The following is a 42,952-nucleotide window of genomic DNA, read 5'->3' as shown; positions in this document are numbered from 1 at the left end:
GTGGTCGGCAAGGCCGAGATCGGCGCCGCCTGGTCCAAGCGCTCCAACGAGGGCCGCGACTATCTCGGGCTCAAGCTCGACGACCCGAGCTTCACCGCTCCGATCTACGCCAACCTCTTCGCCGACGAGGAAGGCGAGGGCCACAGCCTCATCTGGTCCCGACCCAACCGCCGCAATAGCGAGTGACCTGGAAGACGCCCCGCCCGGCACCGGGCGGGGCATCTCCTGATGGCGCGGAAACGTTCCGCGGCGCCGGTGTATCTGACCGAGGTTCCGGTTACCGGGTGCGCGGCTTGATGCGCATACCTCCGATCGACGCATGCGCCGGGCCACCGCCTAAGGTCTCTCAGCGGTGCGAAATAGCGCCCCTCAATTGCGCACCTGATCATCGTGCCCTTGCTCCTCCATCCTGGCCATCGATCGCCGTTCAACCGCAACGGCCGGAAGGAGAAACCTCATGAACGCCGACGCCGCGCCACTGCCGCCGCGCTACCTGCGCACTTCTGAAGCCGCGCATTTCCTCAGTCTCTCGGCGCGCACGCTTGAGAAACATCGCACCTACGGCACCGGGCCTGCCTATCGCAAGCTCGGCGGCCGCGTCGTCTACGCAGTCGACGACCTCCAGCTCTGGGTTCAGCGCGGCGCGATGACATCGACGTCCGATCCGCATGGCTCGGTGCTGCCCGCCAAGCCACAGGCCGCCCGCCTGATCCCCTATGCCGGGCGCGAAAGGCGCTGAGCCGCTGATCCCCCCAATGTCGGCACGACCACTCCCACCATTGGAGCGCGAACAGCTCGATCTGTTCCAGGCGCTGCCGGGCGTGGTCGCGCCACGCGATGCGCAGGACCTCATGGCCTATCCCTTCTTCTCCCTCGCCAAATCCAGGCGCATCGCGCCGATCGACTTTCACGCCGGCGATGTGGCAATTCGTGTCGAAGCGATGCCCGATCACGGCATGGCGACGATCTGGGATGCCGATATCCTGATCTGGGCCGCTAGCCAGATCGTCAGCGCGCGGGACGCCGGATTGCGCACATCGCGCCTGATGGCCGCGACGCCATACGATATGCTTACCTTCATCGGCCGCGGCGTCTCCAAGCGAGACTACCTGCGCCTCAAGGCGGCGCTCGATCGCCTGCAGTCGACAAGCGTCGTCACCTCCATCCGCCAATCCGCCGAGGGCCGGCGCCATCGCTTCTCGTGGATCAATGAATGGCAGGAGCGCTCCGGCCGAGACGGCCGCCCGCTTGGCGTCGAAATGATCCTGCCCGATTGGTTCTATCGCGCCGTCATGGACGACGCGCTGATCCTGACGATAGACCGGGCCTATTTCGGGCTGACCGGCGGCCTGGAGCGTTGGCTCTATCGCCTGGTGCGAAAGCATGGCGGGCGCCAGCGCGCCGGCTGGCGTTTCGACATCAGCCACCTGCATCGGAAATCCGGCAGTCTCTCGCCGCTCAAGCGCTTCGCCTTCGAGCTGCGTGACATCGTGCGTCGCCAGCCTTTGCCGGGATATCTGCTGTTCACGGAGGTCGAAGCCAGCGGCCGTGTGTTGTTGGCTTTCGAACCGGCGCCGACGCCTGTTGACAGGATCGTGCCATCGGGAACCCGAACTATCGTGCCATCGGGAACCGCTTCCTCGTGCTTTCGGGAACCGCGATCAGCCTTAAGGAACGGACCCGAAACGAAAAATCGCGCTCTTAACTTGGAGTCTAACTCTCAATCTAACATTCTTGCGGAGCAGCCGCGGATCGATGGCGGGGAGCAGAAGCCGCGATTTGTCGGCCGACGCGGTGGAGGCGACGCATGACGCGGTCTCCTCAATCGACGCCGCGCGCCGGCCTCACGACTGTGGAGCTGATCTGGATCGAGAAACGGATCGAGCACCGGATCCGCTTCGGACGCCCTGCCGATCAGACGATCATCGACAAGCGGCGCCGCGTCGTGGGATTCGCGCCGGGCAGTGTCTTTGCGTTCGTCCGCTGGGCGGCGAACGACTTTGGCACCATCGTTTCGCGCATCGACATCGTGCGCGCCGTCTTGCCCGCTGAACCCTATCAGACGCTGCCTTACATCCGGCCAGGCGCCGAGATCCTGCTCAAGATCGCAGGCTGGGACAAGGTTGAGCGGGTTCTTCAACTGATCGATGCGATCGAGGCGATCGGCCTTGATCCGGTCGATGCCGCCCCTGACTATTGGCGTCAGACCCACAACCGGCTGGTTGCCGGCGGAACGCCGCGCGCCTATTCGCTCGAGCAGCACCGGGCCTTTCTGTTGCGCAAGCGAGCGACATCATGAGCCGCGGCGCTTGCATGGCCGTGACGCTTGCGGCCGTTGCCGCGATCGTCGCTCCAGCCGCTGTGGAAATGCCGCCGCTGCTGGTATGGAACGCATCGGCCAGCGCACCCCTCGGGCTCTATGCGATCCGGAGAATGGCCGTTCCAACGGCCGGCGCGCTCGCCGTCATCGAACCGCCGGAGATCGTCGCTCGGTTCGCCGCCGGGCGCGGTTACCTTCCGCTCGGCGTGCCAATGCTGAAGCACATCGAAGCGCTTCCTGGACAGGAAGTTTGTCGCGTTGCTGGCGTCATCATGGTCGACGGAATCGCGATGGGCACCGCACTGGAGCGCGATCGCAAGGGACGCGCGCTGCCTGACTGGCAGGGCTGCCGCATCATCGCCGCCGACCAAATCTTCGCCATGAACCGGAAGGTCCACGACAGTCTCGACGGCCGTTACTTCGGCCCGTTCCCGATGGACTCGATCGTTGGACGCGCGATGCCGCTTTGGACCGACGAGAGGGGCGACGGCCACTTCACCTGGCTTGCTCCCGCGAGCTGAAATTCAGCACCGCCAATAAAACGAAGGAGATAGTCCATGGCCGAGATCGGCGTCTTCCATGAAACGGAATCCGGTTACTCCGGACGCATTCGAACACTGCTCGTGGACGTCGCGCTGGTGCTTGTCCCGATCAGGACGTCCAACGGCAATGCGCCGGATTTTCGCATCCATATCGGCGATGGCAGCGGCCCCGAGGTCGGCGCGGCCTGGAAGGAAACCGGGCAGACGGCTGGCGACTATCTGTCCTGCCGATTGGAAGATCCGCTGTTTGGCCGACGCTTTCGCGCCGGTCTCTTCCGCTCCGATGACGGTTCCTGGTCGCTGCGCTGGATCCGGCCGAAATGGCGGCCGGAGCGTGCTCGATGAGGGCGCCATCGGCGCCGAAATATGCGCACGAAAGCCGCCCCGTCAGTTGGTTGCCCGGTCGGAGGCAAGCACGTTGGCTTATCGCTGGCATGCTGATTTTTTGTCACGCGATGACGGAGGCCGTCGCACAGAGCGCCCCGGGGCCACGTATGCCTGCGGACGATCCATATGCCACCCATATCGCCGAGGCGTCGCATCGTTTTCGCATTCCTCAGCTCTGGATACGGGCAGTCATGCACATCGAGAGCGCCCGCGACCCACGCGCCGTGTCGCGCAAGGGTGCAGTGGGTCTGATGCAGATCATGCCCGAAACCTGGGCCGAACTGCGTCTTCGTCATCAACTCGGCCGCGACCCCTACGATCCGCACGACAACATCCTTGCCGGCACCGCCTATCTTCGCGAGCTCTATGATCGATACGGTTCACCGGGCTTCCTGGCCGCCTACAATGCGGGGCCGGGGCGCTACGAAGCCTCTTTGAGGGGCCTCCCGCTGCCGGCAGAAACCCGGGCCTATGTTGCGAAGCTTCGCCCTTTGTGGCGCGGCGGTGATGCGCCCGGCGCGCTCACCGCCGGTCATGCCAAGGCCATCACTTGGAACCTCGCGCCGCTGTTCATAGTGCGGTCCGGGTCCTTGGCGGATTCCGGTCTCTCGTCCGGCGAGCACGCTTCTGTCGCGGTCTCATCGTCACCGTTGGCGCGCGAACTTTTCGTGGCCGGTTCGCAGCCGCTGCAACTGTTCACTGGGTCGGACCTACGGACACCGCAGCGATGATGAAGTCTCCGCCAAATCGCGCCCCGGCGCCTCTTTGGGCGTCGTGGCCTTTGAGGCGCATAGGGTACAAGGCAACAACCGAAGGATGGCAAGATAAAAGGGCGCACATTGTGCTGCGGTCGGTTGGTTGCATTTATTGGGTTCTTTGCCGTTTCTCGCACATTGCGGCGCCTCGGCGCAATGTGCTGAGAACATGCAAATTATTGTATTTGCTGTACTTATGGCAAGGTGAGGGCGGGCGCCGTGTCTGATGAGCACGAGTTCCGTATCCGTCCAGGCCGCATTCGCTCGACGCGAGCTCAATCGTCGCGGCCCTTCATCGCCCAAGCGCTTGCGGCAGCGCAAAAGGCTGGCGGCAGCGTGTCCCGGTCAGGCCGGATCGGGACAGGCAAGCGCTCGCAGTTCGGACGCGGCAGGGCAGCGAGCGTTCAAGCCAATCGCTTCCTCACCGGCCGCTCCCGCCTCGCCACGATCAAGACCCGCGTGGTTCGCCATTCGAAACGTGGCGCGCCGCTGGCGACCCACCTCAATTATTTGCGCCGCGAGGGCGTCACACGCGACGACACGAAAGCCCGAATGTTCGGACCGGAGGTCGACGATGCGTCGACTGCGGATTTCGTCAAGCGCTGCAACGAAGACCGGCATCATTTCCGCTTCATCGTGTCGCCAGAGGATGCCGTCGAAATGGCCGACCTGAAATCCTTCACCCGTGATCTCATGGGTCGCATGCAGAAGGATCTCGGCACGACGCTCGACTGGATCGCGGTCGATCATTGGAACACCGACAATCCCCATGTCCACGTCATCCTGCGCGGCCGGGCCGATGACGGCCAGGACCTGGTCATCTCGCGCGACTACATCAGCCGTGGCATGCGCGATCGCGCCAGTGACCTCGTCACGCAGGAGCTCGGCCCCCGGTCGGATCTTGAGATCCGCCGGCACGTCGAGCGGCAGGTCGAGGCCGAGCGGTGGACCGGGCTCGACCGCCAGTTGCTCCGCGACGCGCGCGACAACGGTGTCATAGATCTCGCGCCACATGCGGATCGCCAGCCTGATGAATTCATGGCGCCAAAGATCGGGCGGCTGCGCAGGCTGGAAACGCTCGGCCTCGCCGAGCAACTCGGTCCTGGCCAATGGATCCTCAGCGACAGAGCCGAGGCGACGCTGCGCGCGACGGGTGAGCGCGGCGATATCATCAATCGCATGCATCGCGCATTCTCGGTCCGCGATATCGAACGCGCGAGCGCCAGCTATGTGCTTGCCGCTGAGAACGTCGATGAGACGATTGTCGGCCGTCTGATCGAGCGCGGACTGGATGACGAACTCAAGGGCACGGCCTATGCGGTCATCGATGGCGTCGACGGACGTTGTCATCATGTCCGGCTCGCCGATCTCGAGGCGACGGGCGACGGCGCGCCGGGCTCAGTCGTCGAACTGCGCAAATTTGAGGACGCTCAGGGACGCCCGCGGCTGGCGCTCGCCGTGCGCTCCGACCTCGATATCGACAGACAGGTGGTTGCTGAGGGGGCCACCTGGCTCGACCGGCAGGCGCTTGCCCGTCCCGCGGCGGCTCTTTCCGACGGCGGCTTCGGCGCCGAGGTGCGCCAGGCGCTTGATCGGCGCGTCGAGCATCTGATCGGACTGGGGCTGGCGGAGCGGCAGCCGGGCGGGACCGTCTTTGCCGGCAACTTGATCGACACGCTGCGCCGAAGGGAACTCGATACACTGGGCGGCAGGATCGCGACCCAATCCGGGCGCACCTTCAACCGTGCGGCAAGTGGCGAATCCGTGTCCGGCACCTACAGCCAGCGCTTTGCGCTCGCGTCCGGCCGTTTCGCGATGATCGATGATGGCCTCGGGTTCCAGCTCGTGCCCTGGACGCCTTCGCTCGAAAAGCACCTTGGCCAGCATGTCAGCGGCAGCACTCGCGGCGACGCCGGTGTCGATTGGAGCTTTGCCCGCAAGCGCGGGCTAGGTCTCTAGCAGTTGAAAGAATGGATCCTGCCATGTCCGCCGCGAAAATCCTTTGGGGGGCAGATCTCACGGTTTTCCTGAGCCGTGGTGCTGACGATTTGAACGGCGACACAATCGCGGCATGGAGACTTGGCGTTCGGCCCCAGCTTGGGCCGCCCTGGCTCGATCGCGCCGGCTTGGCCGTCCACTTATGCGCATGTGCGCTCAGGCCGCGCTGGAGGCCGGCGAACGCTACGAGGCCTTCTTCACGGCGCGGGACAGCTTGGCGAAGGGGCGAAGCTGCGGCAAGAGATTTCGGAAGATACGATCCGGTGTACCGAGAAGGGCAGTCTTAGCTGCGCAGCAGGGGATCCCGATATCGAATGTCCAGGCTGGGTGAGCCTGAATGCTTGTGCGGCCGCCCACTAGCTTGATCAGTGTATCTCGGCGAGGATTATCGCGCGCCTGATTATCGCCGATCCGACCGACTCGACGAGCTGCGCGGGAAAGTGACGTGGCAACGACGAAATCACGGCCTCGGTCCACCGCTCGGCATTTCCGGAGATGTCTTCGAAAATCTTGCGCATCAGGGGCGCCCCCACGCCGGAAATGTCTGCAGTCTGCATGAAATGGCGGGGCACAATTTCATGTATGGAATAATGCCGGCTGTTGCCGGCAGACATCGCCAGCTTGAATTTCTTGCGGGGGATCTGTCCAGCATCAAGGCTGGGCTGCGCGGTCAGAACGTCGTAGAGCGGCGTCATCCGAAACCGCCCGCCGGGCCCGAGAAAAATGCTGAAGTTCTTGGCGTGGCCGTCGGTCGCGCCAATGAGCCAGAATATTATGCAAGCACGCAAAAACAGGGAGACGTCGTCTTCGGGCCTGTCACTGCCCTTAAGAAGCTCGATGATCGACGGCATGCCGGGACCGCCCTCTGACTGGTACTTGCGTGTCGGCGGGACCGACAGTGCTTGACACATATCCTCCTGTGGTAGGCGCATGAGACGGCCATCCGCGGCCCACAACCGGTCGAACCGCTCGACGATCAGCGTACGGCGCTCGCCGAAGTCGGCGATCTCAGTTCTGGCGGCGGGAACGCCGAACGCGTCGATCAGCTTAAGGCACAGATATTCGTTCTCAACGCTGTTGGAGAGGTCGATGCCGTTCGGCAACCTGCCGATCTGCGGTTTCAGGATGTGGGTGGTCGCCGCCGTGCCGACCGGCTTGTACCAGCGTCCGTCCTTGCGTAGCAGCGCCGTCTTTTCCTGGGCGCCGGCGATCGAGATGCGGAAATCCTCATCCTCGCCGAGGCCAAGCGGGGCGACAGCGAGGTTTGCGATTATCCCGGCAATCTCCTTTTTGCTGACCGGCTTGCCTTCGCTGCTACCAGGGCTGCCGGGATCGACGCCATCAGGCAGGAATTGCAATGCGCCGACGCAGTCATGGCCGAGGGCGGCAAGCATGCTGTAGGCGTCGGTGCCATCTGCGCCGACACGTTCGGCAATCCGCTTGCGGATGGCGTCATTGTCGGGAAGCAGGTTGTCGAAGACATTGATAACCGGCGCGCCGATATAGCGGTCCTCCCGCAAGGGAAGCGAAAGCGAGACAGGGAAGGTGCCGTGCCAGTCCAGCCATTCGCGGGCATATCGAAAGTCCACGGCGCCGGTGGATTGCCTGCGCAGCACGCCCACCAGCCGACCGTTCACGAAGACATTGAGCGGCGTGTGAGCCGATCGCTGCGCCATCAGAACAGGTCCGCGATCTCGGTGGCGCTGCTTTTGCTGCGCGGGCGAACGACGAGTTCAAGGTCGAGGGCGGAGAGGGCTGCCATCAACGTACTGAGCTGGACTGCCGGCTCGCCGGCTTCCAGGCGGGACACCGTGGCCTGACGCAGGTGGATCCGGCTGCCAAGCGTCTCTTGCGTGAGATCGGCTTGCCTGCGGGCGCGACGCAGAATGGCGCCGAGCTGCTTTTCGTTACGAGCGATCTGGTCGGACATGATAGCCTCCTGAGCTTATATACGCGATCGCGTATGGTTTATCAATATACGTGATCGCGTATAAATCTGTCGCATACGCAAATGCGTATAGCGACCGGATATACGCAATCGCGAATGATGTCTGCTACTCAAATGCGTAGCCCAAGAGGACAGCGCCCTCGCTCGCGCCTCAGATTCTTGGGCTTCCCGATTCCCTGTCTTCCTAGCCGACGGCACGATGCGATGCGATCGGCGTCAGACGGCTGTTGCATCTCGCGTCACCTTGCTGACCTCTCGCCACAAGGAGAAGCGAATGTCGGGAACGAAAGTCCTTTGGGGACAGATTGTCGTGGTCTTCCTGATCGTGCTCCTCACGATCTGGGCCGCCACGCAATGGTCCGCCTGGCAGCTGGGCTATCAGGAGCGGCTGGGAGCGCCTCGGTTCGTCATCGGCGGGATTCCAGTCTACTATCCGCCTGCTATTTTCTGGTGGTGGTATTTCTACGACGCCTATGCGCCGGCCATCTTCGCGCGCGGCGGCCTCATTGCCGCCTCGGGCGGCTTCATCGCGATCGCCGTAGCGATCAGCATGTCGCTGTGGCGCGCCCGCGAGGCGAGGGAGGTCGCGACTTACGGCTCCGCGCGCTGGGCCGAAAGAAGCGAGGTGCAGGCGGCAGGCCTGCTCGCCACCGACGGGGTGGTGCTGGGGCGCTATGGAACTCATTATCTGCGTCACGACGGGCCTGAGCATGTGCTTTGCTTTGCGCCGACGCGTTCGGGAAAGGGTGTCGGGCTTGTTGTGCCGTCGCTGCTGACCTGGCCTGGCTCGGCGATCGTCCATGACATCAAGGGCGAGAACTGGGATCTGACCGCCGGCTTCCGTGCCCGCCACGGCCGGGTGCTGCTGTTTGATCCGACCAATGCAAGATCGGACGCATACAATCCTTTGCTCGAGGTTCGCAGGGGTGAATGGGAAGTCCGCGATGTGCAAAACATCGCCGACATCCTGGTCGACCCCGAGGGCTCGCTGGAACGGCGCAACCACTGGGAAAAGACGAGCCACGCGCTCCTGGTTGGCGCGATCCTGCATGTGCTCTATGCCGGACCGGACAAGACGCTTGCCGGCGTCGCCGCCTTTTTGTCCGATCCGAAGCGGCCGATCGAATCGACCTTGGCCGCGATGATGACGACGCCGCATCTAGGCGAGGGCGGTCCGCACCCGGTCATCGCCAGCGCCGCCCGTGAGCTGTTGAACAAGTCCGACAACGAACGCTCCGGCGTGCTCTCGACCGCGATGTCCTTCCTTGGCCTCTATCGCGATCCGGTGGTGGCACAGGTGACGCGCGCATGCGGCTGGCGCATCGCCGACCTGGTCGCCGATCCGCGCCCGGCGACGCTCTATCTCGTCGTTCCACCCTCCGACATCAGCCGCACCAAGCCGCTGATCCGTCTCATCCTCAACCAGATCGGCCGCCGTCTGACCGAGGATCTGCAGGCCAGGACGGATCGCCATCGATTGCTCCTGATGCTGGACGAGTTCCCGGCGCTGGGACGACTCGACTTCTTTGAATCCGCGCTCGCGTTCATGGCCGGCTATGGATTGAAAAGCTTCCTGATCGCGCAGTCGCTCAACCAGATCGAGAAGGCCTACGGCCCAAACAATTCTATTTTGGACAACTGTCATGCGCGCGTCAGCTTTGCGACCAACGACGAGCGGACCGCCAAGCGTGTTTCCGATGCCTTGGGCACGGCAACCGAGCTGAAGGCGATGAAGAACTATGCCGGTCACCGCCTCTCGCCTTGGCTCGGTCATCTCATGGTTTCGCGTTCGGAGACGGCGCGACCGTTGCTGACACCCGGCGAGATCATGCAATTGCCGGCCGGGGACGAGATCGTCATGCTGGCCGGCACGCCGCCTATCCGGGCGAAGAAGGCGCGCTATTTCGAAGACCCGCGGTTGCGGGAGCGCATTCTGCCGCCACCGGCTGTCACAGCTCGAGCCGAGCCGGAGCCTGACAATTGGACGGCGCTTCCGTTGCCGCTCCCGCCATCTGGTACGGCAGCCGCAACTGCCGTGGCGAAAGTTCAGGAGGAATCGACCGAGTCCGAATTGCGACGTCAGCCCGAGCTCGATCGACTTCTCCCGGCTGCGGCGGAGCTGCCGCCCGTCAACGAATTCGAGATCGAAGCGCCTGACGAGACGGATGATCTCGCATCGAGCAGCAGCCGGATGGCTCGCCTTGCTCGGGGCGTGGCGCGTCAGATCGCGCTCGATCCGGACGACGGCATGGAGCTGTGAAGGTCGTGACAGCAAGAAAGAAGAAGGTCCAAATTTCCGTCTATCTCGACCCTGCCGTGATGGCCTTGCTGGTCGATTATGCCGCCCGGCGCGATCGCTCGCAGTCGCTCATCGCTGAAGCGGCGATCGCCTCGTTCCTCTCTCCGGATGCCGACGCGCAACGGGAGGCGGCGATCTCCAAACGTCTCGACCGGATCGATCGCCGGATCGCGCGGTTGGAGCGCGACGTCGGCATCTCGGTTGAAACCCATGCGGTATTCGTCCGCTTCTGGCTTGCCACCACTCCGGCCTTGCCTGAGCCGATGGCCCAGGCAGCGCGCGCCAAGGCAAGCGAGCGTTATGAAGCTTTCGTCTCCGCGCTTGGCAGGCGGCTGGCCAAGGGGCCGAGCTTGCGGCAGGAAATCCCCGAGGACATCGCGCCACCCGGCGATCCCGAGCGATAGTGATGCGAGGCCTGCGGGCGGAGGCGCCGCCCGGGCTCGCGCGGCGCCGCCAGGTCCTGTCGATTGCTGGGCGGCTTCCCGTTGCCGATCCGGTCAGTTGGCGGCTCCGCACAACTGTGAGGTCGTCAATCCTGGCGGCACGTTTTCCGTGGGGCCAAATCCGTACTTCGCCATGATGCTGGCAATCGTGCCATTCGACATGACCTTGGCCAGCCCCTGATTGTAAAGGTCGCGCAGGTCGCCATCATCCTTCCTGAACGCGATCGCGACGTAGCTGATCGACTTCTCGTCGGTCGTGAATGGGTTGGCGCGCTCCAGATCGGGGCTCTTTTTGCCGGCCAGCAGCCCGATCGCAGTCGGGGACGAAAATACCGCGGCGTCGATGCGGCCGGCGCGCAGTGCCGCGATGTTGGTCTCGATGTCGGGAAACTGCAGGATGCGATCTTGAGGGACGCCCTCGGCGATGGCGTTCTGGATGACGTTGCTGCCGCGGCCGCCGCCCATGATCGTGTCGGATTTCTTGGCAAGATCAGCATAGCTATGGATCGCCTTGGGGTTGCCGGCGAGTACGATCGCCGCGTCGTCCTGCCTCAGGTCGGGAGCGCCGAAGGCGACCTGCTGGCATCGCGGCGGCGTTATCGACAAGCCGGACGCCACGGCATCGAAACGCCCGGCCATCAAGCCAGGGATCAAAGCGCCGAACTCCGTGACCTGGAAGTCGACCTGCTTGACGCCGAGGTCGGCGAATGCCGCTCTGAGCAGGTCCGGATGCCAGCCGAGCAACTCGCCGGTTTCCTCCTTCTTGTAGCCCCATGGCGAGCGGTTGTGGATGCCGATCACGATCCTGCCCTCTCTCAAGACGCGTTCCTTCGTCGTTTCCGCCGTGGCCGGCAGCACGGATCCAACAATCGCGGCATAGGCGATGCAGGCCAGGCCAATGGCGGCCGATCGGGCTCGAAATTTCATCGTGCAGTCCTCCCGTGAGATTAAGTTGCGCGCAGGGGTTCGGCCCCAGCCCTTCAACGCTACGTTGAGGGCCGCCAATGCGTCAATATAGATATACAAGATATGTACAAAATATTGCCGACGCGAGGCAGCGAGAGGCGGCTCACCGCTGGATTGGCCGTTGAGCGGATAAGGCTCAGCGCACGATCATCGCCTACAAGGTTTCTAAGAACTTCCAGAGGTAGCAGCGAACCGCGCCGGCGGCGGGGATCATATTCAATTTTGCTAAAATCTTCGGAACCGATTGCTCCGGCCCGGTTTGAATCCCGGTCCAGGAGTTCGAGAGCATGCGCAAATCGACCGGTCACCTCGCCTTCATCGAATTCCAATCACCGACGCTGGTCGAGAACGCTCCTGCCGACACGGACTGGCTGCACGAAATCAAATACGATGGCTACCGGACCGAGCTTATCGTTGAAGGTGGCGCGGCACGTGCCTTCACCCGTCGGGGCTATGACTGGTCGCATCGGTACAAACGGATCGTCCAGGCGGCGGCGAACCTATCGGTCAAATCCGCAATCCTCGACGGCGAAGCGGTCGTCCTCGGCAAGACTGGCTTGCCGGATTTCCAGGCTCTCGAGCGGGAGCTGGCAAACCCGAGCTCGCCGAAGCTCATGTTCTTTGCGTTCGATCTTTTGTACCTCAACGGCCGAGACATTCGACAGCAGCCGCTGATTGAGCGCAAAGCTGCTCTGCACAGGCTCCTGCAGGAAACGGCTCCAACGCTGACCTTTGTCGAACACCTGGACATTAGCGGCAAGGACGTGTTCGACCATGCCTGCCGCATGGGCCTGGAGGGGGTGGTCTCAAAGCGGGCTGACTCTCCCTACCGTTCCGGTGTCCAAACGAGCTGGCTCAAGGTGAAGTGCGTCAAGAGCGACACGTTCCCGATTGTGGCTTTCGTCGAAAAGCTTGGCGCGCAGCCGCGCCGCGTTGCTTCCCTGTATATCGGCAGATGGGAGGGCGAGCGGCTGCTTTATGCTGGAAAAGCGCAAAGCGGCTATACGCTGGAGGCAGCCCGGCGAGTTCGCGAGCGGCTCGATCCGCTCATCATCAGCAAATCGCCTCTTTCGGAACCCATCAAAAAGCCTAAAGCAACTTGGGTGCGGCCGGAGGTGCCGGCTGAGGTGCAATTCAGTGGCGTGACCGACCGGGGTATCTTGCGCGAGGCGGTGTTCAAGGGATTGCGCGAGGATCTCGCTGTGATCCCAGCGAAGCCGCCGTCGCTCTCCAAGCGCAGGTTGGAGAGCCAACATGGCGTTCCTGGCGAGAACATTCTCCAGCTGCTACCCGATGCGGTTGCACCTTCCAGGGAAGAGCTTTTGGGCTACTGGCGGCGAGTGGCCGACCGAGCGCTGATTCATCTGGGCCGAAGACCATTGAAGCTGGTTCGCCATGCGTACGGGGCCACCTTCTATCACAAGGGGCCGCTGCCGCCGATCCCTGCGTCGGTGCACCAGCTGCGGGTGCAAAAACGCGAAGGTGGCGAAGGTGTCCGGGTTTGGGTGGATGACCTTGACGGACTGCTCGGCTTGATCGAAATGGATGTCATCGAGCTTCATCCTTGGAATGCCACGATTGACGACATTGAACATGCCGACCGGCTTGTCCTGGACCTCGACCCTGGCGAGGGCGTCTCCTGGGATGCGGTGATCGAAGCCGCGCTGTCGCTACGCGCGATCTTGGAAGCAACTGGCTTGGACAGCTGGCCGAAGCTTACCGGCGGCAAAGGTATTCACTTAATGGCACCGCTCGCCGCGAAGATGACTCATGACAGGGCGCGGCAACTGGCCAAATCGCTGGCCCAATGTCTCGTTGATGCCGATCCTGACCGGTACCTGTTGTCAGCCGACCCGGCAGCGCGGAGAGGCCACATTTTTCTAGATTACCTTCGCAACGGCCGAGGCAATACCGCAGTTGGTGCGTTCTCACCTCGATCGCGGCCCGGCTTTCCGATTGCGCATCCAGTTACATGGAAACAGGTTGAAGTCGGCATTAGGCCGGACGTTTTCACCATGAGCCATCCGTTTAGAGCCGCTGCTCAAACGGCGGCTTGACTGTAAGAAAGAGCACGGCAGGGTCCTGTCGATGACGTCCGCGTCGCATTCGAGGCTGCGGCGCGCTAGGAAGGGATGGTTTTCGATCGAAAGAAAAGCCCGTCGCAGCTATTGAGCGTAAGCGACGGGCTTTCCGGGACGAAAGAGCAGCTACACCTCGGCGGATCGACTGCTTCGCTTAAATCATCAAATCGTGAATGCGTTCTATGATGGGACACTTTTTTGTTCGATGCCTTGGGAACCAAATCCGAGTTTGAAAGTTGCGGCCGCTGGGGGAAAAGAGATTCCCAGCCAATGTCAGACAAAAACCAGACGATACCGATCGTCCAAAAGCTCGTTCAAGAAACCGGTATTGCTGAGGCGCAGGCTTACGAGCTTGCCCTCCTAATTGGTATGAATTGGAACTCGCTCGTGCGAGAGGCGAAGCTCATTCGCGCTGCGGCAAGGGCCGAGGTCGCCCAGGACGGGCCGCCTGTCGAGAATTGACGCGCAAGGAACCGAAATATTTTTCCTGACCACCAGTCCGCCGGTCACGTAGAGGCTTAGAAGCTGATCAGCCCATTGTGCTGGAGGACATACGGAAGGATCAGGACCATTCCGATCCCACATACCCATAGGATGGCTTTGTTCATTCCGATATCCGTTGAAGGCCACGCCGAACATTATCGATCCGTCAGCCATAGTGAAGCTTCGGCTTGCTTTCGGTGCCGGTAAATTGAACGCCGATCCTGTCGTTCTTCCGCCAGCGTATCACACACCGGTAAGCGATCCCATCGACCGGGACATAGAGTAGAAATTCTGCCGGGACCCTAGTGTCGGCCGGCACTTTCAATTCTGCTCCAGCCGCGTGTTGATTGCGGATCGTGCACGTGGTTTCCGAGTTAGTAATGCTGGTGATGATCGTCGCGCCCTTGAGAACACGCTTCCGATGTTCGCGACGGTGGTCCTTTTCCGACAACGTGGATTCCTCCGGGCATAATCAGCGCCGATCGACCCCGAAGCCGCCCCTTCTTATCACGAACGAACCGCGGACGGCGAAAAGCCCGCCGCGTTGTCGCAGCGGACTTCCAACCGGCTGGAGGCCGGAGAGTGTCACAACGGGCCTCCTGCCTGTTCACACTTCCGTCCTGCAGGCCAGACTATCGGCGCGAAATCATCAGGCACAGTTGGCGCAGGTCCCGATCGTAGCTGTCCTGACTGCCCAGCACATCGACACAACGATTTTTCATCCGAGCCAATTGAGTGCCAGACAAGCCAGAGACAGCGCTGGCCACCTTGGGACTCGTCGGGTTAACCGGGCTTGTCAGGCCGCTCGGATTGGTTCCTACCCCGACCCCGGCAGTAACGCCGTTGCCGACCCCAACACCAACTCCGATGCCCGTCCCACTGGTGCCGCCTACCGTAGCGCCTAAGCCAGCCGTGACGCCGCTCGCACCGCCCACTGTCACCCCAGCGCCTGCGTTCACCCCGTTAGAGCCGCCTAGGGAAGCACCAGCTCCGGCATTGGCACCACTTGATCCGCCAATGGAGGCACCGAGCCCGGCGTTCACCCCATTGGAGCCGCCCAAAGAAGCTCCAGCCCCGGCGTTGACGCCATTTGATCCGCCAATGGAGGCACCGAACCCGGCGTTCACCCCGTTGGAGCCGCCCAAGGAGGCCCCAGCCCCGGCATTAACACCTCCACTGCCGCCGACTGATGCGCTGACGCCAATTCCGGCTGCATTTGCGGACACGCACATAATCGCGATGACAGCACCACCCGCGAAAGTTTTAGCAAGTTTTCCGAAGACGCTGGCCATAACATTCTCCTGTCGTTGCTTTGAGCACCTGCAACAAGCCATTTGCCGTTACTCAAATTAGTACGCCCCGAGGTACGGAGGGTTTCCGCGCAGAAGCATGAGCCGCAAGATATGGTTTCTCAGCGGTTAACAATATACTCGGAGTTTTAATGTCCTCGTCGTACTACCGCTGCCAAGCCGTTGTCCTCCGATGTTGGCTTGGCGGCATGGCGGGGAGGGTTGGTGAGATTGCGAGCCTGACGAACCCAAACTGCGGCGGCCGACGGCGTGGAGATCAGGGGAATCGCTAACCTTCGAATGGCGAGTCATGTTCGCCAATGCTGCGAGCCGCGCGTTGCAGGTCGAGCGGCGCTTGGCTTAGCCATGATGAATACGCACATTCAACTCACGTAGATTGAAATGCCAACATATTCCGGAACGGCCCACCGCGGACCCGCTCGAGAGCATCACCGTGTCGAGCGAATATGTTTACGTCCCGCTGGGTCGGGTGTGTGGAGCAGCACTCGGTTTCGGCCGGTTTGCTTGGCCAAATAGAGTGCGGCGTCCGCTTTACCCTGTAGCTGCTCCGGTGAAATGGCTTCGTCAGCGGTCTGAACTGCAACTCCAATGCTGAGAGTGACGCTGCGCGAGACGCGCGATCCTGGGTTGGGCAAAGCGGCGGCCTCAACGCTCTTACGAACCCGTTCAGCCACTGAGACAGCCTCTTCCTCTGTCACCCCGGGCAGCAGCACGAGGAACTCTTCCCCACCGTAGCGGGCAACATGATCTCGATCGCGCCTGACGTTTTCCTGGATAATGTTGGCGACCTCCACCAGACAGCGATCGCCCTCGGCATGGCCGAGGTGATCGTTCAGCTTCTTGAAGTGATCAATGTCGCACATCAGCATCGCGGCCCCGTCGAGGCAGCGTTGGTCGGTTCCCCACAGATGGTCGAGCGTTTCCGTCATCCAGCGCCGGTTGGCGATGCCCGTGAGCGGATCAGTCTTCGCCAGCAGTTCCAGCCGATCGTTCGCCTTAGCCAATTCGGCGACCCTGCGCCGGTCGCGCAACTCAAACAGGAAAGTCTTTTGAGCGAGAATTGTCATGATGCGACGGGCTGCAACCGTCGCGAACAAACCGCTGGCGAAGAACAGCGTTCCATCGATCGCGCTGCCATGCTCAATGGCCGGATTCTCCACCTGAAACACGAGATACAGTCCGAGCGCCAGCGCCGCGATCGCGACCGTCCAGGCCAGTGGGATGCCGAAGATGATGATGGCTGTAATGGCTACGAACAGCATGACGTTCAATTGCCGTTCATAGAACTCGCCGCCAGCGGCTACGCCGACCAAGGCTACCGACAGCAAAATCAGGAACATACCTGTAATCAGCGAACCCCCTTCGAGCCAGGAAGGGCGCGGCTTCCGCCATACGAGCACCACTGCGATGACGGCAGGGGGGATAATGGCTCCGGGCAGGAGCATAGATTCCGCGGTTGCGGTTGGGAGCACCAGCATGTTGAGCGCTAGCGTTAGCACATCCAGCACGGCCACCCAGATCATCCAGGCACGGATGATCTTCGCCGTTTGCGGCCAGACCCGTGCCCGAAACAGATGCCTGACCTCACCTTTGAGGCGGATGTCGCGCGTTCGGCGCGCCAGAAGCCGGTCGACTTCAGCAATTAAGGCAGGATCATCCTGCACGTCGATGTGCGTAAGATCTGACACAGTCGAGAGGCCTTACGCTTTCTCCTGATCACCCATTCGGACCCCACCCGGAGTTCCGTACAGCCCAAGCGTGTCAAACTATCCTGAAGATTTCATTTCCAGGCGTGGTGTGTTCCAAGAACCTGGGCTGCAGCCAAGGACGTGGGCATCCGGCTGGAAGCCTGACCGGCGCACCGTGCTCTGCGCGAGATCAACTCTTGGATTTTGGTGTCTCGCGTTCGAGAGTCCCTCGGTCGTTCGTGTTCTGAGATGGCGCGTAGCCGCGCCTTAGGTTTCCGCCGGGGTTTTTTGCTTTGCGTCAAAACATCAAATGAGATTAGTTTCTCATGTATTCCGCTCAGGGAGCTCTGCATACCGATTCCTCAAGGAGCTAACCAAGCTGGCGTGTTCAGTTCGGCCGAGATCGCCTTGTTGGCACGCGTGCTCGAAGATTGAAACCGATGGTCAATCGCTTCAGCGACGTGAAGCGCTCGCGTCTCGCGTTATAGCAAGCTATCAGGCAGGCATTAGAGACGAGGAAGAACTGGCGTCGGAAGCTACCGCTCGGACGCTAATGGCCATACCTAGGAGGCCAAATATTGGCAGGTGCCTGGACTAGGCCTTCTTGGCAATTCGGAGCTTTGAAAGCAATTTCCACAATTCCGTCTCGTCAGTGATTCCCTTATCGAAGGCTGCGATAACTTCGCACGCAAGGCATTCCCTCTGCTCCTCGTCTTTGAGGGCCAGACGTCGCTCTCTGCACAGTTGGTCGAATACCCTCTGAACGATGTCGAGATCGCAAGGCGCGTATACGCCGCTGTATTTCTTGAAGGCCACTGCGCTTCTGTCCCCCCGGACCCGAGCAAACTGAACTGTAGATTATTGCGCTCCGTGCCAAACTTGGGCGCTAGTAATCGCATGCCGCGTAATCCGAACGAGTGGCGATATTTGGCCCTTCTGCCGCCTATCGGAACCGCTCCAAATCTGGACCCGAGAGCATGCTTTTATTGCGCTCAACCGCTCTAGCGATTGCGGCATCGATCTCGTGGCGTATTGGGCCTGATTGCAGCGTTGCGCCAAAATTTCATATCTTCAGCGAGTTGAATGATCCACGTCGAATTCACGCGGCCTCCCTCGTCCACACGTGACCGCCAGAAAGCCGCTGGAGCGACTGGCCATGCCGTCGAGCCAGGTTCCTCTCGGCGTCAAGCAACTCGTGCTCCCCAGTCAAGCCGTTCATAAAAAGCTTGAGCAAATGGGACGCTAAGCGTTCCCCTTGTTCCGAAGCGGATAAAATGCCGCGCTCAGCGCAGATCGCCCGAAGAACCCGAGCTAGCATCTCGATTTCGCTCGCCTCCAAAAACCGACCTGGATACAGCATGACGTCCGCTCCCGAAAAGCCCGTTGATCCGGCGTTTACGCGACGTCAGGTACGGCACGCGATTACCTATGATAGTCTCATTCATTTTTTTCCGATCTAATGCCGCCAAGACTCCTGTTCCGGGCGAGAGGCCGTTGGAGCAGGATCAATTCTGTCCATGCACGCAAACCGCGATGCAAAGGTTCCGGGTGCACAAACTATCGGTGACGAGACGATGATGCCTTCTAGAGCTCACGAAAACTCCCTTGAGCAGGGAGGCGGCGCAGCTCTCGCCAAGACTCGACTTCAGCAATTTCAGTGGTGCGCAAGCTTAGAACAGTTTCTTCATGCCCCGATAACATGTGTTATTCGGCGGGAACAGGTCACGGCCTAGCTTGGAGGTTCAGCAAAGGCATAGTGGCATGCGGGGAGGCACCATGAATTTCGTGAGAAATAGCGTCGGTCCGTTTGAGGCCGCCATGGTCGCGGTCATGACCTTAGCGGCGATCGGAATCATACGCGTCATTGTCCTAGGGATTTACTGAATTTCCCTCCGTCCGTTCATCGTCAGATCACGAATGCCCGGCAGTCACGCCAACGCAACAGCTCGATCCCACCCGCACAATCAAAGAAGATCAGGACGTGACGGATCGCGTCTGTGCGCTCCGGCACCCGCCTACATGGATTGGCAGCCGCCAGGGGGCGGTGCAAGCGCGAACGCCGCTTAGAAACCAACGGATGAGCGGAACGAATATCGAACGACGTCGTTACCTGTCGTTGCGATCATGGCTCTTTGGAACCAACTTATGCCGATTACCTCGGGCCGCGACCTCGTGCATGGGCTTCTGGAAGAAACCAGCATTACCGAGGCACAAGCGCGAGAGTTGGTCTCTCTACTCGGCACGAATTGGTCTTCGCTCGTCCGAGAGGCCAAAGCCATCACCAACAAGCCGAGGCCGCCGGGACTGCGCTCGTAAGACATTCCAAGCTCGCGCTTGGCAGCAAAGCCGCCCGCCAAATGGAACATTAGCGCCTGATCCAGGTTCGGTACGCAACTCAACCCGGTCATCCAACTTGGCACATGTCCTTTCCCCGAACGTTTTGATCCGTAAGCTTCAGAACATCTCCGATCTGACCCAGTCAGATATAGCTATTTTAGAAGGCATTCCGCTTTCAAAGAGGGACTATCATGCAAACGAGGATATTGTACGCGAGGGCGATCGACCTACTCATTCATTTGTGGTCTTGGAGGGCTTGGTGGGATCCACCAAGCTTACCGGCGACGGCAAACGGCAGATCACGTCCTTCTTTGTTCCGGGAGACATTCCCGATCTGCACGGTATGCATCTCTCGGTTCTGGACTGCACCTTTTCATCGCTCGCGCGCGCCAGTCTGGGCTTCATGCGGCATGATGCTATGCGAGCCATCTGCGAGCGACATGCCTCCATAGCCGCTATATTTTGGCGCTCGACGCTGATCGACGCAGCGATATACCGAGAATGGGTTACCAACGTTGGAAGGCGCGACGCCTATACCCGTATGGCTCACATATTGTGCGAACTGATCGTCCGCCTTCACTCGATGGGGGTTATCAAAGATCATGTAGCCAATCTCCCGGTCACGCAGGCAGCCCTTGCCGACGCGTTGGGCCTGTCAACTGTCCACGTGAACCGAGTGCTTCAGGAGCTGCGACGCAACGGGCTTATATTTACCGAGGGCACCCGATTTCATGCTGTTGATTGGGACGGGCTCGTCCGAGCCGGAGATTTTGACGCCACCTACTTGCATCAAAGGACCGCAACAACATTCTGATGGCGAGCTGGTGCGATGGCGAGATACTTCTTTGATAGCGGTGATCGCGACGTTGTCCTCAAGGATGAGGTAGGCATCGAATGCGATGGGATCGGGAGCGCGCGTCATCAGGCCATAGAAGGTCTGGTAGACCTGACGAGAGAATTCCTTAAGGACCTCAATGGCCAGGAGTTGTTCATCGAAATCCGCAACGAGCATGGAGAAAAGCTGGCAAGGTTGAGCCTATCTCTGCATGCGCAACCGAGCGCTCAATGAAGGTTAGGGATTTCCGTGACTGGCGGCGGTCTTTGCCGCTTCGACGCAGACCACCCTTGATGATCGCTGACCGCTATGTCGCCCGTAATGAGCATATCGCGACGCCAGAAATTGACAGTCGCATCACCGCAAGCAAAGCAATTCAACCGCTTGTCAATTTGGAAAGCGCTTGGATTGCTTTACGTTCCTGTACAACCCGCGGTGGCGGAGAACAAAGCGGCGTGGAGATGATCCCAGTCTCAGTGGGACAACACTTGCACCGGCTTCTCCGATGAATCAGATCGGAAGAGTTTCGGAAACGTGAGTCGATTGGAAGCCTACGTCCAAGTGAAGAAGCGCTTTCCCATTCTTATCGAGCAGCGAAATAAAGCTTGCTTGGCCGACGTCCCTTACAGCCACGGCAGCCGGAATCTTGATGGTGCCCAGCGTGGCTTGAACGTCGGATAACGGAGTACCTGTCGGCACTTGACAAATTTGTTTGACATGTGTCGGCAAGGCCGAAATAGGGGTTGCCGCAGCTCTCGCGGGCTGCACGAGCGGGCATACATCTGTCGGTGAAACGCCATCGGGGTAGGTGAGGGGTGCCGAACCTCGCGTCAGTTGCCGCCGCGGTTGCCCGGCGCGGAATACCCGGCCGATCAGATGGGCAGCACTTCCGAGCGCTTGACCTGGCCCAGGGCAAAGCTGCTTTCGATCGAAGCGATGTTGTCCAGCCGCGTCAGCTTGTCCTTGATGAACCGCTCATAGGCCTCGAGGTCGCGCACCACGATGCGCATCAGGTAGTCGCGCTGGCCCGTCATCAGATAACAGTCGACCACTTCCGGCCAGCGCAGCACGGCTTGCGAGAAGCGGTCGAGATCGTCCTCGCGTTGCCGTTCAAGCTTGATCGACGCGAAAGCGCTGATCGGCAGGCCGAGCTTCTTCTGGTCGACGACCACGGTGTAGCCCTTGATGACGCCGGCGCTCTCCAGGAGTCTGACGCGCCGCGCGCAAGGCGAGGGCGACAGACCGACGGCTTCGGCGAGGTCGTTCGAAGTCGCCTTGGCGTTCTTCTGCAGCGCGGCGATGATCTTCAGGTCGATTGCGTCAAGCGCTGGATTTGGCATCGTTCCCTCGTTTGGGCGTCGTTATTGGCTGGAGCAGCCAATATGATCGATCGGTTTGGGCAAGAATAGTCACATTCGGAAGATCGACGCAGGTATCGTTGAGCCGCGATTTCACAGGAGCCGACGATGACGATCCTTTCCGAGCTTGAGCGCAAGGTTCTCTGGCTGGCCGTCTGGATGATCCATCACGCCAATCATCTTCGGGCGTCGACGGACGGCCTCAAGGTCGGCGGCCACCAGGCGTCGTCGGCGTCCGCGTCGACCTTGATGACGGCGCTCTATTTCCAGATCCTGAGGCCGCAGGACCGCGTCGCCGTCAAGCCGCATGCCAGTCCGGTATTCCATGCCATCCAATATCTGTTCGGCAAGCAGACGGTCGAGCAGCTGCAGAATTTTCGTGGCTATCGCGGCGCGCAGTCTTATCCGTCCCGAACCAAGGATATCGACGACGTCGATTTCTCGACCGGGTCGGTTGGACTGGGCGTGGCGCAGACCCTGTTCTCGTCCCTGGTCCAGGATTATGTCACGGCAAAAGGCTGGAAGACCGATCGGCCGGAAGGCCGGATGGTGGCCCTGCTCGGCGACGCCGAAATGGATGAAGGCAATATCTTCGAGGCGCTTCTCGAGGGCTGGAAGCATGGCCTGCGCAACACGTGGTGGGTCGTCGATTACAACAGGCAGAGCCTCGACGCGGTAGTGCGCGAAGGCCTGTGGCAGCGTTTCGAATCCATCTTTCGCAACTTCGGCTGGGATGTGGTGATCCTGAAACATGGGACGTTGCAACAGGCCGCCTTCGAGGAAGAGGGCGGCGAAAAGCTGCGGACCTGGATCGATGCATGCCCCAATCAGCTCTATTCCGCGCTGACCTTCCAGGGCGGCGCTGCCTGGCGCAGGCGCCTGCTGGACGATCTGGGCGATCAAGGACCGGTCAGCCGTCTGATCGAGAAGCGCAGCGACGATGAGCTTGCGGCCCTGATGGCAAATCTCGGCGGCCACGATCTGGCGAGCATCATCGATGCCTTCGAGCAAGCGCGCGGACATGATCGTCCGACCTGCTTCATCGCCTATACGATCAAGGGCTTTGGCCTGCCGCTCGCCGGCCACAAAGACAACCACGCCGGACTGATGACACCGGCGCAGGTCGACGTGCTGCGGCAAGGCATGGGAGTCCGCGAGGGCCGCGAATGGGACATTTTCGAGGGCCTTGCCTATGACGAGGCTGCGATACGATCCTTCCTCGCGTCGTCGCCTTTTGCGCAGCCAGCCCCGCGTCGTCACAAAGCCCCAGCTGTTCCGGTGCCAGCGCGCATCGGCTTCGGCGCTCAGCCGGCCATGTCGACACAACAAGGTTTCGGGCTTTTGATGCACGAGATCGCAAAATCGGACAGCGAGTTTGCGAGCCGTGTCGTCACGACATCCCCCGACGTCACCGTCTCGACCAATCTCGGCGCCTGGGTAAACAAACGGGGTCTGTTCGCGCGCGGCGACCAGGCGGACATTTTCCGCCAGGAGCGCATTCCCTCCACCTTCAACTGGACGTTTGCGCCGTCGGGACAGCATATCGAACTGGGCATCTCGGAGATGAACCTTTTCACGATGCTTTCGGCGCTCGGGTTATCGCACTCGCTCCACGGCGAGCGACTGCTTCCCGTCGGCACGCTCTACGATCCCTTCATCGAGCGCGGCCTCGACGCGCTCAACTATGCCTGTTACCAGGACGCCCGCTTTATCCTGGCGGCGACGCCCTCCGGCGTGACGCTGGCTCCAGAAGGCGGAGCGCATCAGTCGATCGCCACGCCGCTGATCGGCATGGCGCAGGACGGTCTGGCGACGTTCGAGCCTGCCTATGTCGATGAACTGGCAATCATCCTGCGTTGGGCATTCGACTACATGCAGCGTACCGGCGAAGCCGAGCCTGACGACCACACATGGCTGCGAGATCAGACCGGAGGTTCGGTCTACTTGAGGCTCTCGACGCGCTTGATCGAGCAGCCGACACGCCCGATGGAAAGTAAGCTGGCGCGCGACATCGTCGATGGCGCCTACTGGCTGCGCCCGCCCGGGCCAAACGCCGACCTGGTGATAGCTTATTCCGGCGCAGTCGGGCCGGAAGCGATACAGGCGCTGGGATTGATGGCCGGCGATCGGCGCGATGTCGGGCTTCTGGCCGTGACCTCGGCCGATCGGCTGAACGCCGGCTGGTCAGCCGCGGCCCGGGCGCGCCAGTACGGCCATCCGCGCGCTTCAAGTCATGTCGAGCGCCTTTTTGCCGGTCTTCCGGCGTCCTGCGCCATCGTGACGGTGTTGGACGGGCACCCCGCGACGCTCGCCTGGCTGGGGTCGGTCCATGGCCACCGTACACGCGCTTTGGGCGTCGAGCATTTCGGCCAGACTGGTACGATCGCCGATCTCTACCGGCATTACGGGATCGATGCGCAAGGTATCATGGCTGCAGCGCAGGCGGTTTCGATTGGCCGGCCGCTGAGGCACCTCGGCTCCGCCGCCTGACCATCGATCACGCGCCTCCCGGCCGGCTCGTTCGATAGCAAGCCGTCAATACCGGAATTCATTGAGAGCGGGCCTGACCCGTCAGCGCCATCTTCCTCCGCTGCGAGAAAGCGCGGGGGAGATGAAAATGGCTGGCGCCGGCAATCTTGTGAGCCGTGAAACGCTGCGGTCTTCGATCGGGACGGGGGCGGCGATTGCGCATCACGGCGAGCTCATCCAGGGCGTCTTCAAGGATGATGGCGGGCGCCTTCATCGCGGGCTGGTCACGCTGCCGATCGCCGCTTTGAGGTCCGAGGCGACCTTTGCCAGAACCGACGGCGATGCGGTCATTGTCCACCCCGATCATAAGATCAAGGCTTCGGCAGCCGCGCGGCTCACACTCGATTTCTTGAATGTAACCGGCGGTGGCGTGCTGACACTTCAAAGCTCGATTCCCGTGGGGCACGGCTACGGCTCATCGACCGCGGACGTTGTCGCTTCCATTCGCGCTGTGGCCGCAGCCCTCAAGATCCAGTTGCGGCCCTCGAGCATCGGGCGTCTCGCCGTCGCTGCCGAGCGCGCCAGCGACGCGATCGCGTTCGATGAGCATGCGGTCCTGTTCGCGCAACGCGAGGGCACGGTGATCGAGAATTTCGGCGGCTCGCTGCCGCCGCTGCTTCTGGTCGGGTTCAAGGCGAATGGCGGCGTCCCGGTCGACACATTGCAGCTGCCGCCGGCGCGCTACGACAGTGCCGAAATCCAGGAATTCGGCGTGCTTCGGGCGCTGGTGGCGCGCGCGGTTTACCGTCAGGATCCAAATCTTCTCGGACGCGCCGCCTCGGCCAGCGCGGTGATCAGTCAACGGCACTTGCCGAAACAAGGGTTCGACGAGATCGCCGAAATCGCCAGGCGAGCCGGGGCCTGCGGGGTGCAAGTCGCCCATAGCGGCTCGTTGTTTGGTCTGATTTTCGATCTTTTCGCATCGAACCTGAAGCGACGGGCAGCTTTGACCGCACAACAGATAAGACGCGCCGGCTTCGAGGACGTCGAGGTCCATCTGGTCCATGCGGAGGGCTGGACATGGTGACCCTCGCAGTCGACTATTTCAGGGACCTTGAGACCCCACGCCTTGCTCGCTTGGCGCCAAATCTGGTGGCGGCGGCTTTTCCGTTGATGAAGCTGATGCCGGCCCGCTACATTCTGGATCGGGCAGCGTCGAATCGCGAATTGAAGGCAGGCTCCCACATCGTCGAGACGACGTCTGGCACGTTCGGCATGGCGGTGGCGCTGCTCGCGGCGGCGCGTGGCTATCGCCTTACCCTCGTCACCGCTTCGACCCTTATCGACGCCAAATACAAAGCCCGGCTGGAGCGCATCGGCGCCACGGTCATCGCACTTGACGATCCCCGCGGTGACGGCAATCAGCCTGGCCGGCTTGAGCGCCTGCGGGAAATCCTGGCCAAGGAGCCGGACGGCTTCTGGACCCGCCAATACGACAGTCCGGGAAACTGGCTCGCCTATGCGCGGCTGGCTGAACTTTTCATCCGGGCAATGGGAAAGGTCGATTGTCTGGTCGGCTGCGTCGGGACGGGCGGTTCGCTATGCGGCACCGCATCCTTTCTGCGAACGGTCTTTCCCCATCTGACGGTGTTTGCCGTCGATACCCATTGCAGCATTCTGTTCGGTCAGCCCGTCGGCAAACGTATGCTGCGGGGCCTGGGCAACAGCGTTCTGCCGAAAAACGTCAGGCATGAGCTTGTCGACGAGATCCATTGGGTCGGCGCCTATCCGGCGTATCTGAGCGCACACCGTTTGTTGCGCGAGCACGGCATCTTCATGGGGCCGACCAGCGGCGCCGCTGCGTTGGTGGCGCGGTGGGTTGCAACGACCCTTTCGGACGCACAGGTCGCGGTCATCATGCCTGACGAAGGCCATCGCCATGCCGAGACCGTCTACAATGACGACTGGCTTGCAACCCTGCCTGGCTGGCCCTGCAAGGAACCGTCTGAGCCGAGGACGCTGACGACAATCGCACCGGCGGCAGAGACCCAATGGACGCGCTTTCTTTGGCTGCGGCGCAGTCTCGACGATGTGCTCAAAACCCAGGCAGCAAGTGCGGTGCCGTCGGCTATTGGTGCGGTGGAGAATCTATGAGGCGAGATCCAGCCCGCTTTTGTCGAGCCAACGCCAGGCGTCTTGCGTCGTCTGGAAGATCTGGCCGTGTTCATTCGATCCGGCGGACCGATCGAGGTCCTTGAGTCCGCTGGCGGTCACGACGGCCACGACGCGGTCTGTGGCCGCGACGACCCCTCGATTCCTCAACGTCGATATCGCGATCAGCGGCGTAACCGATGCCAGTTCGGCAAAGATCCCTTCGTCGCGCGCAAGGCGTTCCTGCATCGCGATCAGGCCATGATTGTCGACGGGGACCGCGTGCCCGCCCGATTCGCGCAGAGCCTTCAGAGCCTGAAAGGTGCTGCGCGGCGTGCCGATCGATACGGCAAGGCTGTCGAAGAGCATCTTGCGTTCACTCAAGGCATCGGCGCCGCTGGCAAGGGCGTCCGCCAACGACCCGTGCACCTCCGCCGCGACGAGACGGGGCAGCTGCGTGATGGTCCCCTGCGTGTACAACTCGCAAAAGCCAGCCCACAGGCCGGACAACGCATCGCCATAGCAGACCGGCAGGACGCACCAGTCCGGCGCCGCGCCATCCGATTGCTCGACGATCTCGTAGGCGATCGTCTTGTAGCCCTCTATGCCGAGTGGATGGCTGCCGACCACCGGACCGTGATAGGGCGAGGCGATGAACCAGTCATAGTGGGCAGACGCCTGTTCCAGCAGCGACCATCGGTCCATTTTGTTGACCAAGGGCAGCACCGTTGCCCCATATTTTCGGATCTGCGCCAGCATCGCGCCGGCAGACCCGGCGAAAGTAGTGACAACGCACTTCAGCCCGGCTCTGGAAGCGTAGGCCGCCAGCGAAGCGCCGGCGTTGCCAGAAGACGCGGTCGCGACGACCTTCGCGCCACGGGCGCGCGCCACGCTCACAGCGACGGTCGAGAAGCGATCCTTATGCGACCAGGTCGGGTTCCGGCCTTCGTCCTTGATTGCGAGGTTGGGCACGCCGAGAAGCGCGCCGATGCGCGGAGCCGCGAGCAGGGGCGTCAAACCCTCGCCAAGGCTCACTGCATCCGCGGCATTGCAGGGGAGCATATGCGCAAAACGCCATAGCGAGCGCGAGGCGGTGGCGCCCTCCACGGGATGAGCGGGAGGATCCGCATACACGGGCCGAAGATTTGCGGGTGCGGTCGCCTGGCACCGCGCGCACCCCTTGGAGTCGATGCTGATATCGGCGGGGTAGGAGGCACCGCAACGGATGCAGACGAATTCCAGGACCCGGCTCTCGTTCGTTCGGGGTCGGCTGATCTTGCCTGAGGCACGCACGGATATCTGGTGCGCGAGGTCGCGAAACGGCCGGCTCGGCATGGCTATTCCTGTGTCAGGAAACGATGAATTCGCTGGTAGTTTCAAACAGCCAACAGCACCGCTGTCAATGCGGAATGTGCACTATAGTGTGTCGCACCATAGTGCGCGTCGTAGCATCCGTTGTTTGATGAAACTTCGCGGCGTTTTTGGTTTGAACGTGCAGCGGCTACGGAGAGAAAGAAAACTGTCTCAGGAGCAGTTGTCTTTCGTTTCGGGCCGCACGCGAGCCTATATCAGCAGCGTCGAGGCCGGTCGGCGAAACGCCACGCTGGATACAGTCGAGATCCTGGCGAAGGCTTTGGATGTGGAGCCGCAAGAGTTGATCGCGGCCGTTCCATCGAATCTGCGAGCAGTCCGCGGGACAAAGCAGACGACCTCAAAGTCAGCGGAATGAAGCGCGGTCTGTTCAGCCAGCATTGATACGGCTTTCAGGCTCTTTATCTTTGTGCCAGCTAATTGACTCCTGAAGTGTACATTCGGCGCAAGTCCCATTGAATATATCGCATCTGTGACCGTAAGTTTCTGGCCGGGACGGGGCCTGACTCTTGTCGAGGTCTGCCGATGGAGATCGATAGTCTTGTCGGGTTGTTTGCAGCGATCTCAAGGATCGATGCCGCGTGCTCGGTGGATGGTATCCTCCAAGAGTTCCGCTCTGCCATCGAGCGTTATGGCCTGCGTTATTTTCTGATCACCGGTCTGCCGGTGCCGCACGACACCGACTGGAAGCGAGAGATCCTGGTCGATGGTTGGCCGCCCGAATGGTATCTTCGCTACATGTCAGAGGATTACTTTTCGCATGATCCCTGCGTCGCGCAGTGCCGGCATTCGTCGAAGCCGTTCCTGTGGCAGGAACTGCCGCCGGCAAAGCTTGTTGCGCGCGCAAAGCTGGTGATGGACGAAGCGGCGGATTTCGGAATGGGCCAAGGCCTCTGTGTTCCCGTCCACGTGCCTCTGGCGGGCCCAGGCGTCGTCACGGCAGCGGGCGATCGGATTGAAATAGCGCCGAGCGTCGTGCCGTTCATCGAGACGCTTTGCGTGCATACGTTCCGACGCCTGTCAGGGCTGGAAGAATCCGGCCAGTCCGTAGAGGCCGCGCCCTTGACGCCGCGCGAGCGCGAACTCCTGGAGTGGAGCGCCGAAGGCAAGTCGAACGAAGACATCGCCTGCATCCTGGGCGTCACAAGGAACACGGTTGAGAGCCATCAGCGCAACATTCGAGGCAAGCTCGATGCAGCCAACGTCTCGCATGCCATCGTCAAAGCTCTGCGGCGACAGGAAATCCAGATTTAGCAATACCTGAATACCATCATACGGGCATGAAGCGTGTTTTCCTACGACCTCCACTTTTGGAGGCGTCATGGTCCGTATTCATCTGGTCACCTGGGAAAACAGGAAGCAGTATAGAAAAGTGCTGGAGCGCTATTTTCGTATCCGGTACGACATTTACGTCAAGCATAGACGCTGGCGCGCCGTCGCCCGGCCCATCAACATCGAGATCGACGCCTTCGACAACGAGCACGCGCTTTATGTTCTGGCGCTCGATACCAACGGCAGGATCGTCGGCGGCTCGCGTCTTGTACCGACCCTGCAGCCGCATCTCATGAGCGAGGTCTTCCCGGTTCTCGCCGGCGGCACGCCTCCGCGAGCGGCTGATATCTTCGAATGGACGCGGTTTTTTGTCGTCCCATCGCTTCGCACGCACGGGACCTCGTCGCCGATCGCCGGCTTTGTTCTGTGCGGCCTTCTCGAGACGGCGCAAAGTCTGGGGATTCGACAGATCAGCGTGGTGTGCGAAACATTCTGGCCGAAACGCCTGCGTGCGCTTGGCTGGACGCTTTACGAACTCGGCAATGCTCTCGAGCATCCGGATGGCGATATCATCGCGCTGCTGATCGATGTCACGCCTGAGGCCATTGAGCAGACGCGCCGCGCTTACGGCATCAGCGGCGTCATACTTGCGGATAAAATCTAGGCTGATTGCCACCGGCAGCTGAAGGTTCGCTCGCCAGAGGATATTGTCATCGCGCCCATTTGCGCGGTAGTCAGCGCTATGATGCACCGCATTGGGTTGATGGACTCATGACGCCGCTGGTCCTGATCTCTTCGAAGGACCCGGATTTCTTTCTGGTTTTCGGGCACATCCTTTCCGTAGCCGGCTTCGAAACCCGCCTGATCACGGCGGACAAGGAGATTGCGTCGACCATTAAGGCCGAAACGCCGCTTGCCGTTATCCTGGACTGTCATCCGGGCGACCGCGCAATCGCCAAACAATGCCTGTCGCTGAAGTCGTCCGAGGCGACAAGAGCAACGCTTCTTGCAGGCTTGGTCGCGCCTCGTTCCGGCAAACTGCACCTGGACCTTATCAAGGCGGGCGTCGACGAGATATTTTCGCGTCCGTTTGCCCCCGAGCAGCTTCTGACCTGGCTGCATGGCAAGGCAGGTGTTGCGAAGCTCGCGCGCGAAACCAAGACAGGCGATCTGGTGCAGGGCGATTTCCGCTTGGACCGACAGACCCACCGGACCTTCTTCAAGCAAAAAGAAATCGTTATGCCGCCGATCGAATTCAAGCTTTTGCGCAGCCTTCTGGCGCAACCCGGCAAGGTCCTCAGCCGAGAGGAACTGGTCGCGACCGCATGGCCTGAACACGCCGCCGCAACCGATATAAGGGGTGTTGACGTTCATATTGCCAGGTTGCGCAAAAGGCTTCGGGCATCTGTGGGAAGCGATGTGATCCGGACCGTCCGCTCTGCTGGTTATGCATTCGCGCCGGACTGGTAGTTCGCGCGGCGATGCCGGCGCCGATCCAGTTGTCATGTTGCCGATCGCGCCGCGGTTGCATGCGTGACGTTCACCAGGTGTCGGCTCTCAATGGCTCAGGATGGTGTCCAGGAACAGCCTGGCGCGCGGGTGAGCGGCTCCAGAGAAGAAATCACTGGAAGACGCGTGCTCGACGATGCTGCCTTGGTCCATGAAAACGATCTCATCCGCGACTTCGCGTGCAAAACCCATTTCATGCGTCACGCAGACCATGGTCACGCCGGTTTTCGCGAGCGCGATCATGACGTCGAGCACTTCCTTGATCATTTCCGGATCGAGCGCCGAGGTGGGTTCATCGAAAAGCATGATGCGGGGATCGAGACAGAGCGCACGCGCGATCGCCGCCCGCTGTTGTTGCCCGCCCGACAGCTGGGCCGGATAGGCCCGCGCCTTTTCGGCGATATGCACCGCTGTCAGGTGCCGCATCGCGATCTCTTCGGCCTCCCGCGCCGATTTCAAAAGGACCCGGCGCAACGCCAGCGTGCAGTTGGCAAGCACGGTGAGGTGAGGGAAGAGGTTGAAGCTCTGGAACACCATGCCTGTCAGCCGGCGTGCCGCGGCATCGCGATCGCTTTTCCCCAGACTTCTGCCTTCAAACTCTATCATCCCCTTTTGGAAACGCTCGAGACCGTTGATGCAGCGTATCAATGTCGACTTGCCGGACCCGGAGGGTCCGCACACGACGACGCGTGCACCCGCCCGTAAGGTCAGATCTATGTCTTTCAAAACGTGCAGGGCACCGAACCACTTGTTGAGACCGTCGATCCGCACGAGCGGGGAGGGCTGAAGCGTCGAGGTCGCAGGCGCGTGCCGGGCGAGCATCAGCGGCGCCCGCTCGCAAGCAGGAGCTTCTCGATGCGCTTCACTCCATAAGAAACGATCAGCGCCAGGGCGAGAAACAGAACGCCGGCGACGGTCAGCGGCTCCGCGTAGCGATAGGTCTCGGAAGCGATATCGAAGGCACGCCCGAGCATTTCCGGCACGGCCAGGATCGCGAGATAAGGCGTCGCCTTAAGGATCGAAACCAGGTAGTTGCCCAGGGGCGCGGCGATGTTGCGCAGCATTTGCGGTGCGATGACGAAGATGACGGTGTCGCGGCGGGTGAGCGACAAGGCTCTGGCTGCTTCCTGCTGGCCCCTCGGAATAGCGTCGATGCCCGCCTTGAACACCTCCGCCAGATAACCGCTGTAATAGAGGCTTAGCCCCAATATGCCCACCGTCATGGCGCCAAGCCGGATCCCGTAGAAGGGCATGACGAAATACAGGAAATAAAGCCAGGCCAAGACCGGCGTCGAGCGGATGAAATCGATCAGGAAACGCACGGCGAGGCCAGGCGCACCGCCCCCGCGGCGGATCATTTCGAAAGTGAAGCCAAGCGCCGACGCACCGAGGCAACTCAAGACCGTGGCGAGCAGGGTAGTCCCGATCGCACCGATTATGATCGGGATGGTCGAGAGCGCGAAATCGAGGTTAAATCCCACGAGGCGTTCCTCTTTCGGGATTGACCCGCGCCTCGAGCCAGCGGCCGGCGAGCGCGATCGGATAACAGACGACAAAGAAGGCCAGCAGCAACGCCGAATATATCGCGACCGGGTCGTATTCGGTCTGCGAGATTTCTTTGGCGCGGAAGGTCATGTCCGTCAGCGTGACCAAGGAGACGAGGGAAGTCGCCTTCACCAGCTGAATAAGGTTGTTGACGAATGTGGGACTCATGGCGACCAATGCCTGGGGAAGCTCGATCAGAAGCAGGATCGCCGGGCGAGAGAGGCCGAGCGCCATGCCAGCCTCGCGTTGGCCGGCAGGAAGAGATTGGAGCCCGGCCCGCACAGCTTGGCTGGCATAACCGCCGCTATTGAGGCCAAGCACCAACGCACTGACGGTCATCGCCGACAGAGTGACCCCCATGACCGGCAGAACGTAGTAGAAGACGAAGAGCAGGACGACGACCGCCGAACTGCGCCAGAATTCGATTACTGCCGTGACCAGAAAACGCGTCAAGCCGGTGGTCACAAACTGCGCGACGCCGAAAACAAGCGCGAAGGGCACCGCGAAGACCAAGCCATAGGCGGTGACCGCTGCCGTTATGCGCAGCCCTTGCAGGATCCCAAGCCAGATGTCGAGCATGCTCATGAAGCTTCGCCGCCCCCTGCCGTCAAGGGGCGCGGGGAAGCGAGCGTCGGAGCGTTTCGAGCATATTTGGAAGCGCCTTTCTGGCGCCGCGAAACCGAGCCCTCGGGACCGAACCGCATGACAATCCTCCGCGCCGTGGAAAGGGCGATCGCCGCCACTGCCAGGCCATTTCATAAACCCGGCGGGAGTCATATGTCAATAAACATGTACGTACCATTGCGCGCGTTCACATTCTGCCGATGTTGGAACGCCGCGATACGCTGGCCTTAAAGCTTCCTGAGCTCGGCGCCGCCGTTCGTCGGTTTTTGCTCGCCGCGCTACGACGGCGGTCGAAAGCTGTTGAATCGGACTGCTCCAGGCCTCTTTTGCTCATCCGACCGGAAACTGCTCGATGAGTTCCCGGGCCAAACGGGGACAGCATGGCTATCTTGCACAACGATACCGAAGCACGCGCGCGCAGCTCGCGTATGCTGCGCACCGCGCTCGGGCCCGCCATCGCCCGTTTCCTGGACGACCCCGCGATCATTGAGGTCATGCTGAACCCGGATGGCCGGATCTGGGTCGATCGGCTTTCGGAAGGTTTGGCCGATACGGGCGAAATGCTGGCGCCTGCCGCTGGCGAGCGGATCGTGCGGCTTGTCGCCCATCATGTCGGTGCCGAGGTCCATTCCCGTTCCCCGCGCGTCTCGGCCGAGTTGCCGCAAACCGGTGAGCGTTTCGAAGGCCTGCTGCCGCCTGTGGTCGCCGCGCCGGCCTTCGCCATCCGCAAGCCCGCGGTCGCCGTCTTCACGCTCGATGACTATGTCGCGGCGGGCATCATGACGTCTTGTCACGCCGCTGTTTTGCGCGGCGCGGTTGCTGGCCGCGCAAACATCCTCGTTGCCGGCGGCACGTCGACCGGCAAGACGACCCTGACCAACGCGCTGCTTGCCGAAGTGGCGAAAGGGACGGACCGGGTCGTCATCATCGAAGACACCCGCGAACTGCAATGCGCGGCCCCCAACCTCGTCGCGATGCGCACCAAGGATGGCGTTGCCACGCTTTCCGACCTGGTTCGTTCCTCGCTGCGCCTGCGGCCCGATCGCATTCCGATCGGCGAGGTGCGCGGCGCCGAGGCGCTGGACCTCTTGAAGGCGTGGGGCACCGGGCATCCCGGTGGCATCGGCACCCTTCATGCGGGCTCCGGTATTGGCGCTCTGCGCCGACTTGAGCAGCTGATCCAGGAGGCCGTCGTCACTGTCCCGCGTGCGCTGATCGCCGACACGATCGGCCTTGTCGCCGTGCTCTCCGGACGCGGCGCCGCGCGACGGCTTGTCGAACTGGTCAGGGTCGAGGGTCTGGGCCCCGATGGCGACTATCGCATCGCTGAAGCCACACCGATCAACACAGGAGACATTTCATGATCCGCCTGCTTTCGCGCTGCCAAGCCAGCCTGGCCGCGGCCAGCGCCGCCATTGCCTTCAATCTCATGCTCGCGCCGGTCGCCCTTGCGTCGGGCTCCTCGATGCCGTGGGAACAGCCGCTCGAGAAGATCCTGCAGTCGGTCGAAGGACCGGTATCCAAGATCATCGCCGTCATCATCATCATCGTCACCGGTCTGACGCTGGCCTTCGGCGACAGTTCGGGTGGCTTCAGGCGGCTGATCCAGATCGTTTTCGGCCTTTCGATCGCCTTCGCGGCGTCGAGCTTTTTCCTTTCGTTCTTCTCTTTCGGCGGCGGAGCGTTGATCTGATGACGACCGCTTTCGAACAGCTCGGCGCTGTGCCGGGGTGGACGGTGCCGGTGCACCGGGCGCTCACCGAGCAGATCCTGCTCGGGGGCGCGCCGCGTGCAATCGCGATCCTGAATGGCACGCTGGCGGGCGCTGTCGGTCTTGGGCTGCGGCTCTGGCTGGTCGGTCTTCTCATTTGGGCAATCGGACATTTTACGGCGGTATGGGCTGCCAGGCGCGATCCGCTTTTTTTCGAAGTCGGCCGCCGGCACCTGCGGCTGCCCGGACATCTGTCGGTTTGAGGGCACTGCCATGATGAGGCTTGCCGAATACCGCCGGACTGCTGCTCGCCTTGCCGACTTTCTGCCTTGGGCGGCACTCGTTGCCCCCGGGGTCGTGCTTAACAAGGACGGCAGCTTTCAGCGCACCGCGAGATTTCGCGGACCCGATCTCGACTCCGCCGTAGCGGCGGAACTTGTCGCGGTGGCAGCGCGCATCAACAATGCCCTTCGTCGTCTCGGCTCGGGCTGGAGCATCTTCGTCGAAGCGCAGCGCCACGAAGCGGCGTCGTACCCGGAAACCCAGTTTCCCAATGCGGCCTCCGGCCTGCTCGATGCCGAGCGCAAAGCCGACTTCGACGAGGAGGGGGTTCATTTCGTATCGAGCTACTTTCTCACATTCCTGCTCCTGCCGCCGCCCGAAGACGCCACGCGCGCCGAGGGCTGGCTTTATGAGGGTCGCGACCAGTCGCGCGCGGATCCTGGCGAGATCGTCCGCGCCTTTGTCGACCGGACTGAGCGTGTGCTCTCTCTGCTCGACGGCTTCATGCCTGAATGCCACTGGCTCGACGACGGCCAAACGCTCACCTACCTGCATTCGACCATCTCGACCAAGCGTCATTCGGTGCGCGTCCCCGAGATCCCGATCTATCTCGATGCGCTGCTGGCCGACGAGCCGCTCGCCGGCGGGCTCGAACCGCGGCTTGGCGACAAGCATCTCCGCGTGCTTACCATCCTCGGCTTCCCGACCGCCACCACACCTGGCCTGCTTGACGACCTCAACAGCCTGGCCTTCCCGTACCGCTGGTCGACCCGCGCGATCCTGCTCGATAAGGTCGAGGCTGTCCGCCTTCTGACCCGGATACGGCGGCAATGGTTCGCCAAGCGCAAGAGCATCGCCTCGATCCTGAAGGAGGTGATGACCAACGAGGCACCGGCACTCCTCGACACCGACGCCGCCAACAAGGCGGCTGATGCCGACACCGCATTGCAGGAGCTCGGCGCCGACATGGCGGGCATAGCCTATGTCACCGCGACCGTCGCCATATGGGATAGCGACCCGCGCGTGGCCGACGAGAAACTGCGGCTCGTCGAGAAGGTCATCCAGGGCCGCGACTTCACGGCCATTGTCGAGACCGTCAACGCCGTTGATGCCTGGCTCGGCTCGTTGCCCGGGCATGCCTATGCCAATGTCCGCCAGCCGCCCATCTCGACGCTCAATCTCGCCCACATGATCCCCCTCTCTGCCGTGTGGGCGGGGCCGGAACGGGACGAGCATCTGGTCGGTCCTCCCTTGCTTTACGGCAAGACCGAAGGCTCGACCCCGTTCCGGTTGGTTCTTCATGTCGGCGATGTCGGTCACACGCTGGTCGTAGGCCCGACCGGCGCCGGCAAATCGGTGCTGCTGGCGGCGATGGCGCTGCAATTCTGCCGCTACAGCAATGCTCAGATCTTCGCTTTCGATTTCGGCGGCTCGATCCGCGCGGCGACGCTCGCCATGGGTGGCGACTGGCACGATCTCGGCGGTCATCTCACCGAAGGCCTGGACGCGTCCGTTTCGCTGCAGCCGCTCGCCCGCATTCACGAAACCTACGAGCGCGCCTGGGCGGCTGACTGGATCGTCGCGATCCTGACGCGCGAGGGCATCCAGATCACGCCGGAGGCGAAGGAGCATATCTGGGCGGCGCTGACCTCGCTCGCCTCGGCGCCGGTCGAGGAGCGTACCATCACCGGGCTCAGCGTGCTTCTGCAGGCCAACGACCTGAAACAGGCGCTTCGTCCCTATTGTGTCGGTGGCCCGAACGGCCGGCTGCTGGACGCAGAGGCCGAACACCTCGGCCAGGCATCCGTGCAGGCGTTCGAAATCGAAGGTCTGGTGGGCACGCAGGCCGCGCCGGCCGTCCTGTCCTATCTGTTTCATCGCATCGGCGACCGCCTCGACGGTCGTCCGACCCTGCTCATCATCGACGAAGGCTGGCTTGCCCTCGACGATGACGCGTTCGCCGGGCAGTTGCGCGAATGGCTGAAGACGCTCCGCAAGAAGAATGCCAGCGTCGTCTTCGCCACCCAGTCGCTATCCGACATCGACAATTCGGCTATCGCGCCGGCGATCGTCGAAAGCTGTCCAACCCGGCTGCTGTTGCCCAATGAACGCGCGATCGAGCCGCAAATTACCGCCATATATCGCCGCTTCGGCCTGAACGACCGCCAGATCGAGATCCTGGCCAGAGCCACACCCAAGCGTGATTATTACTGCCAATCCCGTCGCGGCAACCGTCTCTTCGAGCTCGGCCTGTCCGAGGTCGGGATTGCGCTTTGCGCCGCGTCCTCCAAGAGCGATCAGGCCCTGATCGGCAGCATCATTGCCGAGCATGGCCGCGACGGCTTCCTGTCGGCCTGGCTGCGTGCCCGCGACGTCGGCTGGGCCGCCGACCTCATTCCCGACCTCACCGTTCCCGAACCTGAAAAGGATCCCAGACCATGACTGTTCGTCAAAGCCGCCGCCGTGTCCTTCTTCTGGTCGCGGCGACGCTCGCCACGCCGGTCGCGATCTCGCCGATGGTGACTGCGCCAGCGCATGCCTTCATCGTGTTTGATCCATCGAACTATTCGCAGAATGTCCTGACGGCCGCGCGCTCGCTGCAGCAGATCATGAACCAGATCACCTCGCTTCAGAACCAGGCCCAGATGCTGATCAACCAGGCGCGCAACCTGGCGAGCCTGCCTTTGTCCTCGCTGCAGCAACTGCAACAGTCGGTGCAGCGCACGCAACAGCTTCTCGGTGAAGCACAGAACATCGCCTTCGACGTCCAGCAGATCGACAAGGCATTTCAGCAGCAATACAGCAGCGTCTCGCTCTCTTCCTCCGACCGGCAACTCGTCGCGGATGCGCGCTCGCGCTGGCAAAACACAGTGGGCGGCCTCCAGGACGCAATGCGCGTCCAGGCGGGTGTCGTCTCAAACATCGACACCGGCCGCGCGCAGATGTCGGCGTTGGTCGGCGCCAGCCAATCGGCGACCGGTGCGCTGCAGGCGACGCAAGCTGGCAACCAGTTGCTTGCGCTTCAGGGTCAGCAGCTTGCGGACCTGACAGCCTTGGTCGCCGCCAATGGTCGCGCCCAGGCGCTGACCGAAGCCGAACGTGCCGCGGCGGTCGATCAGGGTCGCGAGCAACGCCGACGCTTCCTGGCGGCTGGATCCGGCTACCAGGCAGGCTCCGTCCAGATGTTCAACCGCTGAGGTCGATCGCCATGGACGGCAAAACCTTCGCTCGCGTCGTGGCGGTCGTCTTCGTCGCCGTCGCCATGGCGGCGACGGCGCTCGAGATGAGCCGGAAGGAAGACAAGCCGGCGGGGGAGGGGCTGCACACACCGGTGGCTTCTGGGCCTAATCCGCTTCGCGATGGCCTGCGCCGCTGCCAGGTCCTCGGCGAGGCTGCTTTGCGTGACGATGGATGCGCGCGGCTGTGGGCCGAACAGCGTGACCGCTTTCTCGGTCTCGAAAAGCCGTCGGGGCGTTCGACAAGCGAGCCGGCCGCTTCGCCGTCGCCGGATCCTGCCCTGCACGAGGCCCGCTAAAATGGGCAATACCGGCGTTATCGACCAATTCCTGGCCACCTTCACCCGCTATATCGACAGCGGCTTCGGCCTGCTCGGCGGCGAGGTCGCCTTCGTTGCCACCACGCTGATTGTCATCGACGTGACGCTTGCCGCGCTTTTCTGGAGCTGGGGCGCCGATGACGACATCCTTGCGCGGCTCGTCAAGAAGACGCTCTTCGTCGGTGTCTTCGCCTATCTGATTTCCAACTGGAACGGTCTCGCCCGGATCGTTTTCGAGAGTTTCTCCGGTCTTGGACTCAAGGCGAGTGGAACCGGCTTTTCGGCACAGGACCTGCTGCACCCCGGCAAGGTGGCGCAAACCGGTCTCGACGCCGGACGACCATTGCTTGAGGCGATCTCCGGCTTGATGGGCTACATCTCCTTCTTTGAAAACTTCATCCAGATCGCTTGCCTGCTCTTTGCCTGGGCGCTCGTCCTACTCGCCTTCTTCATCCTGGCGGTGCAGCTCTTTGTGACGCTGATCGAGTTCAAGCTGGCGACGCTGGCAGGCTTCGTGCTGATCCCCTTCGGCCTCTTCGGCAAGACGGCCTTCATGGCCGAACGCGTTCTCGGCAACGTCATCTCGTCCGGCATCAAGGTTCTGGTGCTTGCCGTCATCATCGGCATCGGATCCACGCTCTTTGGCGAATTCACTCAAGGCTTCGGCGGCGAGAACCCCACCATCGATCAAGCGATGGCCATCGTGCTGGCGGCGCTGTCGCTGCTTGGCCTCGGAATCTTCGGTCCCGGCATCGCGAACGGCCTCGTCGCGGGTGGGCCGCAGCTCGGCGCCGGTGCGGCCGTCGGGACTGGCCTTGCCGCGGGCGGCACCGCAGTTGCAGGCTACGGAGCAGCCAGTCTCGCGGCGCGAGGCGCGACAGCCGCATTCGCGGGAGCGGCGTCAACCGCGCGTGGCGGGGCGTCACTCGCTGGGGGCGGTTCGGCCGCCTATACGCTCGGCGCCGCCGGCCAGTCGGGCGTGGCAGGCGTCGCCTCCGGCTTGGGCGGCATTGCGCGCGCTGGCGCTTCGGCGGCAGCCTCTCCGCTCAAGCGCGCCGCCGCAAGCACCGGTCAATTGCTCAAGTCAAACTTTGCCTCTGGCGCCGGTTCGGCCACTGAAATCACCGGCGGTTCGTCGACCATGGGAACGCTTGGCGGCGCCGCTGCGCCAACGGCGGCGGACGCATCCAGCGCGGGCAAGCCATCCAGCGCTCAAGGGCAGCCCGAATGGGCCAGACGTCTGCATCGCTCCCAACGCCTCGCCCACGGCGCCCAGACCGCCGCCCACGCGGTGCGCGCCGGTGACAGCCATGGCGGCGGAGCCTCGATTTCTCTTTCTGAAGGCAAATGACGAAATGAACATCTTTAGGCGCCCCGCCGTCCACTACGGCAAGAGTCCTCGACCGGAAACACCCTATCAGAAGGCGCAGCAGATCTGGGATGAACGCATCGGCTCCGCACGCGTGCAGGCACGCAACTGGCGCGCCATGGCGTTCGGGTCCCTGATCCTGTCGGCGGGACTCGCCACTTCACTGGTCTGGCAGTCGGGCCGCGGCACCGTCGTGCCCTGGGTCGTGCAGGTCGACAAGCTGGGCCGGGCTCAAGCGATCGAGCCCGCAACCGCCGACTACAAGCCGACCGATCCGCAGATCGCGTGGCATCTTGCCCGCTTTGTCGAGCAGGTACGGTCCATCCCCGCTGACCCGATCATCCTGCGCCAGGACTGGCTGCGCGCCTATGATTGGACCACCGACCAGGGTGCTGCGGCGCTCAACGACTATGCGCGCGCTGCGGATCCTTTCTCCAAGGTCGGCAAGCAGCAGGTCGCGGTGGACATTTCGTCAGTCATCAGAGCCTCGCCGGGCTCCTTCCGTGTCGCCTGGATCGAGCATCACTACGAAAACGGTCAGCTTTCTGGCACCGAGCGCTGGACCGCGATCCTGACGATCGTGACGCAGATGCCAAGCGACGCCGAACGGCTTCGCGCCAACCCGCTTGGCATCTACGTCAACGCCATCAACTGGTCCCGGGAGATGAGCCAATGAGCCCGACCTCGCGTCTTGTTGCCGGCACGACTTTCTCGAGATATCTGCTGTCGGCGCTGGTCTCGGCAACAGCGCTGCTTGCGGGTTGCGCCACGCCTGCGAAGAAGCCGCCGACGATCAGCTACGATACCTACGTTCCGCCCTTGCCGCCGGCTCGGGCCGCCGCGACCGACCAAAGGCCGAAACCTCTTCGCGTGCCACCAGGCTGGGCGCCCGCGCGGGGCGGCGCCATCGGGCAAACACCGGCCGCCCGTGTCGAGAACGCAAATGCCGCGGCGCGCGTCGAACCGCGCCGTGAGGGCTACTACAACGCGATTCAGATCTACCCATGGAGCGAGGGAGCGCTCTATCAGGTCTATGCCTCACCTGGCCAGATAACGGACATCGCGCTAGAGCCTGGCGAGAGCCTGACCGGAGACGGTCCGATCGCGGCCGGTGACACCGCGCGCTGGATCATAGGCGACACCGAAAGCGGGTCCGGCATTGCCCGACGCGTCCACGTCCTGGTGAAACCCTCGCGGGCGGACATCACGACGAACCTCATCATCGCGACGGACCGGCGCAGCTACATGCTTGAGCTACGCTCAGGCGCGAAGCCCTACATGCCCGCCGTTGCCTGGTCATATCCGGCTCCGAAAGAGAGCCTCCTGCAGACGGTCGCCACAACGCCGATCATACCGCAGCTTACGGCGCGAAATTATCGCTACGGCATCACCGGCGACAGCCCTCCCTGGAAGCCGGTGAGCGCCTACGATGATGGCCGCAGGGTCTATGTCGAGTTTCCCCGCGGCATCGTGCAAGGCGAGATGCCGCCGATTTTCGTCATCGGTCCGGACGGCGAGGCTGAAATCACCAACAGCCGCGTCGATCAGAACATCCTCATCGTCGACCGCCTTTTTGGCGCGGCCGAACTGCGTCTTGGCGCCGGCAAGCGGCAGCAGACCGTCAGGATCGTGCGCGTCGACAGGAGAACCGATGGGTTGTGGCGGGGCCCAAGCGACAGCGCAGCATCGACGCTGCCGAACGCAGTGCACAGAGGAGCGCTGCAGCCGTGAACGAGAAGAATATGGCCGTCGAACCCATGCGGCTTCGCGCCGACCCGCCGCGTGTGACGCGTCTGTCGCGCAAAATGCTCGCAGGCATCGGCTTCGTCGCCTCGCTCGGTCTAGGCGGCGCGCTTGTTTATGCTCTGCAGGACGCCAACAGGTTCAAGCAGGGCGAGGAGCTCTACCCTACCTCCAATCGGCCGCCCGCCGACGGACTGGCAACACTGCCGCGCGACTATGCCGGCCCGATCCTTGGGCCGCCGCTGCCTGGCGATCTCGGCAGGCCGATCCTCGATGCTAAGAACAAGGGGCAGGCGGTCGTGCCGCCCTCAATCGCAAGCCCCGCGATTGACGAAGCCGAGCAGCGCCGACGAGCCGATGAGGAAGCGGCCAGAACCTCGCGCGTCTTCTTCCAGACAGCGCAAGGAGATCCCAGGCCCGCCGAAGCGTCCGCTCCTGCTGTTAACGACTTTGCCGGTCAGTACGGTCAGCCAAGTGCGCAGGATCGCCAGCTTTCCTTCCTGTCCGCCGCCGCTGACCGGCGGACCGTGGCCCCGGATCACATCACGCCGCCCGCGTCACCCTATGTGCTTCAAGCCGGTGCCGTGATCCCGGCCGCGCTCATTACCGGCATCCGCTCGGACCTTCCCGGGCAGATCAGCGCTCAGGTGACCGAAAATGTCTATGACAGTCCCACCGGGCGCTCATTACTCATCCCGCAAGGCACTCGTATTATTGGACAGTACGATAGCGGGATTGGTTCCGGGCAGCGCCGCGTGCTGCTTGTCTGGAACAGGCTGATCTTTCCCAACGGACGCTCCATCGTGCTGGAGCGGCAGCCTGGCGCGGACGCTCAGGGCTATGCCGGCCTGGAGGATGCCGTCGACTATCACTGGGGCGAGTTGTTCAAGGCCGCGGCGTTGTCGACCATTCTGAGCGTTGGCGCGCAGACCGGTTCTTCCGATCAAGATAGCGATATCGTGCGCGCCCTCCGAAGCGGCGCTTCCGATAGCGTTAGCCAGGTGGGCCAACAGGTCGTTCAGCGCCAACTCGCTATCGCGCCGACGCTCACGATCCGGCCGGGGTTTCCCGTTCGCGTCCTCGTTACCCGCGACCTTGCCCTTGAACCATACGGAGGCTGACATGGCCAAGTTGAAACTCGCAACGATCGCCAACGACAAGCCAGTCAAGATTACGGTGGAACTCCCGGCGCCGCTGCATCGCGATCTGGTGAAATACGCAGAGATCCTCGGGCGCGAGACCGGGCGGCCATCTGCCGATCCATCGCGCTTGATCGCTCCAATGCTTGAACGGTTCATCGCAACCGACCGCGGCTTTGCGAAAGCGAAGAAGGAGCAGGCCTGAACCGAGCTTTCCACGGCCGCCAACCGGCGAGCGCCTTGAGCCGAGACGACGATAGGAGCTCTCCTGTCGATGGTTACGGCCCAACACGAGGCTCGAACGGCTCGTTCGCTCGGTGCTCGAGGCCTGGATCGATTGGATCCTGCGCGTCGGGAATGCCGGCTGGTTCGACTGTGTGGGTGGAACCAGAGAAGTTGGAGGAGTGGCGCTATGTCTGGCGCCCGCAGCTGATCAAGCTCTGCGATAAAGCCACGACATA

At 62.2% G+C, this 42,952-nt stretch carries 43 protein-coding genes; 32 read left to right on the top strand and 11 right to left on the bottom strand.

Features of this window, described 5'->3' with window-relative positions; all coding sequences use genetic code 11:
- From LB525_RS24015 to LB525_RS23980, 8 genes are all read left to right on the top strand, one after another.
- Positions 1–186: DUF736 domain-containing protein (locus tag LB525_RS24015; protein ID WP_224547954.1), on the top strand; the 186-nt coding region annotated here is incomplete at its 5' end.
- 271 nt (positions 187–457) lie between these two features.
- Positions 458–739, top strand: a complete 282-nt coding sequence (locus LB525_RS24010) for a helix-turn-helix transcriptional regulator (RefSeq protein WP_041002472.1) — start codon at positions 458–460, stop codon at positions 737–739.
- A 16-nt stretch (positions 740–755) separates the two neighbouring features.
- The gene (locus LB525_RS24005; protein ID WP_224547952.1) at positions 756–1,811 is read left to right on the top strand and encodes a replication initiator protein A; all 1,056 of its coding nucleotides are present in this window, start codon (positions 756–758) and stop codon (positions 1,809–1,811) included.
- The gene (locus LB525_RS24000) at positions 1,808–2,299 is read left to right on the top strand and encodes a DUF2840 domain-containing protein (RefSeq protein WP_224547950.1); all 492 of its coding nucleotides are present in this window, start codon (positions 1,808–1,810) and stop codon (positions 2,297–2,299) included. The genes LB525_RS24005 and LB525_RS24000 overlap by 4 nt, the downstream gene beginning before the upstream one ends.
- Positions 2,296–2,841: a S26 family signal peptidase gene (locus LB525_RS23995; protein ID WP_224547948.1), complete on the top strand. Its 546-nt coding sequence runs from the start codon at positions 2,296–2,298 to the stop codon at positions 2,839–2,841. The genes LB525_RS24000 and LB525_RS23995 overlap by 4 nt, the downstream gene beginning before the upstream one ends.
- Positions 2,842–2,877: 36 nt before the next feature.
- Positions 2,878–3,207, top strand: a complete 330-nt coding sequence (locus LB525_RS23990) for a DUF736 domain-containing protein (protein WP_224532297.1) — start codon at positions 2,878–2,880, stop codon at positions 3,205–3,207.
- Positions 3,204–3,980 carry a lytic transglycosylase domain-containing protein gene (locus tag LB525_RS23985; RefSeq protein ID WP_411909060.1) on the top strand — a complete coding sequence of 259 codons (777 nt, stop codon included), beginning with the start codon at positions 3,204–3,206 and terminating at the stop codon, positions 3,978–3,980. The genes LB525_RS23990 and LB525_RS23985 overlap by 4 nt, the downstream gene beginning before the upstream one ends.
- A 243-nt stretch (positions 3,981–4,223) precedes the next feature.
- Complete coding sequence (locus LB525_RS23980) at positions 4,224–5,963, top strand: relaxase/mobilization nuclease domain-containing protein (RefSeq protein WP_224547946.1); 1,740 nt, start codon at positions 4,224–4,226, stop codon at positions 5,961–5,963.
- A gap of 404 nt (positions 5,964–6,367) precedes the next feature.
- On the opposite strand, the gene LB525_RS23975 is transcribed toward LB525_RS23980, so the two are convergent.
- Together LB525_RS23975 and LB525_RS23970 are read right to left on the bottom strand one after the other, a co-directional pair.
- Positions 6,368–7,678 carry a type II toxin-antitoxin system HipA family toxin gene (locus LB525_RS23975; protein WP_224547935.1) on the bottom strand — a complete coding sequence of 437 codons (1,311 nt, stop codon included), beginning with the start codon at positions 7,676–7,678 and terminating at the stop codon, positions 6,368–6,370.
- Positions 7,678–7,932 carry a helix-turn-helix domain-containing protein gene (locus LB525_RS23970; RefSeq protein WP_224547933.1) on the bottom strand — a complete coding sequence of 85 codons (255 nt, stop codon included), beginning with the start codon at positions 7,930–7,932 and terminating at the stop codon, positions 7,678–7,680. Before LB525_RS23970 ends, LB525_RS23975 begins: the two co-directional genes overlap by 1 nt.
- Before the next feature lie 292 nt (positions 7,933–8,224).
- Between LB525_RS23970 and LB525_RS23965 the strand changes: the two genes are divergently transcribed.
- Complete coding sequence (locus LB525_RS23965; protein ID WP_224547931.1) at positions 8,225–10,210, top strand: conjugal transfer protein TraG; 1,986 nt, start codon at positions 8,225–8,227, stop codon at positions 10,208–10,210.
- 5 nt (positions 10,211–10,215) lie between these two features.
- Positions 10,216–10,653, top strand: a complete 438-nt coding sequence (locus LB525_RS23960) for a CopG family transcriptional regulator (protein ID WP_140721097.1) — start codon at positions 10,216–10,218, stop codon at positions 10,651–10,653.
- Between the two features lie 93 nt (positions 10,654–10,746).
- Here the strand turns inward: LB525_RS23960 and ehuB are convergent, their stop codons facing one another.
- Complete coding sequence (gene ehuB / locus LB525_RS23955; RefSeq protein WP_224547929.1) at positions 10,747–11,619, bottom strand: ectoine/hydroxyectoine ABC transporter substrate-binding protein EhuB; 873 nt, start codon at positions 11,617–11,619, stop codon at positions 10,747–10,749.
- Positions 11,620–11,945: 326 nt separating this feature from the next.
- Here ehuB and ligD point away from each other — a divergent pair, with 326 nt between their 5' ends.
- On the top strand, positions 11,946–13,715 hold the full coding sequence (ligD, locus tag LB525_RS23950; protein WP_224547927.1) for a DNA ligase D: 1,770 nt from the start codon (positions 11,946–11,948) through the stop codon (positions 13,713–13,715).
- 222 nt (positions 13,716–13,937) lie between these two features.
- Positions 13,938–14,201: a hypothetical protein gene (locus LB525_RS23945; protein WP_224547917.1), complete on the top strand. Its 264-nt coding sequence runs from the start codon at positions 13,938–13,940 to the stop codon at positions 14,199–14,201.
- A 187-nt stretch (positions 14,202–14,388) separates the two neighbouring features.
- Here LB525_RS23945 and LB525_RS23940 read toward each other — a convergent pair whose 3' ends face one another.
- From LB525_RS23940 to LB525_RS23930, 3 genes are all read right to left on the bottom strand, one after another.
- Positions 14,389–14,673, bottom strand: coding sequence for a PilZ domain-containing protein (locus LB525_RS23940; protein ID WP_224547915.1), 285 nt, complete (start codon positions 14,671–14,673; stop codon positions 14,389–14,391).
- A gap of 181 nt (positions 14,674–14,854) precedes the next feature.
- Positions 14,855–15,514, bottom strand: coding sequence for a hypothetical protein (locus LB525_RS23935; RefSeq protein WP_224547894.1), 660 nt, complete (start codon positions 15,512–15,514; stop codon positions 14,855–14,857).
- Positions 15,515–15,960: 446 nt separating this feature from the next.
- Positions 15,961–17,220 carry a GGDEF domain-containing protein gene (locus LB525_RS23930; RefSeq protein WP_224547882.1) on the bottom strand — a complete coding sequence of 420 codons (1,260 nt, stop codon included), beginning with the start codon at positions 17,218–17,220 and terminating at the stop codon, positions 15,961–15,963.
- 2,413 nt (positions 17,221–19,633) lie between these two features.
- Between LB525_RS23930 and LB525_RS23925 the strand changes: the two genes are divergently transcribed.
- Both LB525_RS23925 and LB525_RS23920 read left to right on the top strand, forming a co-directional pair.
- Positions 19,634–20,371 carry a Crp/Fnr family transcriptional regulator gene (locus tag LB525_RS23925; RefSeq protein ID WP_224547880.1) on the top strand — a complete coding sequence of 246 codons (738 nt, stop codon included), beginning with the start codon at positions 19,634–19,636 and terminating at the stop codon, positions 20,369–20,371.
- Positions 20,372–20,386: 15 nt separating this feature from the next.
- Positions 20,387–20,626 (top strand): DUF6894 family protein, encoded by a 240-nt coding sequence (locus LB525_RS23920; RefSeq protein ID WP_140695510.1) that lies wholly within the window; start codon positions 20,387–20,389, stop codon positions 20,624–20,626.
- Positions 20,627–21,264: 638 nt separating this feature from the next.
- Here LB525_RS23920 and LB525_RS23915 read toward each other — a convergent pair.
- Positions 21,265–21,732 (bottom strand): Lrp/AsnC family transcriptional regulator, encoded by a 468-nt coding sequence (locus LB525_RS23915; protein WP_140721070.1) that lies wholly within the window; start codon positions 21,730–21,732, stop codon positions 21,265–21,267.
- A gap of 126 nt (positions 21,733–21,858) precedes the next feature.
- Here LB525_RS23915 and LB525_RS23910 point away from each other — a divergent pair, with 126 nt between their 5' ends.
- The 3 genes from LB525_RS23910 (at position 21,859) to LB525_RS23900 (ending at position 26,373) form a co-directional block, all read left to right on the top strand.
- Positions 21,859–24,240, top strand: coding sequence for a transketolase (locus tag LB525_RS23910; RefSeq protein WP_224547877.1), 2,382 nt, complete (start codon positions 21,859–21,861; stop codon positions 24,238–24,240).
- Between the two features lie 127 nt (positions 24,241–24,367).
- Positions 24,368–25,306 (top strand): kinase, encoded by a 939-nt coding sequence (locus LB525_RS23905; RefSeq protein ID WP_318012419.1) that lies wholly within the window; start codon positions 24,368–24,370, stop codon positions 25,304–25,306.
- Complete coding sequence (locus LB525_RS23900) at positions 25,300–26,373, top strand: PLP-dependent cysteine synthase family protein (protein ID WP_224547865.1); 1,074 nt, start codon at positions 25,300–25,302, stop codon at positions 26,371–26,373. The genes LB525_RS23905 and LB525_RS23900 overlap by 7 nt, the downstream gene beginning before the upstream one ends.
- Here LB525_RS23900 and LB525_RS23895 read toward each other — a convergent pair.
- On the bottom strand, positions 26,368–27,705 hold the full coding sequence (locus tag LB525_RS23895; RefSeq protein ID WP_224547863.1) for a threonine synthase: 1,338 nt from the start codon (positions 27,703–27,705) through the stop codon (positions 26,368–26,370). The two genes, LB525_RS23900 and LB525_RS23895, sit on opposite strands and share 6 nt — an antisense overlap.
- Before the next feature lie 127 nt (positions 27,706–27,832).
- On the opposite strand from LB525_RS23895, the gene LB525_RS23890 reads away from it, so the two are divergent.
- The 4 genes from LB525_RS23890 (at position 27,833) to LB525_RS23875 (ending at position 30,483) form a co-directional block, all read left to right on the top strand.
- A complete protein-coding gene (locus LB525_RS23890; RefSeq protein WP_224547861.1) occupies positions 27,833–28,099 on the top strand; it encodes a helix-turn-helix domain-containing protein in 267 nt (88 codons plus the stop codon).
- A 167-nt stretch (positions 28,100–28,266) separates the two neighbouring features.
- Complete coding sequence (locus LB525_RS23885) at positions 28,267–28,995, top strand: LuxR family transcriptional regulator (protein ID WP_224547850.1); 729 nt, start codon at positions 28,267–28,269, stop codon at positions 28,993–28,995.
- 67 nt (positions 28,996–29,062) lie between these two features.
- The gene (locus LB525_RS23880) at positions 29,063–29,677 is read left to right on the top strand and encodes an acyl-homoserine-lactone synthase (RefSeq protein ID WP_224547848.1); all 615 of its coding nucleotides are present in this window, start codon (positions 29,063–29,065) and stop codon (positions 29,675–29,677) included.
- Between the two features lie 107 nt (positions 29,678–29,784).
- Positions 29,785–30,483: a DNA-binding response regulator gene (locus tag LB525_RS23875; RefSeq protein ID WP_224547847.1), complete on the top strand. Its 699-nt coding sequence runs from the start codon at positions 29,785–29,787 to the stop codon at positions 30,481–30,483.
- An 87-nt stretch (positions 30,484–30,570) separates the two neighbouring features.
- Here LB525_RS23875 and LB525_RS23870 read toward each other — a convergent pair whose 3' ends face one another.
- Genes LB525_RS23870 through LB525_RS23860 form a run of 3 tightly spaced genes read right to left on the bottom strand, consistent with a single transcriptional unit; the run spans position 30,571 to position 32,652 of the window.
- On the bottom strand, positions 30,571–31,344 hold the full coding sequence (locus tag LB525_RS23870) for an amino acid ABC transporter ATP-binding protein (protein WP_224547845.1): 774 nt from the start codon (positions 31,342–31,344) through the stop codon (positions 30,571–30,573).
- The gene (gene ehuD, locus LB525_RS23865) at positions 31,344–32,003 is read right to left on the bottom strand and encodes an ectoine/hydroxyectoine ABC transporter permease subunit EhuD (RefSeq protein WP_224547834.1); all 660 of its coding nucleotides are present in this window, start codon (positions 32,001–32,003) and stop codon (positions 31,344–31,346) included. Before ehuD ends, LB525_RS23870 begins: the two co-directional genes overlap by 1 nt.
- The gene (locus tag LB525_RS23860) at positions 31,993–32,652 is read right to left on the bottom strand and encodes an amino acid ABC transporter permease (RefSeq protein ID WP_224547832.1); all 660 of its coding nucleotides are present in this window, start codon (positions 32,650–32,652) and stop codon (positions 31,993–31,995) included. Before LB525_RS23860 ends, ehuD begins: the two co-directional genes overlap by 11 nt.
- A 419-nt stretch (positions 32,653–33,071) precedes the next feature.
- On the opposite strand from LB525_RS23860, the gene trbB reads away from it, so the two are divergent.
- Genes trbB through LB525_RS23805 form a run of 11 tightly spaced genes read left to right on the top strand, consistent with a single transcriptional unit; the run spans position 33,072 to position 42,696 of the window.
- On the top strand, positions 33,072–34,055 hold the full coding sequence (gene trbB, locus LB525_RS23855) for a P-type conjugative transfer ATPase TrbB (RefSeq protein WP_224547830.1): 984 nt from the start codon (positions 33,072–33,074) through the stop codon (positions 34,053–34,055).
- Positions 34,052–34,384, top strand: a complete 333-nt coding sequence (locus LB525_RS23850) for a TrbC/VirB2 family protein (RefSeq protein ID WP_224547828.1) — start codon at positions 34,052–34,054, stop codon at positions 34,382–34,384. The genes trbB and LB525_RS23850 overlap by 4 nt, the downstream gene beginning before the upstream one ends.
- Positions 34,384–34,665 carry a VirB3 family type IV secretion system protein gene (locus tag LB525_RS23845; RefSeq protein ID WP_224547826.1) on the top strand — a complete coding sequence of 94 codons (282 nt, stop codon included), beginning with the start codon at positions 34,384–34,386 and terminating at the stop codon, positions 34,663–34,665. The genes LB525_RS23850 and LB525_RS23845 overlap by 1 nt, the downstream gene beginning before the upstream one ends.
- A gap of 10 nt (positions 34,666–34,675) precedes the next feature.
- Positions 34,676–37,126, top strand: a complete 2,451-nt coding sequence (gene trbE, locus LB525_RS23840) for a conjugal transfer protein TrbE (protein WP_224547824.1) — start codon at positions 34,676–34,678, stop codon at positions 37,124–37,126.
- On the top strand, positions 37,123–37,881 hold the full coding sequence (gene trbJ / locus LB525_RS23835) for a P-type conjugative transfer protein TrbJ (protein WP_224547822.1): 759 nt from the start codon (positions 37,123–37,125) through the stop codon (positions 37,879–37,881). Before trbE ends, trbJ begins: the two co-directional genes overlap by 4 nt.
- 11 nt (positions 37,882–37,892) lie before the next feature.
- On the top strand, positions 37,893–38,219 hold the full coding sequence (trbK-alt, locus tag LB525_RS23830) for a putative entry exclusion protein TrbK-alt (RefSeq protein ID WP_224547820.1): 327 nt from the start codon (positions 37,893–37,895) through the stop codon (positions 38,217–38,219).
- Between the two features lies 1 nt (position 38,220).
- Complete coding sequence (trbL, locus tag LB525_RS23825) at positions 38,221–39,591, top strand: P-type conjugative transfer protein TrbL (protein WP_224547818.1); 1,371 nt, start codon at positions 38,221–38,223, stop codon at positions 39,589–39,591.
- 4 nt (positions 39,592–39,595) lie between these two features.
- Positions 39,596–40,285, top strand: coding sequence for a conjugal transfer protein TrbF (gene trbF / locus LB525_RS23820; RefSeq protein ID WP_224547815.1), 690 nt, complete (start codon positions 39,596–39,598; stop codon positions 40,283–40,285).
- Complete coding sequence (trbG, locus tag LB525_RS23815; protein ID WP_224547813.1) at positions 40,282–41,340, top strand: P-type conjugative transfer protein TrbG; 1,059 nt, start codon at positions 40,282–40,284, stop codon at positions 41,338–41,340. The genes trbF and trbG overlap by 4 nt, the downstream gene beginning before the upstream one ends.
- An 11-nt stretch (positions 41,341–41,351) precedes the next feature.
- Positions 41,352–42,473, top strand: coding sequence for a TrbI/VirB10 family protein (locus tag LB525_RS23810; protein ID WP_224547973.1), 1,122 nt, complete (start codon positions 41,352–41,354; stop codon positions 42,471–42,473).
- Position 42,474: 1 nt separating this feature from the next.
- Positions 42,475–42,696 carry a DUF2274 domain-containing protein gene (locus LB525_RS23805; RefSeq protein ID WP_224547811.1) on the top strand — a complete coding sequence of 74 codons (222 nt, stop codon included), beginning with the start codon at positions 42,475–42,477 and terminating at the stop codon, positions 42,694–42,696.
- Positions 42,697–42,952: the final 256 nt, after the last annotated feature.

Source organism: Mesorhizobium sp. CA16 (genome assembly GCF_020165175.1).
Taxonomy (GTDB): Bacteria; Pseudomonadota; Alphaproteobacteria; order Rhizobiales; family Rhizobiaceae; genus Mesorhizobium.
This window is presented reverse-complemented; position numbering and strand designations above follow the sequence as displayed.

What these genes read in the sequence shown, in the direction of transcription:
- LB525_RS24010 (WP_041002472.1), top strand. Translation starts at nt 458, where the DNA reads ATGAACGCCGACGCCGCGCCACTGCCGCCGCGCTACCTGCGCACTTCT.
- LB525_RS24005 (WP_224547952.1), top strand. Translation starts at nt 756, where the DNA reads ATGTCGGCACGACCACTCCCACCATTGGAGCGCGAACAGCTCGATCTG.
- LB525_RS24000 (WP_224547950.1), top strand. Translation starts at nt 1,808, where the DNA reads ATGACGCGGTCTCCTCAATCGACGCCGCGCGCCGGCCTCACGACTGTG.
- LB525_RS23995 (WP_224547948.1), top strand. Translation starts at nt 2,296, where the DNA reads ATGAGCCGCGGCGCTTGCATGGCCGTGACGCTTGCGGCCGTTGCCGCG.
- LB525_RS23990 (WP_224532297.1), top strand. Translation starts at nt 2,878, where the DNA reads ATGGCCGAGATCGGCGTCTTCCATGAAACGGAATCCGGTTACTCCGGA.
- LB525_RS23985 (WP_411909060.1), top strand. Translation starts at nt 3,204, where the DNA reads ATGAGGGCGCCATCGGCGCCGAAATATGCGCACGAAAGCCGCCCCGTC.
- LB525_RS23975 (WP_224547935.1), bottom strand. Translation starts at nt 7,678, where the DNA reads ATGGCGCAGCGATCGGCTCACACGCCGCTCAATGTCTTCGTGAACGGT.
- LB525_RS23970 (WP_224547933.1), bottom strand. Translation starts at nt 7,932, where the DNA reads ATGTCCGACCAGATCGCTCGTAACGAAAAGCAGCTCGGCGCCATTCTG.
- LB525_RS23965 (WP_224547931.1), top strand. Translation starts at nt 8,225, where the DNA reads ATGTCGGGAACGAAAGTCCTTTGGGGACAGATTGTCGTGGTCTTCCTG.
- ehuB (WP_224547929.1), bottom strand. Translation starts at nt 11,619, where the DNA reads ATGAAATTTCGAGCCCGATCGGCCGCCATTGGCCTGGCCTGCATCGCC.
- ligD (WP_224547927.1), top strand. Translation starts at nt 11,946, where the DNA reads ATGCGCAAATCGACCGGTCACCTCGCCTTCATCGAATTCCAATCACCG.
- LB525_RS23935 (WP_224547894.1), bottom strand. Translation starts at nt 15,514, where the DNA reads ATGGCCAGCGTCTTCGGAAAACTTGCTAAAACTTTCGCGGGTGGTGCT.
- LB525_RS23920 (WP_140695510.1), top strand. Translation starts at nt 20,387, where the DNA reads ATGGCGAGATACTTCTTTGATAGCGGTGATCGCGACGTTGTCCTCAAG.
- LB525_RS23915 (WP_140721070.1), bottom strand. Translation starts at nt 21,732, where the DNA reads ATGCCAAATCCAGCGCTTGACGCAATCGACCTGAAGATCATCGCCGCG.
- LB525_RS23910 (WP_224547877.1), top strand. Translation starts at nt 21,859, where the DNA reads ATGACGATCCTTTCCGAGCTTGAGCGCAAGGTTCTCTGGCTGGCCGTC.
- LB525_RS23905 (WP_318012419.1), top strand. Translation starts at nt 24,368, where the DNA reads ATGGCTGGCGCCGGCAATCTTGTGAGCCGTGAAACGCTGCGGTCTTCG.
- LB525_RS23900 (WP_224547865.1), top strand. Translation starts at nt 25,300, where the DNA reads ATGGTGACCCTCGCAGTCGACTATTTCAGGGACCTTGAGACCCCACGC.
- LB525_RS23895 (WP_224547863.1), bottom strand. Translation starts at nt 27,705, where the DNA reads ATGCCGAGCCGGCCGTTTCGCGACCTCGCGCACCAGATATCCGTGCGT.
- LB525_RS23890 (WP_224547861.1), top strand. Translation starts at nt 27,833, where the DNA reads ATGAAACTTCGCGGCGTTTTTGGTTTGAACGTGCAGCGGCTACGGAGA.
- LB525_RS23885 (WP_224547850.1), top strand. Translation starts at nt 28,267, where the DNA reads ATGGAGATCGATAGTCTTGTCGGGTTGTTTGCAGCGATCTCAAGGATC.
- LB525_RS23880 (WP_224547848.1), top strand. Translation starts at nt 29,063, where the DNA reads ATGGTCCGTATTCATCTGGTCACCTGGGAAAACAGGAAGCAGTATAGA.
- LB525_RS23875 (WP_224547847.1), top strand. Translation starts at nt 29,785, where the DNA reads ATGACGCCGCTGGTCCTGATCTCTTCGAAGGACCCGGATTTCTTTCTG.
- LB525_RS23870 (WP_224547845.1), bottom strand. Translation starts at nt 31,344, where the DNA reads ATGCTCGCCCGGCACGCGCCTGCGACCTCGACGCTTCAGCCCTCCCCG.
- LB525_RS23860 (WP_224547832.1), bottom strand. Translation starts at nt 32,652, where the DNA reads ATGAGCATGCTCGACATCTGGCTTGGGATCCTGCAAGGGCTGCGCATA.
- trbB (WP_224547830.1), top strand. Translation starts at nt 33,072, where the DNA reads ATGGCTATCTTGCACAACGATACCGAAGCACGCGCGCGCAGCTCGCGT.
- LB525_RS23850 (WP_224547828.1), top strand. Translation starts at nt 34,052, where the DNA reads ATGATCCGCCTGCTTTCGCGCTGCCAAGCCAGCCTGGCCGCGGCCAGC.
- LB525_RS23845 (WP_224547826.1), top strand. Translation starts at nt 34,384, where the DNA reads ATGACGACCGCTTTCGAACAGCTCGGCGCTGTGCCGGGGTGGACGGTG.
- trbE (WP_224547824.1), top strand. Translation starts at nt 34,676, where the DNA reads ATGATGAGGCTTGCCGAATACCGCCGGACTGCTGCTCGCCTTGCCGAC.
- trbJ (WP_224547822.1), top strand. Translation starts at nt 37,123, where the DNA reads ATGACTGTTCGTCAAAGCCGCCGCCGTGTCCTTCTTCTGGTCGCGGCG.
- trbK-alt (WP_224547820.1), top strand. Translation starts at nt 37,893, where the DNA reads ATGGACGGCAAAACCTTCGCTCGCGTCGTGGCGGTCGTCTTCGTCGCC.
- trbL (WP_224547818.1), top strand. Translation starts at nt 38,221, where the DNA reads ATGGGCAATACCGGCGTTATCGACCAATTCCTGGCCACCTTCACCCGC.
- trbF (WP_224547815.1), top strand. Translation starts at nt 39,596, where the DNA reads ATGAACATCTTTAGGCGCCCCGCCGTCCACTACGGCAAGAGTCCTCGA.
- trbG (WP_224547813.1), top strand. Translation starts at nt 40,282, where the DNA reads ATGAGCCCGACCTCGCGTCTTGTTGCCGGCACGACTTTCTCGAGATAT.
- LB525_RS23810 (WP_224547973.1), top strand. Translation starts at nt 41,352, where the DNA reads ATGGCCGTCGAACCCATGCGGCTTCGCGCCGACCCGCCGCGTGTGACG.
- LB525_RS23805 (WP_224547811.1), top strand. Translation starts at nt 42,475, where the DNA reads ATGGCCAAGTTGAAACTCGCAACGATCGCCAACGACAAGCCAGTCAAG.